The sequence below is a fragment of the Hydrogenophaga sp. genome (genome assembly GCF_051858985.1).
In the GTDB taxonomy this organism is placed as follows: Bacteria; Pseudomonadota; Gammaproteobacteria; order Burkholderiales; family Burkholderiaceae_C; genus Hydrogenophaga.
In genome coordinates this window covers 1-52,329 of record NZ_JBHYGM010000006.1, presented here as the reverse complement: position 1 = coordinate 52,329, position 52,329 = coordinate 1, and the positions used below count along the sequence as shown (strand labels likewise).

General features: G+C 66.6%; 43 protein-coding genes and 2 tRNA genes. 26 read left to right on the top strand and 19 right to left on the bottom strand.

Annotated elements, in window-relative coordinates:
• The first annotated feature begins 88 nt into the window (after nucleotides 1-88).
• The 17 genes from ACTIEY_RS20695 to ACTIEY_RS20615 all read left to right on the top strand — a co-directional run bounded on the left by ACTIEY_RS20695 (nucleotide 89) and on the right by ACTIEY_RS20615 (nucleotide 19,867).
• Nucleotides 89-164: transfer RNA gene (locus tag ACTIEY_RS20695), tRNA-Trp, on the top strand.
• A 141-nt stretch (nucleotides 165-305) separates the two neighbouring features.
• Nucleotides 306-689 (top strand): preprotein translocase subunit SecE, encoded by a 384-nt coding sequence (gene secE, locus ACTIEY_RS20690; protein WP_439521042.1) that lies wholly within the window; start codon nucleotides 306-308, stop codon nucleotides 687-689.
• On the top strand, nucleotides 689-1,255 hold the full coding sequence (gene nusG, locus ACTIEY_RS20685) for a transcription termination/antitermination protein NusG (RefSeq protein ID WP_439521041.1): 567 nt from the start codon (nucleotides 689-691) through the stop codon (nucleotides 1,253-1,255). Before secE ends, nusG begins: the two co-directional genes overlap by 1 nt.
• 119 nt (nucleotides 1,256-1,374) lie before the next feature.
• On the top strand, nucleotides 1,375-1,806 hold the full coding sequence (gene rplK, locus ACTIEY_RS20680) for a 50S ribosomal protein L11 (RefSeq protein ID WP_137922451.1): 432 nt from the start codon (nucleotides 1,375-1,377) through the stop codon (nucleotides 1,804-1,806).
• A complete protein-coding gene (gene rplA / locus ACTIEY_RS20675) occupies nucleotides 1,807-2,502 on the top strand; it encodes a 50S ribosomal protein L1 (RefSeq protein ID WP_439521040.1) in 696 nt (231 codons plus the stop codon). It abuts the gene before it with no gap.
• A 232-nt stretch (nucleotides 2,503-2,734) separates the two neighbouring features.
• The gene (gene rplJ, locus ACTIEY_RS20670; RefSeq protein ID WP_439521039.1) at nucleotides 2,735-3,262 is read left to right on the top strand and encodes a 50S ribosomal protein L10; all 528 of its coding nucleotides are present in this window, start codon (nucleotides 2,735-2,737) and stop codon (nucleotides 3,260-3,262) included.
• Nucleotides 3,263-3,305: 43 nt separating this feature from the next.
• Nucleotides 3,306-3,683, top strand: a complete 378-nt coding sequence (gene rplL, locus ACTIEY_RS20665) for a 50S ribosomal protein L7/L12 (RefSeq protein WP_439521038.1) — start codon at nucleotides 3,306-3,308, stop codon at nucleotides 3,681-3,683.
• A gap of 260 nt (nucleotides 3,684-3,943) precedes the next feature.
• A complete protein-coding gene (gene rpoB / locus ACTIEY_RS20660; protein ID WP_439521037.1) occupies nucleotides 3,944-8,068 on the top strand; it encodes a DNA-directed RNA polymerase subunit beta in 4,125 nt (1,374 codons plus the stop codon).
• A gap of 23 nt (nucleotides 8,069-8,091) precedes the next feature.
• A complete protein-coding gene (gene rpoC, locus ACTIEY_RS20655) occupies nucleotides 8,092-12,312 on the top strand; it encodes a DNA-directed RNA polymerase subunit beta' (RefSeq protein ID WP_439521036.1) in 4,221 nt (1,406 codons plus the stop codon).
• 206 nt (nucleotides 12,313-12,518) lie between these two features.
• On the top strand, nucleotides 12,519-13,112 hold the full coding sequence (locus tag ACTIEY_RS20650) for a LemA family protein (RefSeq protein WP_439521035.1): 594 nt from the start codon (nucleotides 12,519-12,521) through the stop codon (nucleotides 13,110-13,112).
• 16 nt (nucleotides 13,113-13,128) lie between these two features.
• Nucleotides 13,129-14,145 carry a M48 family metalloprotease gene (locus ACTIEY_RS20645; protein WP_439521034.1) on the top strand — a complete coding sequence of 339 codons (1,017 nt, stop codon included), beginning with the start codon at nucleotides 13,129-13,131 and terminating at the stop codon, nucleotides 14,143-14,145.
• Between the two features lie 40 nt (nucleotides 14,146-14,185).
• On the top strand, nucleotides 14,186-15,526 hold the full coding sequence (rsmB, locus tag ACTIEY_RS20640) for a 16S rRNA (cytosine(967)-C(5))-methyltransferase RsmB (protein ID WP_439521044.1): 1,341 nt from the start codon (nucleotides 14,186-14,188) through the stop codon (nucleotides 15,524-15,526).
• 37 nt (nucleotides 15,527-15,563) lie between these two features.
• Nucleotides 15,564-16,250, top strand: coding sequence for a DUF4390 domain-containing protein (locus ACTIEY_RS20635; RefSeq protein WP_439521033.1), 687 nt, complete (start codon nucleotides 15,564-15,566; stop codon nucleotides 16,248-16,250).
• Nucleotides 16,251-16,310: 60 nt separating this feature from the next.
• Entirely contained in the window at nucleotides 16,311-18,539 is a 2,229-nt protein-coding gene (locus tag ACTIEY_RS20630) for an ATP-binding protein (protein WP_439521043.1), read from the top strand.
• Between the two features lie 30 nt (nucleotides 18,540-18,569).
• Nucleotides 18,570-19,274, top strand: coding sequence for a response regulator (locus tag ACTIEY_RS20625; RefSeq protein WP_439521032.1), 705 nt, complete (start codon nucleotides 18,570-18,572; stop codon nucleotides 19,272-19,274).
• A gap of 59 nt (nucleotides 19,275-19,333) precedes the next feature.
• A tRNA-Phe gene (locus tag ACTIEY_RS20620) sits at nucleotides 19,334-19,409 on the top strand.
• A 56-nt stretch (nucleotides 19,410-19,465) separates the two neighbouring features.
• A complete protein-coding gene (locus ACTIEY_RS20615) occupies nucleotides 19,466-19,867 on the top strand; it encodes a hypothetical protein (protein ID WP_439521031.1) in 402 nt (133 codons plus the stop codon).
• A gap of 11 nt (nucleotides 19,868-19,878) precedes the next feature.
• Here ACTIEY_RS20615 and ACTIEY_RS20610 read toward each other — a convergent pair whose 3' ends face one another.
• Genes ACTIEY_RS20610 through ACTIEY_RS20600 form a run of 3 tightly spaced genes read right to left on the bottom strand, consistent with a single transcriptional unit; the run spans nucleotide 19,879 to nucleotide 23,361 of the window.
• Nucleotides 19,879-20,772 (bottom strand): delta(1)-pyrroline-2-carboxylate reductase family protein, encoded by an 894-nt coding sequence (locus ACTIEY_RS20610; RefSeq protein ID WP_439521030.1) that lies wholly within the window; start codon nucleotides 20,770-20,772, stop codon nucleotides 19,879-19,881.
• 43 nt (nucleotides 20,773-20,815) lie between these two features.
• On the bottom strand, nucleotides 20,816-21,286 hold the full coding sequence (locus ACTIEY_RS20605) for a hypothetical protein (RefSeq protein WP_439521029.1): 471 nt from the start codon (nucleotides 21,284-21,286) through the stop codon (nucleotides 20,816-20,818).
• On the bottom strand, nucleotides 21,283-23,361 hold the full coding sequence (locus ACTIEY_RS20600) for an ATP-dependent helicase (RefSeq protein WP_439521028.1): 2,079 nt from the start codon (nucleotides 23,359-23,361) through the stop codon (nucleotides 21,283-21,285). Before ACTIEY_RS20600 ends, ACTIEY_RS20605 begins: the two co-directional genes overlap by 4 nt.
• Nucleotides 23,362-23,460: 99 nt before the next feature.
• On the opposite strand from ACTIEY_RS20600, the gene ACTIEY_RS20595 reads away from it, so the two are divergent.
• Nucleotides 23,461-24,423, top strand: coding sequence for an AEC family transporter (locus ACTIEY_RS20595; protein ID WP_439521027.1), 963 nt, complete (start codon nucleotides 23,461-23,463; stop codon nucleotides 24,421-24,423).
• Between the two features lie 10 nt (nucleotides 24,424-24,433).
• Here the strand turns inward: ACTIEY_RS20595 and ACTIEY_RS20590 are convergent, their stop codons facing one another.
• Nucleotides 24,434-25,399: an MBL fold metallo-hydrolase gene (locus ACTIEY_RS20590; RefSeq protein ID WP_439521026.1), complete on the bottom strand. Its 966-nt coding sequence runs from the start codon at nucleotides 25,397-25,399 to the stop codon at nucleotides 24,434-24,436.
• Nucleotides 25,400-25,557: 158 nt separating this feature from the next.
• Between ACTIEY_RS20590 and ACTIEY_RS20585 the strand changes: the two genes are divergently transcribed.
• The 4 genes from ACTIEY_RS20585 (at nucleotide 25,558) to ACTIEY_RS20570 (ending at nucleotide 27,487) form a co-directional block, all read left to right on the top strand.
• A complete protein-coding gene (locus ACTIEY_RS20585) occupies nucleotides 25,558-26,058 on the top strand; it encodes a GAF domain-containing protein (RefSeq protein WP_439521025.1) in 501 nt (166 codons plus the stop codon).
• The gene (locus tag ACTIEY_RS20580; protein WP_439521024.1) at nucleotides 26,055-26,471 is read left to right on the top strand and encodes a hypothetical protein; all 417 of its coding nucleotides are present in this window, start codon (nucleotides 26,055-26,057) and stop codon (nucleotides 26,469-26,471) included. The genes ACTIEY_RS20585 and ACTIEY_RS20580 overlap by 4 nt, the downstream gene beginning before the upstream one ends.
• A 105-nt stretch (nucleotides 26,472-26,576) precedes the next feature.
• Nucleotides 26,577-27,077 carry a GAF domain-containing protein gene (locus ACTIEY_RS20575; RefSeq protein WP_439521023.1) on the top strand — a complete coding sequence of 167 codons (501 nt, stop codon included), beginning with the start codon at nucleotides 26,577-26,579 and terminating at the stop codon, nucleotides 27,075-27,077.
• Nucleotides 27,074-27,487, top strand: a complete 414-nt coding sequence (locus ACTIEY_RS20570) for a hypothetical protein (RefSeq protein ID WP_439521022.1) — start codon at nucleotides 27,074-27,076, stop codon at nucleotides 27,485-27,487. Before ACTIEY_RS20575 ends, ACTIEY_RS20570 begins: the two co-directional genes overlap by 4 nt.
• A 7-nt stretch (nucleotides 27,488-27,494) precedes the next feature.
• Here the strand turns inward: ACTIEY_RS20570 and priA are convergent, their stop codons facing one another.
• The 4 genes from priA to ACTIEY_RS20550 all read right to left on the bottom strand — a co-directional run bounded on the left by priA (nucleotide 27,495) and on the right by ACTIEY_RS20550 (nucleotide 34,100).
• Nucleotides 27,495-29,609, bottom strand: coding sequence for a replication restart helicase PriA (priA, locus tag ACTIEY_RS20565; RefSeq protein WP_439521021.1), 2,115 nt, complete (start codon nucleotides 29,607-29,609; stop codon nucleotides 27,495-27,497).
• A 436-nt stretch (nucleotides 29,610-30,045) separates the two neighbouring features.
• Nucleotides 30,046-31,149, bottom strand: coding sequence for a uroporphyrinogen decarboxylase (gene hemE, locus ACTIEY_RS20560; RefSeq protein ID WP_439521020.1), 1,104 nt, complete (start codon nucleotides 31,147-31,149; stop codon nucleotides 30,046-30,048).
• Between the two features lie 80 nt (nucleotides 31,150-31,229).
• Nucleotides 31,230-31,856, bottom strand: a complete 627-nt coding sequence (locus ACTIEY_RS20555) for a redoxin domain-containing protein (RefSeq protein ID WP_439521019.1) — start codon at nucleotides 31,854-31,856, stop codon at nucleotides 31,230-31,232.
• A gap of 39 nt (nucleotides 31,857-31,895) precedes the next feature.
• On the bottom strand, nucleotides 31,896-34,100 hold the full coding sequence (locus ACTIEY_RS20550; protein ID WP_439521018.1) for a protein-disulfide reductase DsbD family protein: 2,205 nt from the start codon (nucleotides 34,098-34,100) through the stop codon (nucleotides 31,896-31,898).
• Nucleotides 34,101-34,323: 223 nt separating this feature from the next.
• Here ACTIEY_RS20550 and ACTIEY_RS20545 point away from each other — a divergent pair, with 223 nt between their 5' ends.
• Nucleotides 34,324-35,544, top strand: coding sequence for a class I SAM-dependent methyltransferase (locus ACTIEY_RS20545; RefSeq protein ID WP_439521017.1), 1,221 nt, complete (start codon nucleotides 34,324-34,326; stop codon nucleotides 35,542-35,544).
• Nucleotides 35,545-35,582: 38 nt separating this feature from the next.
• On the opposite strand, the gene ACTIEY_RS20540 is transcribed toward ACTIEY_RS20545, so the two are convergent.
• Nucleotides 35,583-36,329: an alanyl-tRNA editing protein gene (locus ACTIEY_RS20540; protein ID WP_439521016.1), complete on the bottom strand. Its 747-nt coding sequence runs from the start codon at nucleotides 36,327-36,329 to the stop codon at nucleotides 35,583-35,585.
• Nucleotides 36,330-36,376: 47 nt separating this feature from the next.
• On the opposite strand from ACTIEY_RS20540, the gene ACTIEY_RS20535 reads away from it, so the two are divergent.
• Entirely contained in the window at nucleotides 36,377-37,219 is an 843-nt protein-coding gene (locus ACTIEY_RS20535) for a creatininase family protein (protein ID WP_439521015.1), read from the top strand.
• A gap of 92 nt (nucleotides 37,220-37,311) precedes the next feature.
• On the opposite strand, the gene ACTIEY_RS20530 is transcribed toward ACTIEY_RS20535, so the two are convergent.
• Complete coding sequence (locus tag ACTIEY_RS20530) at nucleotides 37,312-37,995, bottom strand: histidine phosphatase family protein (protein ID WP_439521014.1); 684 nt, start codon at nucleotides 37,993-37,995, stop codon at nucleotides 37,312-37,314.
• Nucleotides 37,996-38,186: 191 nt separating this feature from the next.
• Between ACTIEY_RS20530 and ACTIEY_RS20525 the strand changes: the two genes are divergently transcribed.
• Nucleotides 38,187-40,508 (top strand): hybrid sensor histidine kinase/response regulator, encoded by a 2,322-nt coding sequence (locus ACTIEY_RS20525; RefSeq protein WP_439521013.1) that lies wholly within the window; start codon nucleotides 38,187-38,189, stop codon nucleotides 40,506-40,508.
• 63 nt (nucleotides 40,509-40,571) lie between these two features.
• Here the strand turns inward: ACTIEY_RS20525 and ACTIEY_RS20520 are convergent, their stop codons facing one another.
• Genes ACTIEY_RS20520 through ACTIEY_RS20490 form a run of 7 tightly spaced genes read right to left on the bottom strand, consistent with a single transcriptional unit; the run spans nucleotide 40,572 to nucleotide 46,244 of the window.
• Nucleotides 40,572-41,543 carry a threonine dehydratase gene (locus ACTIEY_RS20520; protein ID WP_439521012.1) on the bottom strand — a complete coding sequence of 324 codons (972 nt, stop codon included), beginning with the start codon at nucleotides 41,541-41,543 and terminating at the stop codon, nucleotides 40,572-40,574.
• A complete protein-coding gene (locus tag ACTIEY_RS20515) occupies nucleotides 41,536-41,997 on the bottom strand; it encodes a cupin domain-containing protein (RefSeq protein ID WP_439521011.1) in 462 nt (153 codons plus the stop codon). The genes ACTIEY_RS20520 and ACTIEY_RS20515 overlap by 8 nt, the downstream gene beginning before the upstream one ends.
• 5 nt (nucleotides 41,998-42,002) lie before the next feature.
• Nucleotides 42,003-42,854, bottom strand: coding sequence for a PhzF family phenazine biosynthesis protein (locus ACTIEY_RS20510; protein ID WP_439521010.1), 852 nt, complete (start codon nucleotides 42,852-42,854; stop codon nucleotides 42,003-42,005).
• 15 nt (nucleotides 42,855-42,869) lie between these two features.
• On the bottom strand, nucleotides 42,870-43,484 hold the full coding sequence (locus ACTIEY_RS20505; protein WP_439521009.1) for a glutathione S-transferase family protein: 615 nt from the start codon (nucleotides 43,482-43,484) through the stop codon (nucleotides 42,870-42,872).
• A 2-nt stretch (nucleotides 43,485-43,486) separates the two neighbouring features.
• Nucleotides 43,487-44,698, bottom strand: a complete 1,212-nt coding sequence (locus tag ACTIEY_RS20500; RefSeq protein ID WP_439521008.1) for a PLP-dependent aminotransferase family protein — start codon at nucleotides 44,696-44,698, stop codon at nucleotides 43,487-43,489.
• A 32-nt stretch (nucleotides 44,699-44,730) separates the two neighbouring features.
• Nucleotides 44,731-45,633, bottom strand: coding sequence for a DMT family transporter (locus tag ACTIEY_RS20495; RefSeq protein ID WP_439521007.1), 903 nt, complete (start codon nucleotides 45,631-45,633; stop codon nucleotides 44,731-44,733).
• Nucleotides 45,630-46,244 (bottom strand): LysE family translocator, encoded by a 615-nt coding sequence (locus ACTIEY_RS20490; protein WP_439521006.1) that lies wholly within the window; start codon nucleotides 46,242-46,244, stop codon nucleotides 45,630-45,632. The genes ACTIEY_RS20495 and ACTIEY_RS20490 overlap by 4 nt, the downstream gene beginning before the upstream one ends.
• Nucleotides 46,245-46,392: 148 nt before the next feature.
• Between ACTIEY_RS20490 and ACTIEY_RS20485 the strand changes: the two genes are divergently transcribed.
• Nucleotides 46,393-47,841 (top strand): PLP-dependent aminotransferase family protein, encoded by a 1,449-nt coding sequence (locus ACTIEY_RS20485; protein ID WP_439521005.1) that lies wholly within the window; start codon nucleotides 46,393-46,395, stop codon nucleotides 47,839-47,841.
• A 9-nt stretch (nucleotides 47,842-47,850) separates the two neighbouring features.
• On the opposite strand, the gene ACTIEY_RS20480 is transcribed toward ACTIEY_RS20485, so the two are convergent.
• Together ACTIEY_RS20480 and ACTIEY_RS20475 are read right to left on the bottom strand one after the other, a co-directional pair.
• A complete protein-coding gene (locus ACTIEY_RS20480; protein WP_439521004.1) occupies nucleotides 47,851-50,058 on the bottom strand; it encodes an ATP-binding protein in 2,208 nt (735 codons plus the stop codon).
• Between the two features lie 47 nt (nucleotides 50,059-50,105).
• Nucleotides 50,106-52,016, bottom strand: coding sequence for an ATP-binding cassette domain-containing protein (locus ACTIEY_RS20475; RefSeq protein ID WP_439521003.1), 1,911 nt, complete (start codon nucleotides 52,014-52,016; stop codon nucleotides 50,106-50,108).
• Between the last annotated feature and the right edge of the window lie 313 nt (nucleotides 52,017-52,329).

The following is a 52,329-nucleotide window of genomic DNA, read 5'->3' as shown; positions in this document are numbered from 1 at the left end:
CCGCGAAGGCGGCCGCACCGTCGGCGCCGGCGTGGTTGCCAAGATCATTGCGTAACTGTTTAACCGCCCGCAGTGGGGCATCGCCAGTAGGGGTATAGCTCAATTGGCAGAGCGTCGGTCTCCAAAACCGAAGGTTGTAGGTTCGATTCCTACTGCCCCTGCCACCAACAGGAACAGCCGGATCTGAATCCACCCTGTTTCGTGGTGTCACAAGCCCACCGAAGTCGCGAAGACCTCTGGTGGGCTTGCGTGTCTCAAGCTTTTGGCTTTTTTCACGCGTTTTGAAAAGTATTTTCTGGATCGTCATGGCCACTTCCGAAGTTCAAACCGTCCACTCCGGCGCCGACAAGGCCAAGCTGGGGGTCGCCATTGCGCTCGTGTTAGGTTCGTTCGTGGCGTTCTATCTGCTGTCATCCCAGGGTTCGCTGGCGCAGTGGGGTGCTCTGATCGTGCTGATGGTCGCCGCGGTGGTGGTGTTTGCCATTTCCGAATCTGGCAAGCAGTTGCTGGCCTTTGGCCGCGACTCGTGGCGCGAAGTCAAGAAGGTGGTGTGGCCGGCTCGCAAGGAGGCCATCCAGATGACCTTGTACGTTTTCGCGTTCGTGTTCGTGATGTCCCTGTTCCTGTGGCTCACCGACAAGACCCTCGAATGGGTGTTTTACGACTTGATCCTGGGCTGGAGAAAATGATGACCGAACAGAACAGTCCCGTGACCGCCGCCGAAGGCATGCGCTGGTATGTGGTGCATGCCTATTCCGGCATGGAGAAGGCCGCCGAGCGCAACATCATCGAGCGCATCACGCGCGCCGGCATGCAGGACAAGTTCGGCCGCATCCTCGTTCCCACCGAAGAAGTGGTGGAGATGAAGAACGGCCAGAAGCGCACCACCGAGCGCAAATTCTTCCCCGGTTATGTGCTGGTGGAGATGGTGATGGACGACGACACCTGGCACCTGGTCAAGCACACCAACAAGGTCACCGGCTTTGTGGGTGGTGCCAAGAACCGCCCGGCTCCTATCTCCGAGGAAGACGTTCAGAAGATCGTCAACCAGATGCAGGAAGGCACGGAAAAGCCGCGCCACAAGGTCGAGTTCGTCGTGGGCGAATACGTCCGCGTGAAGGAAGGCCCGTTCACCGACTTCAACGGCACCGTCGAAGAGGTGAACTACGAGAAGAACAAGATGCGCGTGTCGGTGACCATCTTTGGTCGCGCCACGCCCGTGGAACTGGAATTCAGCCAGGTCGAAAAGACCTGATCGTTTTTTCGTGGCTCAGGCGGGTCGGCCCGACGCCTGTGCCATCTGATCTTTTCCGGGTCCCCCACCGCGAGGAGGTTGTCTTGATGGCAACCGTCTGCACTCGCAGGAGCTAAAAAATGGCGAAAAAAATCGTCGGCTTCATCAAGCTGCAAGTGCCAGCTGGTAAGGCCAACCCCTCTCCCCCGATCGGTCCGGCGCTGGGTCAGCGCGGCCTGAACATCATGGAGTTCTGCAAGGCGTTCAACGCCCAGACCCAGGGCGTCGAGCCCGGTCTGCCGCTGCCCGTGGTGATCACGGCCTTCGCGGACAAGAGCTTCACCTTCATCATCAAGACGCCGCCCGCGACGACCCTGATCAAGAAGGCCATCAAGCTGGACAAGGGCTCTTCGGTGCCCAACAAGAACAAGGTCGGCAAGATCACCCGGGCCCAGCTCGAAGAGATCGCCAAGACCAAGATGAAAGACATGACCGCCGCCGATGTGGACGCTGCTGTGCGCACCATCGCCGGCTCGGCCCGCTCGATGGGCGTGATAGTGGAGGGCGTGTAAATGGCCAAGCTGACCAAAAAGCAGAAAGCCTTCGAAGGCAAGGTCGACAGCAACAAGCTGTACCCCCTGACCGACGCGCTGGCGATCATCAAGGAATGCGCGAACGCCAAGTTCGATGAGTCCATCGATGTGGCGATCCAGCTCGGCGTGGACGCCAAGAAGTCGGACCAGGTGGTGCGTGGCGCCGTCGTGATGCCCAACGGCACCGGCAAGACCAAGCGCGTGGCGGTGTTCGCCCAGGGCGCCAAGGCTGAAGAAGCCAAGGCCGCTGGCGCCGACATTGTCGGCATGGACGACCTCGCTGCAGAGATCAAGGGCGGCAACATGAACTTCGACGTGGTGATCGCCTCGCCGGACGCCATGCGCATCGTGGGTACCCTGGGTCAGATCCTGGGTCCGCGAGGCCTGATGCCCAACCCCAAGGTGGGCACCGTGACGCCGGACGTGGCGCAAGCCGTGCGCAATGCCAAGGCAGGTCAGGTGCAGTTCCGTGTCGACAAGGCGGGCATCGTGCACGGCACGATCGGCCGTCGTTCTTTCGACACCGACAAGCTCCAGGGCAACCTGGTGGCGCTGCTGGACGCCTTGACCAAGGCCAAGCCGGCCACGAGCAAGGGTGTCTACCTGCGCAAGGTGGCTGTGTCGTCGACGATGGGTGTGGGCGTCCGCGTGGACACCCAGTCCATCTCGGCGTAATCGCAAGAAATTCGGGCCCCTCGGGGCCTGGGTGTGGTGGGCCCGGGGCTGGCGCAAGCCGGTCCGGGGGCCATCCAAGACCGTTGGTGCTGGTGATGAACCGGCTTAATTGTGACAAGCCAACGCAGATGGCGATCCCGCTGCAGATGGAACAAGTTCCGAAACAGTTGGTCGCTGCAATGAGGCGTGCCGGAGGTCCCAAGGGACCCAAGGCACATTTAAGGAGTAGACCTTGAGTCTGAATCGCAGTGAGAAAGAAGCGGTCATTTCCGAAGTGACCAGCCTCGCCGCTAAAGCTCAAACGCTCGTGATGGCGGAATACCGTGGCATCACGGTCGCGAACATGGACAAACTGCGCGTGACAGCCCGCAGCAATGGTGTGAGCCTGAGTGTGTTGAAAAACACCCTGGCCCGCCGTGCGGTGGCTGGCAGCTCGTTTGAAGTGGCCGCTGACCAGATGACCGGCCCGCTGATCTATGGCTTCTCTGAAGACGCCGTGGCCGCCGCGAAAGTGGTGGCCGATTTCGCGAAGACCAACGACAAGCTGGTGATTCGCGGCGGTGTGTACGGAGGCAAAGTCCTGGACGTCAACGGCGTGAAGACGCTTGCCAACATCCCTTCCAAGGAAGTGTTGCTGGCTCAGCTGTGTGGCTTGCTGATGTCCCCCATGTCGCGCACGGCCGTGGTGCTGGGCGCGCTGGCGGCCAAAAAAGGCGAAGGCGCTGCCGCACCGGCAGCAGAAGAAGCGGCTGCTGCCTGAGTGGCGCGGCACGTTCGTTCAAACCAATTGTTAGGAAATCAAAATGGCATTCGATAAAGACGCATTTCTGACCTCGCTGGACAGCATGACGGTCATGGAACTCAACGAACTGGTGAAAGCCATCGAAGAGAAGTTTGGCGTGAGCGCAGCGGCCATGGCCGCTCCCGCAGCCGCTGGTGGTGGTGGCGCCGCTGCCGCTGCTGAAGAGAAGACCGAGTTCAACGTCGTGCTGCTCGAAGCCGGCGCGAACAAGGTGTCGGTCATCAAGGCCGTGCGCGAAATCACTGGCCTGGGCCTCAAGGAAGCCAAAGACCTGGTCGATGGCGCACCGAAGAACGTCAAGGAAGCGATCGCCAAGGCCGACGCTGAAGCTGCCGTGAAGAAGCTGGTGGAAGCCGGCGCCAAGGCCGAGCTGAAGTAATTCGCCTGGCCATCCGAGGCTGGAGTGCCCGAAAGGGCCTCCAGCCTTCTGTGCTTTCAGAGCACACCCACAAGCCCGGTCTTCGACCCTGCTTGTGAGTGTCTTCTGACCCCGACTGCAGAAGACGACTTGGTTCGGGCCTGTGTGCAATGCACAGGCCGTCCGCCAATGGTTGGTAGAGGCCAGCCACCAAGAAAGCCACCAGGAGTCCAGCCCTGGTAGGCAAGACAGTCGCCGCAGACCTCAAGCCCGGAGATCTCATGGCCTCAGCATCGAAATATTCCTACACCGAACGCAAGCGCATCCGCAAGAGCTTTGGTACCCGCGAAAACGTTCTCGCGATTCCCTACCTGCTCCAGATGCAGAAGGACGCCTACACCGCGTTCCTGCAGGCCGACAACGCGCCAAAGAAACGCACCAACGAAGGTTTGCAAGCCGCTTTTGAAGCCGCTTTCCCCATCGTCTCCCACAACGGTTTCGTGGAGATGAAGTTCGTCGAATACAACCTGGCCAAGCCAGCCTTCGACGTGCGCGAGTGCCAGACCCGTGGCCTGACGTTTGCTTCGGCGGTGCGCGCACGCGTGCAGCTCATCATCTACGACCGCGAGTCCTCGACCGCGCAGTCCAAGGTGATCAAGGAGGTAAAGGAACAAGAGGTCTACATGGGCGAAGTGCCCCTGATGACCGAGAAGGGCTCCTTCATCATCAACGGTACCGAGCGCGTGATCGTCTCGCAGCTCCACCGTTCGCCTGGCGTGTTCTTCGAGCACGACAAGGGCAAGACACACAGCTCGGGCAAGCTGTTGTTCTCCGCTCGCATCATTCCCTACCGCGGCTCCTGGCTTGACTTCGAGTTCGACCCCAAGGACGTTTTGTTCTTCCGGGTTGACCGCCGCCGCAAGATGCCGGTCACCATCCTGCTCAAGGCCATCGGCCTGACGCCTGAAACCATCCTGGCGAACTTCTTCGTCAACGACCATTTCCGCGTGATGGACAGCGGTGCGCAGATGGCCTTCGTGCCCGAGCGCCTGCGTGGTGAGGTGGCCCGTTTCGACATCACCGACAAGGCTGGCAAGGTGGTGGTGGCCAAGGACAAGCGCATCACCGTGCGCCACACCCGCGAGCTCGAGCAGTCGGGCACCACGCACATCAGCGTGCCGGAAGACTTCATGATCGGCCGCGTCGTGGCCCGCAACATCGTGGACGCCGACACCGGTGAAATCATTGCCAAGGCCAACGAAGAGCTGACCGAAGCCCTGCTGAAGAAATTGCGCACCGCCGGTGTGCAGGACCTGCAGTGCCTCTACACCAACGAACTCGACCAGGGCGCGTACATCTCGCAGACCCTGCGCATCGACGAAACCGCCGACGAGTTCGCCGCGCGGGTGGCCATCTACCGCATGATGCGCCCCGGCGAGCCGCCGACCGAAGACGCTGTGCAGGCCCTGTTTCACCGCCTGTTCTACAACCCGGACACCTACGACCTCTCGCGCGTGGGCCGCATGAAGTTCAACGCCCGCGTGGGGCGCGACGAATCCACCGGCGCCATGGTGCTGTCCAACGAGGACATCCTGGCCGTGGTCAAGATCCTGGTGGACCTGCGCAATGGCCGCGGCGAAGTCGACGACATCGACCACCTGGGCAACCGCCGCGTGCGTTGCGTGGGCGAACTGGCCGAGAACCAGTACCGCACCGGTCTCGCCCGTATCGAGAAGGCCGTGAAGGAGCGCCTGGGTCAGGCCGAACAAGAGCCGCTGATGCCGCACGACCTGATCAACTCCAAGCCGATATCCGCGGCCTTGAAGGAGTTCTTCGGTGCCTCGCAACTCTCGCAGTTCATGGACCAGACCAACCCGCTGGCCGAGATCACACACAAGCGCCGCGTCTCTGCCCTGGGCCCGGGCGGCCTGACCCGCGAGCGCGCCGGCTTCGAGGTGCGCGACGTGCACGTGACCCACTATGGTCGCGTCTGCCCGATCGAAACACCGGAAGGCCCGAACATCGGCCTGATCAACTCGCTCGCTCTCTACGCGCGCCTGAACGAATACGGCTTCATCGAAACGCCGTACCGCCGGGTGATCGATGGCAAGGTGACGAACCAGATCGACTACCTCTCGGCCATCGAGGAAGGCAAGTACGTCATCGCCCAGGCCAATGCCGTGCTGGACGGCGAAGGCCGCCTGACCGGTGACTTGATCTCCGCTCGCGAGAAGGGCGAGTCGATCCTGACGCCGGCCGACACCATCCAGTACATGGATGTGTCGCCTGCGCAGATCGTCTCGGTGGCGGCTTCGCTCGTGCCCTTCCTGGAGCACGACGATGCCAACCGCGCGCTGATGGGCGCCAACATGTCGCGCCAGGCCGTGCCTGTGCTGCGTCCTGAAAAGCCGCTGGTGGGCACCGGGATCGAACGCGTGGCCGCGATCGACTCCGGCACTGTGGTCACCGCCAAGCGTGGCGGTGTGGTCGACTACGTGGACGCGACCCGCATCGTGATCCGCGTGAACGACGCCGAAGCCGTGGCCGGTGAAGTGGGTGTGGACATCTACAACCTCATCAAGTACCAGCGTTCCAACCAGAACACCAACATCCACCAGCGTCCCATCGTCAAAAAGGGCGACAAGCTGGCCTCGGGTGATGTGATTGCCGACGGCGCTTCCACCGATCTGGGCGAGATCTCGATCGGCCAGAACATGCTGATCGCATTCATGCCCTGGAACGGCTACAACTTCGAGGACTCGATCCTGATCTCCGAACGCGTGGTGGCCGACGACCGCTACACCTCGATCCACATCGAGGAACTGGTGGTGATGGCACGCGACACCAAGCTGGGCGCGGAAGAAATCACACGCGACATCCCCAACCTGGCTGAGCAGCAGCTCAACCGCCTGGACGACTCCGGCATCATCTACGTGGGCGCTGAGGTGCTGCCCGGCGATGTGCTGGTGGGCAAGGTCACGCCCAAGGGCGAGACCACGCTGACGCCTGAAGAAAAGCTGCTGCGTGCCATCTTCGGCGAGAAGGCTTCCGACGTGAAGGACACCTCGCTGCGCGTGGACCAGGGTTCGCAAGGCACCGTGATCGATGTGCAGGTGTTCACCCGCGAAGGCATTACCCGCGACAAGCGCGCCCAGCAGATCATCGACGACGAGCTCAAGCGTTTCCGCCTGGACCTGAATGACCAGCTTCGCATCGTGGAAGCGGACGCCTTCGACCGCATCGAGAAACTGCTGACCGGCAAGGCCGCCAACGGTGGCCCGAAGAAGCTGGCCAAGGGCACCACCATCGACAAGGCCTACCTGGACGAAGTGGAGAAGTACCACTGGTTCGACATCCGCCCGGCCGACGACAACGTGGCTGCGCAGCTCGAGTCCATCAAGAACTCGATGGAGCAGACGCGCCACAGCTTCGACCTCGCGTTTGAAGAAAAGCGCAAGAAGCTCACGCAGGGCGACGAGCTGCCCGCAGGCGTGCTCAAGATGGTCAAGGTGTACCTGGCCGTCAAGCGCCGCCTGCAACCTGGCGACAAGATGGCCGGCCGCCATGGCAACAAGGGCGTGGTCTCCAAGATCGTGCCCGTGGAAGACATGCCTTACATGGCCGACGGCACCCCTGCAGACATCGTGCTCAACCCGCTCGGCGTGCCTTCGCGCATGAACGTGGGTCAGGTGCTCGAGGTGCACCTGGGCTGGGCCGCCAAGGGCCTGGGCCAGCGCATCGGCGACATGCTGCAGGCCGAAGCCAAGGCAACGGAGCTGCGCGCGTTCCTCGAGCAGATCTACAACCAGGCCGGCAAGAAGGAAACGCTGGGCGCGCTCAGCGACGCCGACGTGTTCGAGATGGCCGACAACCTGCAGCACGGCGTGCCGTTCGCGACGCCGGTGTTCGACGGTGCCTCTGAAGACGAGATCCGCGCCATGCTCAAGCTGGCCTACCCGGACGAGATTGCCCAGGTCAAGGGCCTGACCGAGACCCGCACCCAGGCGCAGCTGTACGACGGCCGCACCGGCGACGCTTTCGAGCGCAAGACCACCGTGGGCTACATGCACTTCCTGAAGCTGCACCACCTGGTCGACGACAAGATGCACGCCCGCTCCACCGGTCCGTACTCGCTCGTGACGCAGCAGCCGCTGGGCGGCAAGGCGCAGTTCGGCGGTCAGCGTTTCGGCGAGATGGAAGTGTGGGCGCTCGAGGCCTACGGCGCTTCCTACATCCTGCAGGAAATGCTCACCGTCAAGTCGGACGACGTGCAGGGCCGCACCAAGGTGTACGAATCCATCGTCAAGGGCGAGCACACGATCGACGCCGGCATGCCCGAGTCGTTCAACGTGCTGGTCAAGGAAATCCGTTCGCTCGGTATCGACATCGAACTCGAACGTTCCTAATTCACCGATAAGGAAAGCAACCCATGAAATCTTTGCTCGACCTGTTCAAGCAGTTCACGCCCGACGAGCACTTCGATGCGATCCGCATCGGCCTGGCTTCGCCGGAAAAAATCCGCTCGTGGTCCTTCGGTGAAGTCAAGAAGCCCGAGACCATCAACTACCGCACGTTCAAGCCCGAACGCGACGGCCTGTTCTGCGCCAAGATCTTCGGCCCCATCAAGGACTACGAATGCCTGTGCGGCAAGTACAAGCGCTTGAAGCACCGTGGTGTCATCTGCGAGAAGTGCGGCGTTGAAGTCACGCAGACCAAGGTGCGCCGCGAGCGCATGGGTCACATCGACCTGGCCGCGCCCTGCGCACACATCTGGTTCCTGAAGTCGCTGCCCTCGCGCCTGGGTCTGATCCTGGACATGACGCTGCGCGACATCGAACGCGTGCTGTATTTCGAAGCGTATGTGATCGTCGACCCCGGCATGACCCCGCTGAAGAAGTTCGCGATCATGAGCGAGGACGACTTTGACGCCAAGCGCAAGGAATTCGGCGACGAGTTCATTGCCAAGATGGGCGCCGAAGGCATCAAGGAACTGCTGCAGGCCATCGACCTCGACATCGAGATCGAGAAGCTGCGCAACGACCTGACCGGCTCCGAGCTCAAGATCAAGAAGAACGCCAAGCGCCTCAAGGTGCTGGAAGCCTTCAAGAAGTCCGGGATCAAGCCCGAGTGGATGGTGCTCGACGTGCTGCCCGTGCTGCCGCCGGACCTGCGTCCACTCGTTCCCCTGGACGGCGGCCGCTTCGCGACCTCCGACCTGAACGACCTGTACCGCCGCGTCATCAACCGCAACAGCCGCCTGCGCCGCCTGCTCGAACTCAAGGCGCCGGAAATCATTGCGCGCAACGAGAAGCGCATGCTCCAGGAAGCCGTGGATTCGTTGCTGGACAACGGCCGTCGTGGCAAGGCCATGACGGGTGCGAACAAGCGCGCGCTCAAGTCGCTGGCCGACATGATCAAGGGCAAGAGCGGCCGTTTCCGCCAGAACCTGCTGGGCAAGCGCGTTGACTACTCGGGCCGTTCGGTCATCGTGGTCGGCCCCACGCTCAAGCTGCACCAGTGCGGCCTGCCCAAGCTGATGGCGCTCGAGCTGTTCAAGCCGTTCATCTTCTCGCGCCTCGAAGCCATGGGCATCGCGACCACCATCAAGGCCGCGAAGAAGGAAGTCGAAGCCGGCACGCCGGTGGTGTGGGACATCCTGGAAGAGGTGATCAAGGAACACCCGGTGATGCTCAACCGCGCACCGACGCTGCACCGCCTGGGCATCCAGGCGTTTGAGCCGATCCTGATCGAAGGCAAGGCGATCCAGCTGCATCCGCTGGTCTGCGCGGCGTTCAACGCCGACTTCGACGGCGACCAGATGGCCGTTCACGTGCCGCTGTCCGTGGAAGCGCAGCTCGAAGCCCGCACCCTGATGCTGGCCTCGAACAACATCCTGTTCCCCGCCAACGGCGAGCCCTCCATCGTGCCGTCGCAGGACGTGGTGCTGGGCCTGTACTACGCCACCCGCGAGCGCATCAACGCCAAGGGCGAGGGCATGATCTTCTCGGACCTGTCCGAGCTGCAGCGTGCACTGGACAACGCGGTGGTGGAAATCACCGCCAAGATCAGCGTGCGCCTGACCCAGCAGACGCTGGACAAGGCCACGGGTGAATGGGTGTCGTCGACCTCGCTGGTGGACACCACCGTGGGCCGCGCACTGCTCTCCGAGATCCTGCCCAAGGGGCTGCCTTTCGACGTGCTGAACAAGGCGCTGAAGAAGAAGGAGATCTCGCGCCTGATCAACACCTCGTTCCGCAAGTGCGGTCTGAAGGAAACCGTGGTGTTCGCCGACAAGCTGCTCCAGAACGGTTTCCGTCTGGCCACGCGCGCCGGCATCTCCATCGCGGTGGACGACATGCTGGTGCCCAAGGAAAAGCCGGCCATCATCGACCGTGCCGAGAACGAGGTGAAGGAAATCGCCCAGCAGTACGCCTCCGGTCTGGTGACCGCAGGTGAGCGCTACAACAAGGTGGTGGACATCTGGGGCAAGGCCGGTGACGAGATCTCCAAGGTCATGATGGCGCAGCTCGCCAAGCAGAAGACCACCGACCGCCACGGCAAGGAAGTGGACCAGGAGTCTTTCAACTCCATCTACATGATGGCGGATTCGGGTGCGCGTGGCTCCGCTGCGCAGATCCGCCAGCTCGCCGGCATGCGCGGCCTGATGGCCAAGCCCGATGGCTCCATCATCGAGACGCCCATCACGGCGAACTTCCGTGAAGGCCTCAACGTGTTGCAGTACTTCATTTCCACGCACGGCGCCCGCAAGGGTCTGGCCGACACGGCGCTGAAGACCGCAAACTCCGGCTACCTCACGCGCCGCCTGGTGGACGTGACGCAGGATCTGGTGGTCAACAGCCAGGACTGCGGCACCACCAACGGCACGCTGATGCGCGCCATCGTCGAAGGCGGTGAGGTCATCGAATCGCTGCGCGACCGCATCCTGGGTCGCACCACGGCCGAGGAAGTGATCCACCCCGAGACGCGTTCGGTGCTGGTGCCCGCGGGCGAGATGCTCGACGAGGACATGCTCGACGAGCTCGAGGTGGCGGGCGTGGACGAGGTCAAGGTGCGCACGGCGCTGACCTGCGAGACCCGCTTCGGCATCTGCGCCAAGTGCTACGGCCGCGACCTCGGCCGTGGTGGCCTGGTGAACATCGGCGAAGCGGTGGGTGTGATTGCAGCCCAGTCGATCGGCGAACCCGGCACGCAGCTGACCATGCGCACCTTCCACATCGGTGGTGCGGCGTCGCGCGCGGCGGTGGCCTCCAGCGTGGAAGCCAAGTCCAGCGGTTCGATCGGCTTCAACGCCACGATGCGCTACGTGACCAACACCAAGGGCGAACTGGTGGTGATTGCCCGCTCGGGCGAAGTGATCATCCACGACGAGCACGGTCGCGAGCGTGAACGCCACAAGGTGCCTTACGGTGCCACGCTGTCGGTCAAGGCCGACCAGCAGATCAAGGCCGGCGCGATCCTCGCCAACTGGGATCCGCTGACGCGCCCGATCATCACGGAATTCGCCGGCCAGGTGAAGTTCGAGAACGTCGAGGAAGGCCTCACCGTGGCCAAGCAGGTCAACGACGTGACCGGCCTGTCCTCGCTGGTGGTGATCGATCCCAAGCACCGTGGCTCGGCCAAGGTGGTGCGTCCGCTGGTCAAGCTGCTCGACGCCGCCGGCAACGAGGTGAAGATCCCTGGCACCGACCACTCGGTGACGGTGGGCTTCCAGATCGGCGCGCTGCTTGAAGTGCGCGACGGCCAGGACGTCGGCCCGGGCCACGTGCTCGCCCGCATCCCGGTCGAAGGCCAGAAGACGCGCGACATCACCGGCGGTCTGCCGCGGGTGGCCGAGCTGTTCGAAGCCCGCAGCCCCAAGGACAAGGGCATGCTGGCCGAGATGACCGGCACGGTGTCGTTTGGCAAGGAAACCAAAGGCAAGGTCCGCCTGCAGATCACCGACCCCGAAGGCAAGGTGTGGGACGAGCTCATTCCCAAGGAAAAGAACATCCTGGTGCACGAAGGCCAGGTGGTCAACAAGGGCGAGAGCATCGTGGACGGCCCGGCCGACCCGCAGGACATCCTGCGCCTGCTGGGCATCGAGGAACTCTCGCGCTACATCGTCGATGAAGTGCAGGATGTCTATCGCCTGCAAGGTGTGAAGATCAACGACAAGCACATCGAGGTGATCGTGCGCCAGATGCTGCGCCGCGTGATCGTCGACAGCGTGGGCGATTCGAGCTACATCGCCGGCGAGCAGGTCGAGCGCTCGGAGATCCTCAACACCAACGACGCGCTGCGGGCCGAAGGCAAGCTGCCGGCGGTGTACAGCAACATCCTGCTGGGCATCACCAAGGCTTCGCTGTCCACCGACTCGTTCATCTCGGCGGCTTCCTTCCAGGAAACCACCCGCGTGCTCACCGAAGCGGCCATCATGGGCAAGCGCGACGAGCTGCGTGGTCTGAAGGAAAACGTGATCGTGGGTCGCCTGATCCCGGCCGGCACCGGCATGGCCTACCACGAGGCGCGCAAGGTCAAGGAGAAGATGGACGACGAGGAACGCCGCGCCATCGCCGAGGCCGACGCGATCTCGCTGGCCGCCGACCAGGCCGATCAGGCCGACGCAGCGAGCAGCGAATCCGCAGAGTAAGTCGGCTCGCCCCTGCGGCGCTTGCGCGCCACCCCCACCAGGGGCCTCCTGCTCCCGCTGACTCATCAAACGCCCCCGGTCATCCGACCGGGGGCGTTTTTCGTTGCGTCGCGGTCAAACCGCACACGGACCCGTGAAAACACCGGGGTATATTGGCCGCGCCTGCCGGGGGGCGGGCTCTGCAAGACCAACAAGGAGTTCCGAACATGTCCGTCTCGCTGTGGGTGGTGCTGGCCGTGGGCCTGGTGGTTTTTTTCTGGGCCGTGGGCGCCTACAACCGGCTGGTGCGCTTGAAGAACGCCATCGCCAATGCCTTTGGCCAGATCGACGTGCAACTCAAGCGTCGCTACGACCTGATCCCCAACCTCGTGGAAGTGGCGCGCCGATACCTTGCGCACGAAGCCCAGACGCTGGAGGCCGTGATCGCCGCCCGCAACCAGGCGCGCACCGCCGAACAGACCGCGGCCGGCAACCCGCTCAATGCCGGCGCGCTGGGTGCGCTGGCAGGCGCGGAGCAGATGCTGGGGGGAGCGCTGGGCAAGCTGTTTGCAGTGGTCGAGGATTACCCGGACCTGAAGGCCGACCAGAACATGCGCGAGCTCAGCGAGGAACTGGCGAGCACCGAGAACCGCGTGGGCTTTGCGCGCCAGGCCTACAACGACCAGGTGCTGGAATTCAACGACGCCGCCGCGCAGTTCCCCACGCTGATCATTGCGCGGCTCTTCGGCTTCCTGCCGCAGAGCATGCTGGAGTCCACCACTTCCGAGGCCGAGCGGCAGACCCTGCGCATCCAGATGTGAGCCGGTCAGCAGCCTGATGCGCTTCTTCGAGTTCCAGCGCGATGCCCGGGGCGAGACCCGGCGCCTGTTGTTCGCGTTCGGGCTGACCGTGGTGCTGCTGCTGGTGGCCGTGAACGCCGCACTGGCGCTGGCCTGGGCACTCACCTGGGGCTTCTGGATGCCCGGCGAGCTGACTTACCCGCGCCACTACTTCGCCGTCAATACCGCCGTCACGCTGCTCTTCGTGCTGGGCGGCTGGTGGGTGGAGACCTCGCGCCTGGCCGATGGCGGTGGCCAGCGGCTGGCCGAACAGATGGGCGCACGGCCGGCGCAACCTTCGGGCGATTTCGACGAGCAACGCTTCTGCAACATCGTCGATGAAATGGCGATCTCCTCCAACCTGAAGCGTCCCCAGCCCATGGTGCTGGCGCGCGACCAGGGCATCAACGCCTTCGCCGCCGGCTGGGACGAAGACGACGCCGTGGTGGCGGTGACGCGCGGCGCGCTCGACCACCTCACGCGCGAGGAACTCCAGGGACTCGTGGCGCACGAACTCAGCCACATCGGCGAGGGCGACACCCGGCTCAACATGCGGCTGGTGGGCATGGTGTTTGGCCTGGAGATGCTGTTTCGCATGGGCCAGCACCTGTTCGAGCCGGACACCCGCGACCGCCGCATGGCTGCCGCCCTGATCGGACTGGCCATCATGGCGGCGGGCTGGCTGGGCTGGCTCGCCGGCCATGCCCTGCAGGCGGCGGTGTCGCGCCAGCGCGAGTACCTGGCCGATGCCCGCGCCGTGCAATGGACGCGCAGCCGCGACGGCCTGGGTGGCGTGCTGCGCAAGGTGATGACCCAACGGCGCGAGGGCGTCGAGGCGCGATCCACCGGCTCGCTCGTGCAGCACATGCTGCTGGTGGCCGACGAAGGCGGCCAGGCCGCCCGCTGGTTCGACTCGCACCCGCCGATTTCGCAGCGCATCCGCCGCATCTATGGCCGCGACATGGGGCCGCTGCCGCTCACGCGCGGCGAGGCAGGCGCTACCGCCGCTGTGTGACACTTGGCGGTCCCGCCGCCAGGCCTGCTTCCGGAACCCGCTGTTGACCGCTCCCGCTTCGCCTTCGCTCGCCCCCAGCCTGTCCACCCAGTTGCGCGCTACGGCGCGTTGCGTGCGCGCGGTGGGTGAGGGCCGATCACTCAGCGATGTGTTGCCCGAAGTGGCGCCCGCGCTGCGCCCGGGTGTCCAGGCGCTCACCTTCCATGTGTTGCGCCACCTCGGCATGGCGCGCGCGCTGGTCGCACTGCTGGCCGAACGCAAGCCGCAGGCGGCGGTGCTGGGCCTTTTGCACAGTGCCGTGGCCTTGTTGCTCGAACCCACCGACGGCGTGCGGTACGCACCCCACACCGTGGTGAACCAGGCGGTGGGGGCGGCCCGCAACGACCGCTCCACCGAGCGCCAGGCCTCCTTCGTCAACGCCTGTCTGCGCCGCTTCCTGCGCGAGCAGGTGGACCTGCTGGCCGAAGTCGAGCGCGATCCGGTGGCGCGCTGGAACCACCCGCTGTGGTGGATCGAGCGCCTGCGGCGCGACCATCCCCAGGACTGGCAGGCCATCCTGACGGCCAGCAACCAGCCCGGCCCGATGACGCTGCGGGTGAACCGCCGCCGCACCGACCGAGCCAGCTACCAGCAAGCCCTTCAGGACCAGGGCCTCGCGTCGACTCCGGTGGGCAGCGACGGGCTGGAACTTGCCACGCCGCTGCCGGTGGAGCGCCTGCCCGGCTTTGCACAAGGCCACTGCTCGGTGCAGGACGCGGCGGCCCAGCGCGCGGCCGACCTGCTGCTCGAAGGCCGCGAGTGGAGCCGTGCAGACCGCGTGCTCGATGCCTGTGCCGCGCCCGGCGGCAAGACCGCACACCTGCTGGAGCGCGCCGAGGTGGACTTGCTGGCGCTCGACGTGGATCCCGGGCGCTGCGAGCGGATCCAGGACACCCTGGGCCGGCTGGGTCTCGCTGCCGAAGTGCGCTGCGCCGATGCCGCACGGCCTGGCGCCTGGTGGGACGGGCGGGCCTTCGACGCCATCCTGCTCGATGCCCCCTGCACCGCCTCGGGCATCGTGCGGCGCCACCCGGACGTGCGCTGGCTGCGCCGTGAGGCCGATGTGGCGGCGCTGGTGGCTGTCCAGCGCGCGTTGCTGGAGGCGCTCTGGCCGCTGCTCAAGCCAGGAGGCCGTTTGTTGTACGCCACGTGCTCCGTCTTCCGCGCCGAAGGCGAGGGACAGGTCCGGGCGTTCCTTGAGCACCACACTGATGCCGTCCTTCGCCCCTCCTTGGGGCATTTGCTGCCCGGTTTGGCGGCCGGTTCCGGGGAGTTCAACGACAATCGTCCGGGTGGACAAGACGGCTTTTTTTACAACCGCATCGACAAGGCCCCGCTTTGATGGGACCCCCCGCGTCGCCGTCGGGAGCCCCTGGCTGATGCGCGCGGTCGGCCCGTTGCGCAGCCTCTTGCTGGCCTTGGTCTGCCTGCTGCTCTGGCCCGCGCAGGCGCAGTCGCAGTCGCCGCTGCTCGACCAGCTCACCCTGCAGCGCACCACGGAAGCGCTCTACCTCTCGGCGCGCATGGAGATCAATCCCTCGTCGGTCGTGGAGGACGCGCTCCTCAAGGCCGTGCCGCTCTACTTCGTCTGGCGCGCCGACGTCTACCGCTACCGCTGGTACTGGACCGACCGCCGCGTCACCAGCGCCTTTCGCACCCTGCGCCTGGCCTACCAGCCCCTGACGAGGCGCTGGCGGGTGAGCCTGTCCAACGAAACCGGCAGTTCCAACGGCGGCGCAGGCCTGCAGTACGCCTTGCACCAGAACTTCGACACCCTCTCCGAAGCCCTGGCCGGGGTGGCTCGCGTGTCGCGCTGGCGCATCGCGGGCGCCGATCGCCTGGAACCCGGTGCCTCGCACCGGGTCGAATTCTCGTTCCGCCTCGATCTTTCCCTGCTGCCCCGCCCCTTCCAGATCGGCATGGCCAACCAGCCCGAGTGGGCGATTGACCTGCAGCGCTCGCTGGCCGTGCCCGAAGGCGCCGAACCCGACAAGGCACCGCTGGCCGACGGCGTGCAGGCCGTGGAAGTCACCGGCGAACCGCCCAAGGTCGAGCCTGCCCGCTGATACGCTGGCGGTCCAACCGTCCCGCCGCCCACCACCGTGACTCCCTCCAGCGAAACCCAGATGCCCCGTCGCAAGACCGCAGCCGTGCGCTGGGCGGTGGGCGCTGGCCTGGTCTTCATGGCCGGTGTCGGCATGGTGCTGCTGTTCCTGCTCACGCTGGCCACCAACAACCGCGCGCTCTACGAACAGAATTTCACCTGGCTGGTGGGCATCAACGTGGCGGTGGCCGCCTTCCTGCTGCTGGTCATCCTGTGGCTCGCGCTCCGGTTGGCGCTGCGCCTCAAGCGCGGCAAGTTCGGCAGCCGGCTGCTGATCAAACTGGCGGCCATCATCGGCCTGGTCGGCATCCTGCCGGGCGTGCTCATCTACACCGTGTCCTACCAGTTCGTCTCGCGCTCGATCGAGAGCTGGTTCGACGTGCGTGTGGAGTCGGCACTCACCGCCGGCCTGAACCTGGGTCGCACCACGCTGGAGACGCTGACCGCCGACCTGAGCAGCAAGACCCGCGTGGCCGCCGACAGCCTGTCGCGCGTGCCCAACTCGTCTGCGGTGTTCGCGCTGGAACGGCTGCGTGAACAGCTGGGTGTCACCGACCTCGTGCTCTGGAGCGCCAGCGGGCAGGCCCTGGGCAGTTCAGGCTTGTCCCGCTTCGACATCAATCCCGAGCGGCCCACGCCGGCCCAGTTGCGCAGCGCGCGCAACTCGCGGGTGGTGGCGCAGATCGAGGGGCTGGAAGAGGGCGCCGAGAACGACATCGAGGCCCTCATCGCCGTCAGCCAGGCGCGCATCAAGGTGCTGGCGCTGGTGAGCCCGCCCAGCTTCGGGCTGAACGCCGAGCCGCGCTACCTGCAGGTGGTGGTGCCGCTGCCCAGCGCGCTGGTGACCGACGCGCTGGCCGTGCAGGTGGCCAACCGCGAATACCAGGAACGCGCGCTCACCCGCGAAGGGCTGCGCCGCATGTACATCGGCACGCTCACGCTGGCCCTGTTCCTCGCCGTGTTCGGCGCGGTGCTGCTGGCCGTGCTGCTGGGCAACCAGCTGGTGCGTCCGCTGCTCGTGCTGGCCGAGGGCATGCGCGAGGTGGCGGCCGGCAACCTGGCGCCCAAGACCGCGCTGACGTCTCGCGACGAGCTCGCCAGCCTCACGCGCACCTTTGCCCACATGACGCAGGACCTGGCCGATGCGCGCGGGGCCGTGCAGAGAAGCATGGAACAGGTGGACGCCGCGCGGGACAACCTGCAGACCATTCTCGACAACCTCACCGCGGGCGTGGTGGTACTCGACGAGCAGGGCCGCCTGCAGAGCGTCAACCCCGGTGCGGCCCGCATCCTGCGCACGCCGCTCTCGCTGCACATGGGCCAGCCGCTGGCCGCCGTGCCCGGGCTGGAAGCCTTCGCCACGGGTGTGCTGCAGCAGTTCGAGCGTTTCCTCTCCGAGCAGACCCTGCACGAGGGAGGCCACTGGCAACAATCGTTCGAGCTCAGCGCCGATGGCAGCACGCCGTTCGACGAAGGCATCACGCTGATTGCGCGCGGTGCCCTGCTGCCACACAACCAGCGCCTGCTGGTGTTCGACGACGTGTCGGAAATGGTGTCGGCCCAGCGCGCCAAGGCCTGGGGTGAAGTGGCGCGCCGGCTGGCGCACGAGATCAAGAACCCGCTCACGCCCATCCAGTTGTCGGCCGAGCGCCTGGCCATGAAGCTCGACGGCAAGGTGCAGCCGACCGAGCAGGCGATCCTCAACAAATCGGTGCGCACCATCGTCGACCAGGTCGATGCCATGAAGCGGCTGGTCAATGAGTTCCGCGACTACGCGCGCCTGCCCGCCGCACGCCTGGCGCCCACCGACCTCAATGCGCTGGTCAAGGACATCCTGGTGCTGTACGACCACGCCGCCGTGCCGGTGCGCCTGGAACTCGCCGACGACCTGCCCCTGGCGCTGGCCGATGGACAGCAGGTGCGCCAGACGCTGCACAACCTGGTGCAGAACGCGCAGGATGCCATGTCGGGCCTGCCGGGAGCGGAGGTCGTGCTGCGCACCCGCCGCTCCGACACCGGCCAGTGGGTGCGCCTGTCCGTGCTCGACCAGGGCCCCGGTTTTGCCGAGCACATCCTCAAGCGCGCCTTCGAGCCCTACGTCACCACCAAGACCAAAGGCACCGGCCTGGGCCTGGCGGTGGTCAAGAAAATCATGGACGAACACGGTGGCCGGGTCGACCTGGCCAATCGCATGACCGAAGGCAAGGTGAGCGGCGCCCAAGTGTCGTTATCATTCGCAGTTGCGAATTGACAACATGCTCCAAGGGAAGCACACCGAGCCATGGCAACTATTCTGGTCGTAGACGACGAATTGGGCATCCGGGATCTGCTCTCCGAGATCCTCAACGACGAAGGCCACACGGTCGAGCTGGCGGAGAACGCCGCGCAGGCGCGCGCCGTGCGATCGCAGTTGCGCCCTGACCTGGTGCTGCTCGACATCTGGATGCCCGACACCGACGGTGTGACGCTGCTCAAGGAGTGGGCCAGCACCGGCATGTTGTCCATGCCCGTGATCATGATGAGCGGCCACGCCACCATCGACACCGCGGTGGAAGCCACCCGCATCGGCGCCACCGCCTTCCTTGAAAAGCCCATCACCCTGCAGAAGCTGCTCAAGGCCGTGGACCAGGGCTTGAACAAGGCGCCCCCCAAGCCGGGCAACAACGCCGCCGCGATGCCACCCGTGCGCATCGGCGGCTTCGTCGGCAATGCCGAGCTCACCGTCGAGTCGGTCATGACCGGCGGCGTGCTGCACGAGCCCATGCTCGACCTGGGTCCGCAGTCTTCGCAATCGTTCAACCTCGAAGGTCCGCTGCGCGAAGCGCGCGACGAATTCGAGAAGGCGTACTTCGAGTACCACCTGTCCAAGGAATCCGGTTCGATGACCCGCGTGGCCGAGAAAACCGGCCTCGAACGCACCCACCTCTACCGCAAGCTCAAGCAGCTCGGCGTGGACCTGGCGCGCAACAAGCGCAATGCACTCTGAGCCCTGGGCCACGGCCTGGAGAGGGGTAGCGAAGCTGCTACAATCTCGCTTCTTCCAAAGGCCCGGTAGCTCAGTTGGTAGAGCAGCGGATTGAAAATCCGCGTGTCGGTGGTTCGATTCCGCCCCAGGCCACCAAACATCTCGCAAAAGCCCATCCGTCGCGATGGGCTTTTTGCTTTCAGGATCGTGCCATGACCCACCCCACCCCATCGAATGTCCGCGCCGATCTGGTGCCGCAAGTGGCCAGGCTGCTGTCCACCCGCACGATCCAGCAGGTGGCCGAAGAAGCGCGCGCGGATGGCGAAAGCCTGCGCGATCTGGTGGACCGGTACGACATCGACTATGCGTGGCATGTGCTGGGTTCGCAACGCCTGCTGGATGAGACCCTGGCCGCATGGGGCAGCCTGCTGAAGAGCGCACCGACCGAGCAGCAACGGGCCGAGGTGGCGGCCTTGCTGGGTGCGGTGGCGGTCGGCCAGGCATCCGATCAATTGATGAGCTTTGACAACGAGCTCGCCCCGCAACTGGCCGAAATGATGGCCGATGCCGCGGGCGCGGCACAGCCGGAACACGCGCCCTCCGAAGCCGCCTGAAGCAACCAGGTTCAGGGCGATTCGCTGATGAGCCGCGCGGCCGCCAGGTCCCAGCCGGCCCAGCCGCAGCTCTTGAAGAACACCGGACCGCGCACGGCGCGTGGTGAAGCGATGACATCGCCGAGCGTGGGCAGCTTGCTCACGTCGATGCCGGCCTGAAGCAGGTCGCCGGCTTCGTGGTCGGCATCGCGCGTGTCCACCACCACGGTGCCACGCGCCAGCAGGTCGCGGCACACCTGCGGCGCCCACTCCACCATGCGGGGCGTGAATGCACCCACCGCGGCAATGAAGGCGTCGTCCCGTGGCGTGCCACGCAACGCCACTTGCTGGGCCGACGTGGTGCTCAAGACGAGGGGGCAATGCGCCAGGGCGGCATCGGCGTCTTCCACCCGGCGGGCCCGCAGGCCCAGATGCTGCGCATGCGCGACCAGCGCATCGGCGCTCGCTGCGCTGCGCGAATGCACCCACACCTCGCGCACGCCCAGGCCGGCGGCAAAGGCTTCCAGGTGCGAGCGTCCTTGAACGCCGGCGCCCACGATGAGCAGTGGCCCGTCCGTGCGCGGCGCCAGCTTCTGTGCGGTGAGCAGCGAGACGGCCGCCGTGCGGCGCGCGGTCACGGTGGGGCCGTCGAGCAGGGCGCGGCGTTGACCTGTGACGGCGTCGAACACCACGATGTCACCCTGGATGGTGGGCAGACGGCGAGAAGGGTTGTCGGCCACGAAGCTGATGAGCTTGGTGATGGCCACGCGCGCGTCGGTAGCGGGCATCACGAACAGGTTGCCACCACCGGGCATGGGCATCACGGTGCGCGGCGGCACGCTCACGCTCGGGTCGCTCAGCAAGGCTTCGACGGCCTTGGCGAGCGCAGGGTACGGCAGGGCGGCGGCGGTCTGTTCGGGTGTCATGCGCCGATCATCCTCGAGCGCGCCGGATTCGGCCAGGCTTGCCTCAGCGCCAGCCTGGCGCCTTCTTCAACACGAAGTTCATCACAGGATCATTCGACGGGCTGCCCTGGGCCGGCCGGCGGATGCCGCGCAGTTCCTGGCCGCAGCCACTGGGCGTCACGTCGCCTTCCCACACCGCGTCCATGGCGATGCCGTCGGCGGATTCGTCGAGGTTGAATTCGCCCTGGGTGACGTCGCCCGAGACCAGCGCAGTGCGGTCGTTGCCCGCGGTGCTGCGCTTGAGGTTGCCGCGCACGCTGCCGGGGTATTCCGGGTGGCGTTCGAAGAGCAGGGCGCCGGTGGACGTGGGCGCGGCCTCCTGACCGTTTTGGGGCCAGAGCTTGAGTTGCCACAGGCCATAGAGCTGCGCCGGGGCCACGTCTGCCGGCGCGGTGCAGGTGGGGCTGGCCTGTTGTGCATGCAGCGGCATGGCCAGCGCACAGGCCATCAACCAGGTGAATGGGTGGAGTTTCATGGGGCCATGTCGGCCGCTTTCTGGGCGGCCTGTTCGGTGGCGCGCTGCGCGAACTCGGCGCGCAGCGCGCGCAGTTTCTCGCGCGGATCTTCCTTCACGGTGTTCTGGTCCAGCGCCATTTCCTGGATGAAGCGGCTGGCCTGGCCGGGGATGCTTTCGCGGCCCTTCTTGCGGCGCTTGAGCCAGCTCACGGCCAGCGTGCGCTGGGCGCGCGTGATGCCCACGTACATGAGTCGACGCTCTTCCTGCAGGCGTTGCGCCATGTTCTCCACCGCCGCGTCGCTCTGGCCGGGCTCTTCGTCCATCTTGAACGGCAGCAGGCCTTCGTTCACACCCACCAGCATCACGTGCGGCCACTCCAGCCCTTTGGACGCGTGCAGCGTGGAGAGCGTCACCACGTTCTGGTCCTGTTCGCGTTCGCTCAGCGTGGAGAGCAGAGCGATGGTCTGCACCACTTCCAGCAGGCTCTTGCGTTCGCTCTCCACCTGCACGCCGGCATCGTCCTCGATCTTGCCGCCGCAGCGCGCGGCCATCCAGTCGCAGAAGTCCATGACGTTGGTCCAGCGCGCGGCCGCCACCTTCTCGTTGTCCTCGCTGTCGTGAAGGTGCTTCTCGTAGTCGATGTCCTTGAGCCAGTCGGTGAGAAAAGTTCGAGCGGCCTCATGACCGATGGTGTGGCGCGCGCGGTACTCCAGATCGTTGACCGCGCGGCCGAACTCGTGCAGCGTGGCCACGGCGCGCGCGGGCAGGGCGGTGCCCAGCGAGTTGGCGAACAGGGCCTCGAACAGGCTCAGCTTGTACTGCGTCGCGAAGTTGCCCAGCGCCTGCAGCGTGGTGTGGCCGATGCCGCGCTTGGGCGTGGTGGCCGAGCGCAGGAACGCCGGGTCGTCGTCGTTGTTGACGAGCAGGCGCAACCAGGCACAGAGGTCGCGGATCTCGGCGCGGTCGAAGAAGCTCTGGCCGCCGGACACCTTGTAGGGAATGTTGGCCTTGCGCAGCGATTGTTCGAACGACCGCGCCATGTGGTTGGCGCGGTACAGGATGGCGAAGTCGCGCCATTCCTTGTGCTGTGAGCTCGACCGCAGGCTCTGGATACGCGCGACCGCCCGCTCGGACTCGTGGTCCTCGTTGTCGGCGTCCACCACGCGCACCGGCTCGCCTTCGCCCAGGTCGCTCCACAGCGTCTTGGGAAACAGCTTGGGGTTGGGCCCGATGACGTTGTTGGCCGCGCGCAGGATGGCGCTGGTGGAGCGGTAGTTCTGCTCCAGCTTGATGACCTTGAGTTCGGGAAAGTCCTGCGGGAGGCGTTTCAGGTTGTCCAGCGTGGCGCCTCGCCAGCCGTAGATGGACTGGTCGTCGTCGCCCACGGCCGTGAAGCGCGCGCGTTCGCCCACCAGCAGTTTCAGCAGCTCGTATTGCGTGGCGTTGGTGTCCTGGTACTCGTCCACCAGCACATGGCCCATCTTCTTCTGCCAGCGCGCGCGCACGTCTTCGTGCTCGCTCAGCAGCTTGAGCGGCAGGCTGATGAGGTCGTCGAAGTCCACACTCTGGTAGGCAGTGAGGCGCTCTTCGTAGCGCGCCATGATGGTCGCGGCCACGCGCTCGTTTTCGTCCTTCGCTTGCGCCAGCGCCTGCGCCGCGTTCAGGCCAGCGCTCTTCCAGGCGCTGATGGTCCATTGCCAGCCGCGCGCGGTGGCCGCGTCGGTGGTGCCACCGCAGTCCTTCAACAGGCTGGTGATGTCGTCGGTGTCCAGAATGGAGAACTGCTTCTTCAGGCCCAGCACCGCGCCGTCTTCGCGCAACAGCCGCACCCCGAGCGCATGGAAGGTGCAGATCAGCACCCGCTTGGCCTCGCGCCCCACCAGCTGGCCTGCGCGCTCGCGCATTTCGGCAGCGGCCTTGTTGGTGAACGTGATGGCGGCGATGCGGTCGGCGGCGAGACCCGCCTGGATGAGCCGCCCGATCTTGTGCGTGATCACGCGCGTCTTGCCCGACCCTGCGCCCGCGAGCACCAGGCACGGCCCGCCCAGGTGGTTCACGGCTTCGAGCTGGGCGAGGTTGAGGCCGTTGGACATGGAAAAAGGAAACGGACGGGGAAGGCTTCTGGGGAAGCGGTGGATCATACCGGTCGGTCCTGGCAGTCCCGCTCGTCGGCGCCTGACACAATCGCACCCGTGCTGCAAATCCTGCTCGTCACCTTTCCCTTCTTTGCCCTTGTGCTGGCCGGCTATGTGGCCGCGCGCCGGCGCCTGCTGCCGCTGGAGGCGATCCCGGGCCTCAACGGCTTCGTGCTTTACTTTGCGCTGCCCTGCATGCTGTACCGCTTCGGGTCCACCACGCCCATTGCGCAGCTGCTCGATGTCAACGTGGCGGGTGTGTACGTGGTGTGCGGTCTGCTCATGGTGGGCGTGACGATCGCGTTCACGCTGAACGCGCGCATTCGCTGGAACGACGCCTCGCTGGGCGCGCTGGTGGCGGCGTTCCCCAATTCGGGCTTCATGGGTGTGCCGCTGATCGTGGCTTTGCTGGGCGCGTCGGCGGCGGGCACGGTGATCCTCACCATGGTGGTGGACATGCTGGTCACCAGCTCGCTGTGCATCGCGCTCTCGCGGCTGGACACCGCTGAAGGCAACGGTCGTTCGGCCGTGATCGATGCCGGGCGCAAGGCGCTCAAGGGTGTGCTGGCCAACCCCATGCCCTGGGCCATCATCCTGGGTGGCACGGCGTCGGCCTGGGCGTTCACCCTGCCCAGGCCGGTGGAACAGACGGTGTGGCTGCTTGCCGACTCGGCTTCCCCGGTGGCGCTGTTCACCATCGGCGCGGTGCTTGCGCGTGCGCAGATGACCGCCAACCACCCCATGCCGCTGGCCGATTACCTTCCGGTGGCGGTCATGAAGCTCTTCATTCACCCGATGCTGGTGCTGGCGGTGGGGCTGCTCGCCATCCAGGCGGGGCTGCCGCTGACGTCGTCGTCCCTCACGGTGATGGTGCTGGTGGCTGCGCTGCCCAGCGCCAGCAATGTCTCGCTGCTGGCCGAGCGCTTCGGCGCGGACAACGGGCGCATCGCGCGCATCATCCTGGTGACCACCGCCGTGTCCTTCCTCACCTTCTCGGGTGCGGTCGCGCTCATGACCTGAGCGTTCCGGCTCAGCGCTGGCCCTTGCCCAGCGTTTCTTCTTCGATCAGCAGATACGTGTTGTAGGCGTTCATGCGGTTGGCTGGGCCGAACATCGGCATGGCTTCGAACGCGCTCCAGTCGGTGCTGGCGTAGGCCTCGTCGAACGGCACGAAGTCTTCCACCGCCTTGCCCATGGTCTCGCGCAGGTGTTTCAGATAGTCGCGCGTGGTGCCGATGTCTTTCTTCGGGTCGATCGATGCCGGTCCGTGGCCCGGCACGACGCTGCGTGTGTCGTAGGCGAGCAGGCGGTCCAGCGACCGGATCCACTGGCTGCTGTTGGCGCGGCCCACGAACGGCAGGCGGCCATTGAAGAACAGGTCGCCGGCGAACAACAGCTTCTCGGAAGGCACGTACACCGTGATGTCTTCCGGCGTGTGGGAGGGACCGACGCGGTCGAGCTCGAACACCACGCCGCCCACACGCAACGTGGTGGTGCCTTCGATCCAGGTGTCGGCCGCCACCAGGCGGGTGTGGGCGTCGATCCACGGCGCGAGGTCGGCGCGCGAAGCCTCCAGGCGCAGTTGCGCGGTCTCTGACTGCATGTACTCCTTGGCCGCCACGTGCGCGATCACCTGGGCACCGTGCTGTTTGAAGTGCTGCAGGCCGTAAATGTGATCGGCGTGGTAGTGGGTCAGGATGACGTGCGTCACCGGCTTGTCGGTCAGCTGACGGATCGCCTGGGTCAGCCGCTCGGCCAGCCGGGGTGAACCCAGCGCGTCCACCACCACCACGCCGGCGGGCGTGATCACGAAGCCGGCGTTGCTGATGAAGTTCTGGTTCTTCGTGGACCCGAGCTGCGTGAGACCCTGAACGTAATAGCTGTGCGGGCCCACCTGCTCCACGCGCATCGCAGGCTCCGGGGCCACCTGCGCAGCAACTGCCAGCGGCACCACCAGGCCAAGGATCAGCAGGGCTCGACGAAGCGGGAAAAGCATGGTGTGTCTCCGGAAACCTGGGAATGCAATTCTGGGCTTATATCGCAGTTCACTTATGTTTATCCTTTTTCCTTCAGTTTTCCTGTCGTCCTGCCGACATTCTGGTACGCGAGACCCACAGGCGCCTGCCGCGCCTTTCGCCCAGTCAGGAGCTGTCCATGATGTCGCCCCCTCTGCCCCGCAACGAGTCCAACCGGCTGCAAGCCCTGCGCGAGCTGGTCATCCTCGACACACCGCCCGAAGAGCGGTTCGACCGCATCTCGGCCTTCGCCGCCAAGGAGTTCGAAGTTCCGATGGCGATGGTCTCCCTGGTGGACCGGGATCGGCTCTGGTCAAAGTCGCAGTTCGGCTTCGAGGACCGGGAAACCCCGCGCGAGGAATCGTTCTGCGGCCACGCCATCCACATGCCCGACGCGCTGGTGGTGCACGACGCGCTGAAGGACGCGCGCTTCTGCCAGAACCCCATGGTGATCGGCAAGCCTTATGTGCGCTTCTACGCCGGCTCGGTGCTTCGCCTGCCCTATGGCCAGGTGGTGGGCACGCTGTGCATCATGGACCGCCGTCCGCGTCCGTTCGACCGCCTGGATGTCGCCATTCTCGGCGGCTTGCGCGACATGGTGGTGGAAGAAATGTTCCGTCGCGAGGAGGCCACGACATGAGCACGGGCGACACGCGCCCGCCCTCGGGCACCCTGCTGCTCATCGAACCCGATGGACTGCTTCGCAGCACCGTTGCCTCGGTCTGCCGGGACCTGCAACTGGTGCACGTACAGCAGGCCACGAGCGTGGGCATGGCCGAGCCCATGTTGAAGTCGGGGATGGCCGACGGGCTGCTGATCTCGCTGGCCGAAGGCGAAACGTCGCTGGCCTGCCTGACCCGCTTGCGAGAAGGCGGATTTGGGTGCGAAGCCCACATGCCGGTCGCTGTGATGGCGCGCGAAGGTGATCCGGCCCTGATCAAGCAGTTGAAGGCCCTGGAGGTTCGGCGCCTGCTGCTGCAACCCTACCGTTTGCGCGACGTGATCCAGACCGTCGAGCAGCTGTGGGCCGCTCGCGCGGGCGCTTGTGCCTGAGAGCCGCTGAGCGGTCTCACCTTTTTGCTGCCCGTGCCGATGAAGAGGCACGTGTGTGAGCCCGACCGGCCATTCACGTGCCTCCCATCCCATCCGGAGCTCACCATGATCAAGGCGCCACTGCCCCACAACGAGGCCCAGCGGCTTCGCGCCCTGCGCGAGCTGTTGATCCTCGATACCCCACCCGAAGAGCGCTTCGACCGGGTCGCGGCTTTCGCGGCCAGGGAATTCGATGTGCCGATGGCCCTGGTCTCGCTGGTGGACCGCGACCGCCAGTGGTTCAAGTCCAACTTCGGCATGGACGTTTGTGAGACCGCGCGCGACATCTCTTTCTGCGGGCATGCAATCAGCGAGCGGGATGGCCTGGTGGTGCCGGACACTCTGAAAGACCTGCGATTTCGTGACAACCCCCTGGTGGTTGGTGAGCCTTTGATCCGCTTCTACGCTGGCTGCGTGCTGCGCCTGCCCTATGGCGAGGTGGTGGGCACGCTGTGCGTCATGGACCGTCGACCGCGCAAGTTCGATCGCCTGGACGTGGCGATTCTCGGCGGCCTGCGCGACGTGGTGGTGGAAGAACTGGTTCGCCGTGAAGAGGTCGTTTCGTGAGCGCGAATCCAGCTGCGCGACAGCGCATATTGCTGCTGATCGAACCCGATGGTCTCGTCCGAAGCACGGTCGCGTCGGTCTGTCGCGATCTGCAGCTCGCACGCGTGCGCCAGATCACCAGTGTGGCTATGGGCGAGGAGTGGCTGAAATCGGGCAGACCCGACGGGCTGCTGATTTCACTGAGCGAAGGCGACGCTTCGCTGGCATTTCTGACACGCCTGCGCGAAGGTGGCATGCGCTGCGACGCCGGGATTCCGGTGGCCGCCATGGCGCGTGACGCCGATGCGGCGTTGGTGGCGCGACTCAAGGAACTGAATGTGCGCCGGTTCCTGTTGCAACCCTTCAAGCTGCGCGACGTGATTCACACGGTCGAGCAGTTGTGGCCCGCGCAGGAACTGGTGGGCGCCTAGCAACGGCTCACACCGTCAGCGGATCCACATCCACCGCGAAGCGGATCAAACCCCTCGCCTCGGGCAGGCTGCGACACGCCAGCAGCGTGGGCTGCCAGGCCGCGAGGAACCGCTGCAGCGCGCCGCGCGAGGCGGATTCCACCAGCATCTGCGCGCGTTCCACATTGGCCACGCGCTGGATCGTGAGCGGCACCGCCGGATACAGAGTCACGTCTGAAAAATGCGGCAGGCCCGGGGCAGCCTGAGCCGCTGCGTTGAGCCAGGCTTGCGCGGCCTGCTGGGTGCGTGCGTCGGCGCGCAGCAAGGCCTGGTGGCCAAAGGGCGGCATGCCCGCGCTTTCGCGCTCGGCGAGCTGGGTGGCCGCAAAGGCGGGGTAGTCGTGCCGCCGCAAGGCGTCGAACAGCGGGTGCTGCGGGTACCAGGTCTGCACCCACAGCTCGCTGGCGGCACCCTGGTCGCTCATGAACGCGGCGTCGCGCCCGGCGCGCCCGCCGGCCTGCATGAGCAGGGCGAACAGCCGCTCGGGCGCGCGGTAGTCGCTGGCGAACAGGCCCGCGTCGGCGTGGATGCCGGCCACCAGCGTGATGCGGCGGAAGTCGTGGCCCTTGGCGATCATCTGCGTGCCCACCAGAACGTCCACCTCGCCGCTGTGCATGGTGGCCAGTTGCGCTTCCAGGCTGCCTTTGTGGCGGGTCGAATCGGCGTCCATGCGCGCCACACGTGCGGGTTCGCCGTCGGGGCGCTTCACGTCGGCCAGCAAGGCCGCCAGCTGTTCTTCGATCTGCTCGGTGCCCCGGCCCACCGGTGCGATGTCGAGGTTGCCGCAATCGGGGCAGGCGCGCGGCACCCGTTCGGTGAAGCCGCAGTGGTGGCAGCGCAGCGTGCGGTCGAGCTTGTGGAACACGCGGTAGGCGCTGCAATGCGGGCAGGCGCTCTTCCAGCCGCAATCGTGGCAGGCCAGCACGGGCGCGTAGCCTCGGCGGTTGAGCAGCACCAGGCACTGTTCGCCGCGCGCAACGCGCTCGCCCATGGCCGCCACCAGCGGGGGCGCCAGCACCGCGCCCTTGGGCTGGTGGTTCATGTCCACCAGGCGCAGCCGGGGCAGCGCGCCGCCACCGATGCGCGCGGGCATGGCCAGCCGCAGGTAGCGGCCCTGCTCGCTGGCGTGCCAGCTCTCCAGCGAAGGTGTGGCCGACCCCAGCACCACCTGGCAACGTGCCTCCTGCGTGGCCAGCGCCTCCGTCTCCAGCTTGGCCCGGTACACCGCCAGATCGCGTGCCGAATAGCGCGCGCCTTCCTGGCTCTTGTAGCTCGGGTCGTGTTCTTCATCCACCACGATCAGGCGCAATCCGGGCAGGCTGGCGAGCACCGCCATGCGCGTGCCCAGGACGATGCGCGCGCGGCCCGTGTGGGCCGCCAGCCAGCCCGCCAGGCGTTGCGCTGGCGTCATGCCGCTGTGCAGGCAGACCACGGCGCCGGCGCCGAACATCGGTTCGAAGCGTTCCCGAAAGCGCGCTTCCAGTTGGGGCGTGAGGTTGATCTCCGGCACCATCACCATGGCCTGGGCCTGCGCGTGTTCGGCCAGCGCGCGTTGCGTGGCCTGAAGGTAGACCTCGGTCTTCCCGCTGCCGGTGGCGCCGAACAACAGCACGGGAGCGCGCGCGGCCTCAAGGGCTGCCAGCGCTTCGCGCTGCTCCGCGCTGAGCTCGGGGCCGTCCGCGACGCCATCGGCCGGTGTCGCGGGTTCTCCCGCGCGGCGCTTGAGGCGTCGCGCGAGCTGCACGTTGCTGAGGTCGCGCAGTTGTGGAGGCAACGCGGCCAGCGCCACCTCGCCCAGACTTCGCTGGTAGTAGCGCGCCGCGAACTGCACCAGCTGGCGCCACCGCTCGTTCAGGGGCGGCAGGCCTTCGAGCACACCGGCCACCTCGCGCGTGCGCGCTTCGCTCAAGCCTTCGGGTGGAACATCCGGGCATTCCCACACCACGCCCAGCACCTCGCGCGCGCCCAGCGGCACACGAACCAGCGTGCCGGGCGCGAGCGACAACTCACTTCGGTAGCAGAGGCCTTCAGCCACCCCACTGTGCGCCGGTGTGGGCACGACCACGTTGGGCCAGAAAGCCATGGTTAGCGCGTGTTCCTCAGCTTATGTGTCGGAATGCACGCTAAGTGCTTGATTTGAAAGTGCATCGGAACATATCCAGACATTCTGTGGATAACTTTGTTGATAGTTTGCTCCGGCGACGCCGGAACCCTTGCAAATCAAGGGTTTGCTTAAATTGCCTGCAAAAAAAGCAGAAAACAAAACCGTTATGAATCAACGACTTGCTGACCAATCTGAGCGAGTGACAGAGCTTGGTACCGCTTTCCTGGCTATGGCGCACCGCAGCACAAGTTTTGTGCATAAGTGAGGCTTGTCAAGTGCCTTTTTCCCTGATTTTTGTGTTAAGCCTCATTTCAGAGGCGCCTGAAAGAGGCGGTGCGCGGGTTTGAAAACGCGCTTCAACGCCCGCCCGGGCCGCATGAAAACATGCCTTTGAAGCTCCCGAATTCGCAGCGCCTCAAACGGCAGCGCGGAGTCGGCGAGAGTGCTGGTGCACCGCATCCACCAGCACCGACACGTGTTCTGGCGGCGTGTACTGGCTGATGCCGTGGCCCAGATTGAAGATGTGCGTGGCGCCCTGGCCCGGCCCCTGGTGCGGCTTGCCGAAGCTCTCCAGCACCGCGGCCACCTCGGCGTCGATGCGCTCGGGCGGCGCGAACAGCACGTTGGGATCGATGTTGCCCTGCAGCGCCTTGCCTTGCGGACCTTCGCCCACCTGTGCGCGTGCCTGGCCGAGGTTCACTGTCCAGTCCAGGCCCAGCGCCTCGCAATCCAGCCCCTTCATGTCGTCGAGCCACAGGCCGCCGCCCTTGGTGAAGACGATGCGCGGGATGGTGACGCCCTCGTGCTCGCGGTGCAGCTGGGCCAGCACCCGGCGCGTGTACGCCAGGCTGAATTCCTGGAACTTGCCGTCGGCCAGCACACCGCCCCAGCTGTCGAACACCATCACCGCCTGCGCGCCGGCCTCGATCTGCGCATTCAGGTACGCCGCCACGGCATCGGCGTTGATGGCGAGGATGCGGTGCATGAGGTCAGGCCGGCTGTACATGAGCGACTTCACGGCACGGTAGTCGTCCGAGCCACCGCCTTCCACCATGTAGCACGCCAGCGTCCACGGGCTGCCCGAAAAGCCGATGAGCGGCACCCGACCATTCAGCGCCTTGCGGATGGAGGTGACCGCGTCGAACACGTAGCGCAGCTTTTCCATGTCGGGCACCGCCAGCGTGGCCACGTCGGCTTCCGTGCGCACCGTCCTGGCGAACTTCGGTCCTTCGCCCAGCGCGAACGACAGCCCCAGGCCCATCGCGTCGGGCACCGTCAGGATGTCGGAAAACAGAATGGCGGCGTCCAGCGCATAACGCTCCAGCGGCTGCAGCGTGACCTCGGTCGCGTAGTCGACGTTCGTTGCCAGCCCCATGAAGCTGCCGGCCCTGGCGCGCGTGGCGCAATACTCCGGCAGATACCGCCCGGCCTGGCGCATGAGCCACACCGGCGTGTGATCGGTGGCCTGGCGCAGGCAGGCGCGCAGGAAGGTGTCGTTCTGCAGTGGGGCGAAGGGCATGGGCGGAGTGGGAAGTGGCTGGGCTGGGGACAGAGATTAACCGAGCCACCGGTGCGCGTCCCGCACCAGGGCGTGCAGCTTCAGGCCGCGCCGCTCTTGTACTTGATGCTGCAGCCGTAGGCGCGACTGGTGGCCACGCTCACCGGCTTGCCCGCACGCATCTCGCCCAGCCCCTGGCGCACGTAGTTGGTGGCCTTCTGGATGTCCTCGACCCGTGCGGAGGGAATGCTGTCGATGCCGCCGGCATACACCAGCATGCCCTGCGGGTTGACGATGTACATGTGCGGCGTGACGCGCGCTGCGTACGCCTCGCCCACCTTGCCGTCCTCGTCCATCAGCGTGGCGGTGGGGCTGGCCTTCTGTTCGGCCATCCAGCGGCCGAGTTGCGGCGGGGTCTGGTAGTCGGCGCTGTCGTCGCGCGTGGAGTTGATGGTGAGCCACACCGCGCCCTGGCTGGTCGCTTCCTTCTGCAGCGACTGCATGTTGCCCTGGTAGTGCTTGCGCACGAAGGGGCAACCGGGGTTGTTCCACTCCAGCACCACGGTCTTGCCCTTGAAGTCCGAGAGCCTGACCGGTTTGCCGGCGGTGTCGCTCAAGGTGAAGTCGGGCGCGGCCTGGCCCACGCCGGCCGCCGCGAAAGCGGGCGTGACCAGCAGCGTGCCGAAAGGCGAGAAGGCAGCAAGAGCGAGCAGGGGACGGCGTTGCATGGTGGAACTCCTGAAACAGACGATGAAAAAGACACGGCGCTAGAGTTGGGCCAGCGCCGCACGGACCTCCTCGACGGTCAGCACTTCGGACAGCACCTGCGTGGCCTGCCCGTTCTTGTAGATCGCATACACCGGCACGCCGTTGCGGCCCAGACCGGCCAGCGCGGCCGTCACGGCGGGATCGCGGCGCGTCCAGTCGGCGCGCAGCAACGCCACATTCTTGCCCGCCATGTCGCCGAGCACGGTGGCGTCGGCCAGCGTGGTGCGCTTGTTGTACTGGCAGGTCACGCACCAGGCGGCGGTGAAGTCGACAAACACCGGGCGTCCCTCGGCGACCAGGGCGGCCTGCGCCTGCGGGCTCCAGGGCTGCCAGCTGACGCCATCGACGGCAGTGGCCACCGCCTGGCCAGGGGCGGCGTCCTGCAGGCGCGTGATGTTCGGCCCGATGGCCCAGGACAGCCAGGCCAGACCCACCAGCGACAGGCCGGCAATGACGGTGCGGCCCTTGCCGCGAAGGCCCAGTGCCCACACCAGCAACGCCAGCACCACCAGCAGCATGAGCAGGGCGGCAGCGCCATCGATGCCGCTCTGTTGACCCAGCACCCACAGCAGCCAGACCACCGTGGCGAACATCGGGAAGGCCATGAGGTGGCGGAAGGTGTTCATCCACGCGCCCGGACGCGGCAGCGCGCGCGCCACCGCCGGCACCCAGCTGGCCGCGAGATAGGGCAGCGCCATGCCCAGGCCCAGCACCGCGAACACGGCGAGCGCCTGCGCCGCCGGCAACGCCACGGCCAGGCCCAGCGAGGCGCCCATGAAGGGTGCCGTGCAGGGCGACGCGATGGCGGTGGCCAGCACGCCGGTGAGGAAGGCATCTACGGTGGGGTTCCTGGCCTGCAGGCTGGCCACACGGCTGGGCAGCACGTGGCCGAACTCGAACAGGCCGGCCAGGTTCAGGCCGATGAGCGTGAACAGCGCGGCCAGCGCCGCCACCACGGCCGGGCTCTGCAACTGGAAGCCCCATCCCAGTTGTTCCCCCGCGGCGCGCAACGCCAGCAACAAGGCACCCAGCGCAGTGAAGGACAGCACCACGCCGGCGGTGTAGGCCAGGCCGTTGGCGCGGTGCGCGGGTCGGTCGTTGGCGTGCTTCGCAAACGCCATCACCTTGATGGCGAGCACCGGGAACACGCAGGGCATGAGGTTGAGGATGAGCCCGCCGAGCAGCGCGCCCAGCAAGGCCGCACCCAGCGTGAGCGGGGTTGCGCTTTGGGCTGGTGCGCTGGCGCGGGCCGCGTTGGCGTCGAGCGCGGCCTGCAGCGCTTCCGGTACGGCCACGACCTGAGGGGTGGCCGAGGGCCACGCGCCCTGCACCGGCACGTCCAGCCGGGCACCGGGCGCGCCGGGTCCCTGGCCCGGCGGATCGGCCTGGGCCACCACCAGCGCCAGCCGGGCGGGGCTTTCGCTGCGGTGGGGCGACAAGGGCACCTCGGCCGTCCAGCGCTCGCCGTCCCAGGTCTGCTTCCAGGCGGCGCCAGGTTCGATCAGTCCCGTGGTTTCGGGGAAGAACTCCAGTTTCTGGCCGCGCCAGGCGGTGGGCAGCCCGGTGAGCGAAACCTTCAGCGCCGTCGGTGAAGGCTCTGCCGTGCTGTCACCTGCGGGCACATCCCGGGGCGCGGCCTTGAAGCTGGCGTCAAAGGCCCCGCCGTGGCTGGCCAGGGAGCCCTGCACGGGAATGCGCAGCGAGAAGTTGCCCTCTTCGGGAATGCATTCCTTGCGGCAGACGAGCCACGCGGCGTAGAGCTTCACGTCGATGTGCTCGCCCTTGAAATCGGGCGACACCGTCAGCGGCACCGGCAGCACCACGGTGCCGTCGTAGCCGTAGTTGGCCAGGTTGCCGATGGGGAACTTGCGCGGTGTGGGCCAGGCGATCTCACCGGCGCTCACGCCCTCAGGCAGCGTCCACTGCAGCTCGGTGGGAAGGCCGGAGTCGCCCGAGTTCTTCCAGTAGGTGTGCCATTCGGGCGCGTGGGTGAGCTGCAGACCGATCCAGACCGGCTTGCCCGCGGAGGCGCCGTCGGGCGCGTGCGCCATCAACTCGGCGCGTGCCTGGTCGCTCTGCACCACGGTCGTGGCGGGCTTGTCGCCCAGCACTCCCTGCGCCATCACCGCCACGGGCAGCAGTGCGGTCAGCAGGGCAGCGCGCAGGCGCGCACGGGTGGCAGAAAAAGGCAGGAGCGCGAACATGGGTGAGCGGATCGGGATGGAAGGAAGCGGGCCTGGCGGGGCCGATGTGCAGCGGTAGGACGGTCCGCGCGCGCCCAAGTTCCTGCCGGGAGGGCTGGGAGCGCGGCCACCAGGGGAATATAAGTCAGCGCTGTTGTTTTGTCAGAGCGTGCCGACTTCACAAGTTTTGAAGGTTTCGGTACAAAGCACCTGAGGGACGGACGACTGGCTTGGAGGTTGATGCATGGGATCGATCGTTGAGCGCGCCCTGCTGCCGTGGGCGCAAAGAATGAAGTCGCGGGTGAACCTGCCGGTTCGCCTGAGTTGGGGCGAGCGCGGCACCTCGTCCATTGAACTCGGGGAGTTCGAGCAACCGAGCGTGGAGATTCGCGTGCGCGATGCTTCGGCGCTGCCGCTGCTGATCGACCCCGGACTCGATACGCTGGGGCAGGCCTATGTGGAGGGCCTGGTGGATGTGGACGGCGCCCTGCCCGACATCCTGGCCGTGGCGCACCGGCTGGCGGAGAACGCGCAACCCGAAGGTGGCCTGCTGGGCCGCTTGCGCCGTCGCTTCAGCCACACGCGCGAAAGCGACAGCGAAGCCATCCAGTACCACTACGACGTGTCCAACGAGTTCTACGCGCAGTGGCTGGACGAGCGCATGGTGTATTCGTGTGGCTATTTCGAGACCGGCGAGGAGTCCCTGGCCGACGCGCAGGTGAAGAAGATCGACCACATCCTCACCAAGATCCGGCTGCAGCCCGGCCAGCGGCTGCTGGACATCGGCTGTGGCTGGGGTGCGCTGGCCATCCGGGCGGCGGAGAAGTTCGGCGCGCATTGCGTGGGCGTGACGCTGTCGAAGAACCAGTACGTACTGGCGCGCGAGCGCGTGCGCGCGGCCGGGCTGGAAGACCGCATCGACATCCGTCTGCAGGACTTCCGCGACGTGAAGGACGGCCCCTTCGACCGCATCACCAGCGTGGGCATGTTCGAGCACGTGGGCCTGAACCACCTGGTGGGCTATTTCGGCCACATCCGCAAGCTGCTCAAGCCCGACGGCTGGGCCATGAACCACGGCATCACGAGCACCGACGCCTACGACGGCGAAACCCGGCATGGCGGCGGCAGGTTCATCGACCGCTACGTATTTCCGCAGGGCGAACTGCCGCACATCAGCACCGTGTTGCGCACGCTGCAGGAGGGTGGCCTGGAGGCTTTCGACATCGAGAACCTGCGCCGCCACTACATGCGCACCACCCAGCTCTGGAGCGACGCGTTCGAGGCGCGCACCGCACAGATCAAACCGCTGGTGGACGAGAAGCGCTGGCGCATCTGGCGCGTGTACCTCGCCGGCTGCGCCTGGGCGTTCCAGCACGACGAGGTGTCGATCTACCAGGTGTTGTGCCGGCCTGCCGGCGAGGACGCGGCGGGAATGCCCTGGTCGCGCCAGTGGATGTATCGGTAGCCTCCACGCTCCGCCGCTGCGCGGGTCGCTGCGTCGCCCTAATCCTGGAACCCTAGGACCACGCGGCGGGTGGTCGCGGATTTCTTCTCGATCTTCGTGACCACGACCCGGCCGATCTCTGCGGTGTTCGCCACGTGCGTGCCGCCGCAGGGCTGCAGGTCGATCATGAGCGCATCGCTGCCGATCCGGATGGTGCGCACCGTGCCGCTGCCGCGCGGCGGCGCCACGCTCATGCTTTTCACCAGCGACGGGTTGGCGTCGAGTTCGGCATCGCTGATCGCACCCACCACCAGCGCATGCCCTTCCGTCACCAGCCGTTCCAGCCCCTGGGTCAGCGCATCCTTGTCCAGCGGGTCGGTCATGTGCAGGTCCATGCGCGCGTAGTCCGGGGTGATCGAGCAGCCGTTCACGGGCACCGGAATCAGGTGGCACAGCAGGTGTGTGGCGGAGTGAAAGCGCATGAGGCGGTGGCGGCGAGCCCAGTCGATGCGCGCGGTGACCGCGGCGCCCACGCGCACCTGCGCCAGCAGCGCATCCTGGCCCGGTGCCGGAACGTGCACGATGTCCGCGGTCGGTCGGCCCTCCGCATCCTTGTCCTTGCGCGTGTCCGCGATCGCGATCACCGCGCCATCGGCCAGCGTGAACGTGCCGGCATCGCCCGCCTGGCCACCGCCCAGCGGGTAGAACACGGTGCGATCCAGCACCACACCGCGCTCGTCGATGCGCGTCACGAGCGCGTCGCAATGGGTCAGGTAGGCGTCCTGGCGGAAGAGGTCCTGTGTCATGGCGGCATCTTACGGGCGGGATCCGGAACTGGCTCTAAGATGCGCACATGCCCACCGTCTCCCGCTTCTGGTCCGATCTCACCACCGCCGATTTCGCCTCGCTGGACACGGCGCGGGCCATCGCCGTGCTGCCGGTGGCGGCCACCGAACAGCACGGGCCTCACCTGCCGCTTTCGGTGGACACCGACATCGTCAACGGCGTCGTGCAGGCGTCGCTGCCGCACATTCCCGCACCCTTGCCCGTGCTGTTCCTGCCCACGCAGGGCGTGGGTTTCAGCCCAGAACACACGCGTTTTCCCGGCACGCTCACACTCAAGGCCGACACGCTCATGCGCATCTGGACCGAGCTCGGCGAGTGCGTGGCCGCCAGCGGCGTGAAGAAGCTGGTGCTGTTCAACGCGCACGGTGGCCAGGTGGGTGCGCTCGATCTGGTGGCGCGCGACCTGCGCGCGCGCATGGGGCTGCTGGTCTACAGCCTGAGCTGGTTCAACCTGCCCCTGATCGATGCCCAGGGCCAGGACCTGAGCAACCTGTTCAGCAGCGAGGAACACCGCTTCGGCATCCACGCAGGTGAAATCGAGACCTCGCTCATGCTGGCCTTGCGTCCCGAGCAGGTGCGCATGGCGCAGGCGGAGTATTTCCGCTCCAGTTCGCAGGAGCGCGCGCCGAACTTCCCCATCCTGGGCAACGGCAAGACCGCCAAGCTTGGTTGGCAGATGCAGGACTACAACGCCAACGGCGCCGTGGGCAATGCGCGCGCCGCATCGGCCGACAAGGGCCGCGCCGTGGTGGAAGCCGCGGGCCGCTCACTGGCGCGCATGCTGTCCGAGATCGACCAGTTGCCTGCAGACATCCTCAGCGACCGCACCGCCTACAAAGCCGCGGGCTGACGCAAACGAGCCGGCGCCGGGCCGCCCCAAGCCGGATCAGCCCCGTTGGGGGGCAGCGACCCGCGAAGCGGTGGAGCGTGGGGGCGCTTTTTTCAAGCGTAGGTAATCCAGCCGTCGAATTCCTTGCTGTTGAGGTGGGGCAGCGTGTTGTAACTCAGCAGCGTGTGCCGCTTGGGGTTGAACTGGAACTCCGTCACCGCGCTGTTGCGGATGCGCAGGTTCAGCTCGATCGTGGCTTCCGGGCTCAACCCCAGCACGCGTCCCACGGCGGTGGAGATCGGCCCGCCGCTGGATACCAGCAGCACGTTCTGGCCATGGTGGTTCGCGCGCACATGATCCAGCGCACCGGTGATGCCGCTCACGAACTCGGTGTAGCTCGGCATGCCGCGTGGGCTCACCGTGCCGGCCATCCATTGCGCAAGGCCATCGCGAAGCAGCCTGAAATGGTGCCGGTAGAGCTCCGGCGCCTCTTCGGCCGAACGTGCCCGCTCCAGCGGATGCGGATGGATGGCACGGATCACCGCCTCGCTGTCGTATTCGTTGAGGCCCGGCCAGGCGAGCGGCTGCAGTGGCTGGCCTGAACCTTCTGCGATGCCCGCCCATGTCTGCGTGTGGCGACGCAGCGTGCCGGTGATGACGGCGTCGAACTTGAGCCCGCGCTCGGCCCAGTGCCGGCCGAGCTGCACGCTCTGCCGGTGACCCAGCTCGCTGAGCTGGTCGTAGTCGTCGGCGCCAAACGAAGCCTGGCCGTGGCGCACAAGGTAGAGCGTTCCCATGGCGGGGATTCTGTGGCAGCGCGATGGGTGCAATTTGTCCCCGCAGCGACTGTGGGGCGCGCGCGAGTCACAGAGGTGTCTGCCCCAGCGGCGCCGGGTGCGCGGACTTGCGGTCGATTTTGGGGCTTATTCGGGGCTTCCCGCTCGAACTCGCGTGCTCCAATGACCCCAGATGTCTGATCCTGTTTCCCATGTTGTTTGACATGCCGACCCTGCTGGCCCTTCGGGTCGGCATCGACGTGCTCATTGCGCTGGCCTTCTGGGGCCAGATGCTGCGCTACCCCACCATCGGCGGTCCGGGATGGTGGTCGGTGTCGGCGCTCGTGGCCATCGTGGGGTCGATCGGCATGTCGCTGCGCGGCTTCGCGCCCGAGCTGTTCACGGTGAGCGTCGCCAACGCCGCGCTGTCCATCGGCCCGCTGTTCGCCTGGATGGGCTTGCGCAGCTACCTGGGCCTGTCCCACCCCCGTCTGCGCGTCGCCGTGGCCGCGCTGGGCCTGCTGGCCGCCCAGATGGCGTTCCTCGTGCTGTGGGACCTGCCCGCCGTGCGCCAGCTGATCTTCGTCACCAGCGCGGTGTCGGTCATCCTGCTCGCGCTGCGCGACATGAACCGGGCCGATCCGGAGCGTCGCGTGCCGGAGCTGCAGGCGCTCAAGCTGCTCAGCGTCGCCGAGGTGGCGGTGTTGCTGACATTCGCGGTGGCGGTGCCGCTGGGTGGCATCTCGCTGGAGACCGCTGCACCGATCACGCTGTTCTTCTTCATCCTCGCGCGCCTGCTGCGCGTGGTGCTGTACGGAGCGCTGCTCTCTCACCGTCTGCGGCAGGATGGCGACCGCGCACGTCAGGGGCTGCAGGCCCGCGAAGCCGAATCGCGGGCCCTGATCGACAACCTCAGCGCCGGCGTGATGGTGTTCCGGCCCGACCACACGCTGGTCACCATCAACAGCGCGGCTCGTTGCTTCCTGGGCTGGAGCGAGGGCGGTGCCAACGCCGCATTGCCCGAACCCACGGTGGCCAACTGGAACATGCTGCGTGAAGACGGGCAGGCCATGCGCCGACACGAAATGCCCTTCGAACGCGTGCTGGCCACCGGCCAGCCGGTGCGCAGCGTGATCATCGGTGTGCCGGTGGCCTCGGCCGAGGAAGTGCGCTGGGCCCTTTGCAACGCCTATCCGGAGACCACATCGCAGGGCGCCCTGCGTCACGTGGTGCTGACCTTCATCGACATCACCTCGCTGCGTGAAGTGCAGTCGCAGCAGAAGCGCCTGCAGAACCAGCTTGCCCAATCGCAGAAGATGGAAGCGCTGGGCACCCTGGCCGGTGGCGTGGCGCACGATTTCAACAACATCCTGGCCGCCATCCTGGGCAACGCCGACCTGGCGCGGCAGGACCTCACACCCGAAGCCCCGGCCCGCGAGAGCCTGCACGAGATCAGCACGGCGGCGCGCCGCGGGCGCGAGCTGGTGCGGCAGATCCTGGCCTTCAGCCGACAGCAGCCGGCCGAGCGCACCCGGATCCAGATGGGCGACATCGTCGACGAATCCTGCGCGCTGCTGCGGGCAGCCATGCCCTCGCAGGTGCAACTGCTGCACGAGTGCCACCGCGACACACCGCTGCTTCTGGGTGATTCCACGCAGCTGGGTCAGGTGCTGATCAACCTCGGCACCAACGCCGTGCACGCGTTGCAAGGCCAGCCGGGTCGAGTGGAGTTCCAGGTCGATCGCCTTGCGCGCGGAGATGCCCGGCTGCCAGCCGACGTGGCGAGGACTTGCGAGGAAAGCGGTGTGGACGCGGTGCGAGTGCGCGTGAGCGACACGGGCTGCGGCATGAGCGAGACGGTCACGGCGCGCATCTTCGAGCCCTTCTTCACCACCAAGGCGGTGGGCAAGGGCACGGGCCTGGGCCTGCCGGTGGTGCTGGGCATCGTTCAGATGCACGGCGGCGCGATCGAGGTGCAGAGCCAGTCGGGGCGCGGCACATCGTTCACCCTGTACTTTCCGGGCGCCACCGAAGACAGCCTGCACAAGTGTGCAGTGGCCGAAGCCACAAAGGCGGCCGATGCCGTCACAATGGCTGGAAACCCGCCCGAGCGGGGCGACCCCGCTGCAACGGAGAACCCTTCCATGGCCGACGCATCGCCGGACCCGGCACCGCACATTTTGTACCTGGACGACGACGACACCCTGGTGTTCCTCGTGCGTCGCCTGCTGGAGCGCCGCGGCTACCGCGTGACCGCGTTCACCGAACAGCGCCTGGCCATCGAGGCGGTCCGGGCCGATCCGCAAGGCTTCCAACTGCTGCTCACCGACTTCAACATGCCCGGCATGTCCGGCCTGGACGTGGCCCGCGCGGTGCTCGCCCTCAACCCTTCTCTGCCGGTGGCCGTGGCTTCGGGCTACATCACCGACGAACTGCAGGCTGAAGCGCGGGCGGCCGGTGTGCGCGAGGTGGTGTTCAAGACGGATGCGGTCGAGGCTTTCTGCGAGATCGTCGCAAGACTGGTGCAGCGCTGACGGCGATGTTCCCCCACGCTCCGCCGCTGCGCGGGTCGCTGCCCCCCAGGGGTTGGCCCGACGTTACGCGGACGGACTGAGCACCGCAGCCAGCACGTCACTGTCTACATTGCCGCCACACAGCGTGGTGCCCACCACCTGACCCCGGAGCGAGGCGCGTTCACGCCAGGCGGCCGCAAAACTGGCGGCACCCGCGCCTTCGGCCACGTTGTGCGTGTCGGCGAACAGCATGCGCATGGCCTGGGCCACCTCGTAGTCGCTCACCTGCACGATGCGGTCCAGATGCGGTGCGAGCACCTGCAGCGCGGACTCGTCGGCGATTCGGCAGGCCATGCCGTCGGCCAGCACGGTGCTCACCGCTGACGCCACCACACGGCCCGCGGCCAGCGAATCGGCGTAGGTGGTGGCGTGGGCACTCACCACACCCACCACGCGCACGGGGTGGCCCAGCGCCAGCTTGGCCGCAATGGCAGAACACGCACCCGAGCCCTGCCCGATGGGGACGTAGACCACGTCCAGCGCGGGCACCGCGCGCAGGAATTCCCACCAGTACGTGCTCACGCCGCGCAGCAGGTCGGCGTGGAAACTGGGCACCATGTGCGCGCCGCGCTCGGCGGCCAGCCCGATGGCGTGTTCGCGGCTGGCCTGGAAGTCGTCACCGTGTTCGATCAGCGTGGCGCCGAGTGCGCGCATGGCCGCGTTCTTCTCGACCGAGTTGCCGCGCGGTACGACGATGGTGCAGCCCACGCCGTGCGCGCGGGCCGCCCAGGCGATGCTCTGGCCGTGGTTGCCGCGCGTGGCGCTCATGACCTCCTTCGGCATGGTGCCCCGCCGGCGCATCTGGTCGAAATAGGTGAGCCCTCCGCGGATCTTGAACGCGCCCACCGGCGTGTGGTTCTCGTGCTTGACCCAGCAGTCGGTGCCCAGGCGTTGGCTCAGCGTGGCCCATCGGTATTGCGGGGTCGGCGCAAACTCGCGGTAGACCACCTGGGCAGCCGCCTCGATGTCGGCCAGCGTGGGCAGGTGCTCATTCATAGGGCCGTCCGTCCTTGTGGCGGAAACGCCAGCGGTGGCCGTCGCGCTCGGCCTCGATGTCGTCGTCCGGGTAGAGCACGGTGTCGTCCCGCGTGCGGTCGCCCACCTCCAGGTACACAACCGACTCGGTGCCCTCGTTCACCAGGCGGTGACCATTGCCGCTGCCGGCCTTGAAGCCCGCACAGTCGCCGGGCGCGAGGGCGCGCCGGCCCTCGTCCGTGTGCAGGGTGGGGTGGCCTTGCAGTATGTAGATGAACTCGTCCTGCAGCGAATGCGAGTGCCGCAGCGAGGACACGGCACCCGGTTCCAGCGTGGTGAGGTTGACGCCGAAATTCGTGAGGCCGAACAGGTCACCCAGTGGCCGCTTCTCCCGCCCCGCCATGCGCGAGGCGAAGGGTTCGGGGTAGTTGGAAGGCCGGGTGCGTGGGGGCGCGTCGTTCGCCCGGAGCGACACCGGCTTCACAGCGCCACCCGCCCGTCGATGCAGGTGACCGAGCCGCCGCCGACCCAGATGGTCTCGCTGCCTTCGCGTTCGATATGCACCCGCCCGGCGCGCCCCATGGCCGTGCCCTGCGCCGCCACATAGCGGTCCGGTGCCAGGCCGGTGCCGATCAGCCACTGCGCCAGTGCGGCGTTGAGGCTGCCCGTGACGGGGTCTTCCGCCAGCCCCTGGTGGCTGCGAAAAAAGGCGCGCACCTCGAACGCGGTGTCCGCGCCCGACGCCTGCGGCGCCACCAGGCCGATTTCCATGTGGCCCAGCACGGCGGCATCGGCCCGCGCCGCCAGCACCTGTTCGGCCGATCGCAGCATCACCGCGCGCCAGGGAGGGCCGTTCTCGCACCACGCGTGGGCCAGCACGTCGCCGCGCGCGAGGCCCAGCCCATGCGCGATCAGCACCACGTCGGCCTCGTCGAGCGGCCCGCTGCGGCGCAAGGGCGGCGCCGCAAAGGCCAGCCGGGTGCCGTCGCGCCGGATGCGAACCAGACCCACGCCGCATTCCTGCACCACGTGGTCGGCGCGTGGCTGGCCGCCGGCCTCCAGCCAGGCGTGGCAGCTGCCCAGCGTGGGATGCCCGGCGAAGGGCAGTTCGCGGCCCGGGCAGAAGATGCGCACCCGGTAGTCGGCGCCGCCGGCGCGTCCTTCATCGGTGGGCGGGAGCAGGAAGGTGCACTCAGACAGGTTGGTCCAGTCCGTGAAACGCTGCATGGCTTCGGTGCTCAGGTCATCACCATCGAGCACCACGCCGAGCGGGTTGCCGAAGTAGGGGGTGTCGGTGAACACGTCGACTTGCTTGAAGGGGCGTTGGCGCATGGGGAGGGTCTCCGCTCAGGACAGGGGAAGGTCGAGCACACCGCGACTGGCAGGCAGTGCGAGCCAGTGCGCGTACCAGCGTTCGAGGTGCGGCCAGGCCGGGCGCGGTTGCGGCAGGCCCCACCAGCGGTGCACCTCGCAGGCGATCGGGATGTCGGCCATGCTGAGCGCTTCGCCCGCCATGAAAGGCTGGTGCGCGAGGTGCGCGTCGAGCCGCGAGAAGAGCGGCTCCGTGGCGGCGACCGATTGCGCAATGGCCTGGGCATCGCGCCGCTCGACAGGGGTGCGGATCCACTGGACGAAGGCGGGCCCGCTCGCGCGGTTCAACGTGGTCTGTTGCCAGTCCATCCAGCGCTCGGCGTTGAAGCGCGCCTTCAGGTCCGAGGGGTACAGCCGGTCCTCCCTTGCACAAAGGTAGCGCACGATGGCGTTGGACTCCCAGAGTGTGAAATCGCCGTCCTGCAGCAGCGGCACCAGGCCATTGGGGTTGCGTGCGAGGTAGTCGGGCGTGTTGACCACGCCGAACGCCATGCCGGCGTCGCTGCGCGGCAGGTCAAGGCCGAGCACCTGGGCGCAGAGCACGACCTTGCGCACATTGATCGAGCTCAGTCGTCCCCACAGGTGCAGCATGTTCAGCCCGGCTGTTGTTCGCGGATGGTGCGGGCCAGCGCTGCGATGCCGGTGCGGATCTGCTCGGCCGTGGCGGTGACGAAGCTCAGGCGCAAGGTGCGCGCATCGGCATGGTCGGCGTAGAACGCCGCACCGGGAACGAAGGCCACGCCCTGGTCCACCGCCTTGGGCAGCAGCTCGACAGCGTTCATGCCCTGTGGCAGGCGCACCCAGAGGAACATGCCGCCATCGGGCTTGTTCCAGCGCACGTCCAGACCGGCCATGTCGCGCTCCAGGCATTCAAGCATCACCTCGCACTGGCTCTTGTAGAGCGCGCGGATGGTGGGCACGTGGCGCTCCAGGAAACCGTCCTTGAGAACCTCCGCCACCATGCGCTGGTTGAAGCTGGGGCTGTGCAGGTCGGCCGCCTGCTTGGCCTGCAGGAGCTTGGGGTAGACGGCGGTGGGTGCCACCATGAAGCCCAGGCGCAAGCCCGGCGCCAGGATCTTGGAGAACGAGCCCAGGTAGATGCTGCCTTCGGGGTTGAGCGCGGTCAGTGGCGTGGGGGGCGGGTTGTCGAACCAGAGATCGCCATACGGGTTGTCTTCCAGCAGCGGCAGGCCGGCGCGCGCCGCCGCGCTCACCAGCGCCTGGCGCCGTTGCAGGCCCATGCTGCGGCCGGTGGGGTTCTGGAAGTTGGGCAGCACATACAGAAAGCGCGGCGCGCGGGCCGGATCGGTGCCGATCTGGCTTTCCAGCGACGCCACGTCGACCCCTTCGGCGTCGCTGGCCACGCCTTCGATCACCGGTTCCATGGGGGTGAAAGCCTGCAGCGCGCCCAGGTAGGTGGGCGTCTCCACCAGCACCCGGCTGCCTTCGTCGATCAGCACCTTGGCGATCAGGTCCAGGCCCTGCTGCGAGCCGGTGGTGATGAGCACTTGCGCAGGGTCCACAGCCCAAGGCAGGCTGGCCGCCACCCACTCGCGCAGCGGGCCATAGCCTTCGCTGGCTGCGTACTGCAGGGCGGCGCGCCCATCGTCGCGCAGCACGCGTTCGCAGGCCTCGCGCATGGCGTCCACCGGGAAGGTAGCGGGCGAGGGCAGGCCCCCGGCGAAGCTGATGATGCCGGGCCGTTCCGTCACTTTCAGGATCTCGCGGATCACCGAGGGATTCATGCGCTCGGCACGCCGTGCGAGCGTCCAGCCCGTCGGGTTCTTGAGGTCGTTGGGTTTCATGGTCTTCTCCGTTCTTCGAGTCAGAAAAATCGTCAGTCTGGCACGCTGGCCCGCACCGGCATGCGCTTGCCCACGAACACGGTGGCAATCACCGCCAACGCAAATCCAAGCGTCACGAGATCCAGTCGCTCGCCCAGCAGCAGCACCGCGAACAACATGCCCAGAAAGGGCTGCACCAGTTGCACCTGGCTCACCCGCACCGTGCCGCCCAGCGCCAGGCCGCGGTACCACGCAAAGAACCCCAGCCACATGGAGAACACGGCGGTGTAGGCAAACCCCCACCACGCGGAGGCCTGCAGTTCGTGCGTGGGCCAGGTGAAAAGGGTCACAGGCAGCGTGAGCGGCAAGGAGATGACCAGCGCCCAGCAGATCACGTGTTCGGCGCGCATGCCTTGCGACAGGCGCGCGCCGTAGCCGTAGCCCACCGCAGCGCAGGCCATGGCCGCCAGCAGCAGGGCGTCGGCCGGGTGAAGCGAGAGGCCGCTCTGACCCGATCGCAGCACCGCAAAACCCACCACCAGCGCACTGCCGATTGCGGCACACCCCCAGAAACCCAGGGAAGGGCGCTGCCGGTGCAGCAGCGCGCCCACGGCGGCAGTGGCCAGGGGCAGCACGCCCACGATGACCGCGGCATGCACCGCTTCCACGTAGCGCATGGCCACCGAAGTGAACAAGGGGAAGCCGAACACCACGCCGGCCGCAGTGAACAGCAACGGTGCCAACTGCTCGCGCGCCGGCCAGGGCGCTCGCGTGGCCAGGAGGAAAAAGATCGACAGCACGGCGGCCACCACGGCGCGGCCGAGCGCGATGAACACGCCGGACATCTGCGGCGCATCCACCGTGCCCACGGCCAGCCGGGTCATGGGCAGCGTGAGGGCGAAGATGGTCACGCCCACCAGCCCGAGCATCAGGCCTTTGTTGGTCTCAGGGCTCATACCGTGAGCATCCACAACGCAGTGACCACCAGAACGACGGCCAGGATGCGGTTGAACCACAGCAGGCGCCGACCCTGGGCCAGCCACCGGCGCAGCATCGAGCCCATCACCGCGTAGGCAAAGTTGCTGGTGAAAGCGAAGAACACCATCACCACGCAGATGAGTGCCAGGCGTTCGCCCGGGTTGGGCGCGGGCTGGCCCGCCGCGTTGACCACCCAGCCGGCGGTGAGCGCGAGTCCCAGCATCCAGGCCTTGATGTTGAGGAACTGCAGGCCGACGCCCTGCAGGAACGTGACGTCGAGGCGCGAGGCGTCCACCTCCGTCATGCGCGCGGCACCGGCGAGCTTCCAGGCCAGCCACAGCATGTAGGCCACGCCGAGCAGCTTCACGCCCCAGCGCAACGCTGGAATGCCCTGCACGAGCGCGCCCACGCCCAGCCCGCAGGCGAGCATGAGCAGCGTCCAGCCGGTGGGCACGGCCAGGCAGAACTTCAGCGCGCCGCGCAGACCCAGGTTGGCCGCCAGCGCGGTCGACAGCGTGGTGTTCGGCCCCGGCGAGAAGCTCATGGCGGTGCAGAACAGCAGCAGGGCGGTGAGCTCGGTCGCGCTCATGGGCATCGTGGATGGCGGGTGGTTGTGGGCAGGCGGAATTCAATGTAATCTTTGGAGCCAGTACACGACCAATACAGTTCAGCAACGCAGTTGAGGTGCTGTATTGGTCGACGTGTCAGTACAGGACCAGCCCCAAGGGTGCCTCAGCATGTTGATGAAGACCTCCGCACAATCCCTGACCGACCAGTTGGCAGCGCGTTTTGCCGAGCGCGTGCGCAACCGCCTGCTGGCACCGGGCGCGCGGTTGCCCTCGGTGCGCCAGTGCGCGCAGCAGCACGGTGTGAGCCCATCCACCGTGGTGGCGGCCTACGACCAGTTGCTGGCCCAAGGGCTGGTGGAGGCGCGCAAGAACCGGGGTTTCTTCGTGCGGGACACGCCGCCGGCACGTGCCCATGGCTTGCCGGCCGAAGGATCGCGCCCGCCCACTGCGCTGAGCGCGGGCGCTGCGCAAAGCGTGGCGGCGCGCAGCAGTTCCCTCCCGGTGAACGCCACGGCGCTGATCCGCGGCATGTTTCACAAGGTCAGCCACAAACCGCAGCCGGGCATGGGTGTGTTTCCTCCCGAATGGCTGGAATCCACCTTCATGCCGGCGGCGGTGCGTAAGGTCACCGGCACGCGCGCGCTGCAGGAGTTTTCCCTTCAGTACGGAGAACCGCTGGGCGACGCCGGCCTGCGCCGCCTGCTGGCGCAAAAGCTGTCCACGCTCAACATCCAGACCAGCGCCGATCACATCATCACCACCGTCGGCGCCACCCATGCGCTGGACATCGTCAGCCGCACGCTGCTGCGGGCCGGCGATCCGGTGATGGTGGAAGAACCGGGCTGGGCGGTGGAGTTCGCCCGGCTGGCCGCGCTGGGCATGCGAATCCTCCCGGTGCCGCGAGGTCCGGACGGTCCGGACCTGGAGGTGATGGCGCGCTACTGCGAAGTGCACCAGCCCAAGCTGTACGTGAGCGTGAGCGTGTTCCACAACCCCACGGGCCATTGCCTGTCGCCCGGCAGTGCCCATCGCCTCCTGCAGCTGGCCAACCAGCACAACTTCCACATCGTCGAGGACGACACCTACAGCCACATCGCGCCCGAACACGCCACGCGCCTGACCGCACTCGATGGCCTGCAGCGCACCATCTACGTGAGCGGCTTCGCCAAGATCCTGGCGCCGAACTGGCGCATCGGCTACCTGGCCGCACCGCCCCATCTGCTGGAGCCCCTGCTCGATACCAAGCTGCTCACCACGCTGACCACGCCGGCGCTGCTGGAAAAAGCGCTGGCCCTGTGCATCGAGCAGGGGCAGTTGCGACGGCACGCCGAGCGCATCCGGACCCGGCTTGACGCCGCCCGGGCGCGCAGCGTCAAGCTGGCGCTGGCCGCGGGCTGCCGGTTCGCGGCCGAGCCGGTGGGCCTGTTTGGTTGGGTCGACACCGGGGTGGACACCGACGCGCTGGCGCAGCGCATGCTGGACGAGGGTTACCTGATCGCGCCGGGGGCCTTGTTCCACGCGGCGCGCGCGCCCAGCACCCTGATGCGCATCAATTTCGCCACCACGCAGGACGCGGCGTTCTGGCGCGTGTTCACGCGGCTGAAGGCGAGCGCCTGAGCGCAGGTCTCAGAGCCGTGTGTCGAACAGGTCGCGGTTCTCGGGGCGCAGGAGCTCGGCCAGCGCCAGATCGATCTGGCGCGCCTCGATCTGCAGCAGTGGCAAGGCGCGGGCAAACAGGTGCCAGTCGCCCGAACGTGCCGCCAGTTCCAGGCCCTTGGCCAGCCGCGCACCGCGCTCAGCCGTCATGCTGCCCAGCGATCCCTTGAGTCCGTGCGCGTGTGCCACGGCCGCGTTGGTGTCGCGCGCTTCCAGCGCTCTTTGCAGCTCGATCTGTCGGGAGGCCAGATCCGAGCGCATGACCTGCGCCAGCTGCCGCAGTGTGTCTTCATCACCGTCCAGGCGACGAAGCAGCTTCTCCACATCCAGCGCTTCCAGGTGGCTCGCGCCTCGCGCCGCCGGCTCCACCGGCTCGGGCACTGCCGCAGGCGTTGGCTCCAGCGGCACCGGAGTGGTCTCGGGTGCGTCTTCCTCCATCTGAAGCACGCGGTCCATTTCCTGGATCAGGGCCTGCGGGCTCACCGGCTTGGCGGTGTATCCGTCCATGCCGCAAGCCAGGCAGGCGTCGCGGTCGCCCGCCATGGCATTGGCGGTCACGGCGACGATGGGCGTGCGCGGCAGCCTCCGACGGGCCTCGATCTCGCGAATCTCCTGGGTGGCCTGCATGCCGCTCATGCCCGGCATCTGCACGTCCATGAGGATCAGGTCGATGCCGCCCTGTTCCCACTGCGCCACGGCCTGCACGCCACCCCGGGCCACGCGCACGGTGCAGCCCATGCGCAACAGCAGCTGCCGCATCATCAGCTCGTTGACGGGGTGGTCTTCAGCGAGCAACACGACCAAGCCGACATAGCGCGGACCCGCCTGCGCCATGCCCAACAGTTCGGCCGAGGCGCTCAGGGGGCTGCGTTCCAGTGCGGGCGCCTCCTGCAGGGGCAGGGTGAGCGTGAAGGTGCTCCCCTGGCCCAGTTCGCTCTTGAGCACGATGTCGCCGCCCATGAGGCCTGCAAGCCTGGAGCAGATGGCCAGGCCCAGGCCGCTGCCGCCGTACCGGCGCGCGGTGGACGCATCTGCCTGGGTGAAGGCGTTGAAGATGTTGTCCTGGTGTTTTCTTGCGATGCCAACGCCGGTGTCGCGAACCATCAGTTCCCAACGCGGTGCATCGTCGCCGGTGGCTTCCAGTACCCGGGCATGAACTTCGATGAGGCCACCCTTGGGCGTGAACTTGATGGCGTTGGAGAGCAGGTTGCCCAGCACCTGGCGCAGGCGGCCGGTGTCGCCCAGCACCCATTGCGGCAGCGCCGAGGACAGCTCCATGCGAAAGTCCATCGGCTTGGCGCGAGCCTGTTCCGCGTAGGGCGCACAGCCCTGTTCGAGGGTCTGGTGAAGGTCAAAACGGGCGTGCTCGATTTCCAGCTTGCCAGCCTCGATGCGTGAGAGGTCGAGGATGTCGTTGAGAAGCTGGAGCAACGAATGCGCCGAACTGTCCATCAGCGTGAGCCAGCCGGCCTGTTCGGCATTCAGCGGCGAGTCCATCAGCATGCGCGTCAGGCCCATGAGGGCATTCAGCGGTGTGCGGACTTCGTGGCTGATGTTGGCAAGGAACTCACTCTTGGCCCGGCTGGCCTGCTCGGCCAGTTCGCGCGCGCGTTCACTGTCCTGCTCGATGCGTTTGCGCTCACCAATGTCCGACAGCGTGCCCATCAACCGCAAGGGCTTGCCCTTGTTGTCGTGTTCGGCCACCATGCCGTGGGTTTCCACCCAGAGCCAGCCACTGGCGGTGCGCACCCGGTGCTGGACCGACGCACGCTGTGCGCGCCCTTCGAGCAAGGCCATCCACTGCGCGCGCAAGGCTTCCAGATCTTCCGGGTGCAGGCGCGAGCGGAGGTCGGCCACTTCCCAATACCCATCGGCGGCAATGTCGCCCAGCAACTCGCCCCAGCGGGCCGTCAGGAACACCTGGGTGGCGGGCAGCTGCCAGTCCCACAGGGCCAGGCCGGCGGCGTCCACCGCCAGCTGCAGGCGATCACGGGTTTCGTCCAGTGCTTCCTCGGCCAGCAGTCGGCTGTTGGCTTCGCGGTGCACCGAATTGCGCAGGTGATCGAGCTCGCGGGTCTGGAACTCCAGCTCGCCCAGCAGCTTCTGCGTGCGCTCGCGCTCCTGCTGAAGCTCGTTCAGCGTGCGTTGCAGGTCGAAGGCGAGACGATCGGGCGTCATGGGCAGTATTGTGGGGTGTAGCAAGGGCGTTGTGCCCATGCCGGGCCTCAGACGCCGCCAAGAGCCTCCAGTCGCTCCAGGGCCTGAAGCCACTCTTCTTCGATTTCGGCATGGCGCTGGCCAAGTTGAGCCGCCCGGGCGGGGTCCTTGTGAAAAAGTTGATCGCCATCCAGGTCTTTGTCAATCACTGCCTGCTCGGCTTCCAAAGCGGCAATTCGCCCGGGAAGCGCGTCGAACTCCCGCTGCTCCTTGTAACTGAGTTTCTTCCTGGGTGCGGTGGGCGCGGCGGGTTGCCGGACCGGCTCAGGCGCCGCCCCAGGGGTCTTCGGGACAGCAGCGGTGGCCGCCGCATCGCGATCGGCCTGCAGCTGGGCGGCACGCGCCGACTGCGTCAGCCAGTCCTGGACGTCGCCCACGTACTCGCGCCAGCGGCCGTCGCCTTCGAAAACCAGGGTGCTGGTCACCACGTTGTCCAGGAAACGGCGGTCGTGGCTGACCAGAAACACCGTGCCCTCGTATTGCTGCAGCAGGTCTTCCAGCAGCTCCAGCGTGTCGATGTCCAGATCGTTGGTCGGCTCGTCGAGCACCAGCACGTTGGCCGGCCGTGCGAACAACCTTGCCAGCAGCAGCCGGTTGCGCTCGCCCCCCGAGAGCGTGCGCACCGGGGCGTTGGCGCGGGCCGGGGAAAACAGGAAATCGGCCAGGTAACTTTTCACGTGGGTGCGCTTGGCGCCGATCTCGATCCACTCGCTGCCCGGGCTGATGAAATCTTCCAGCGTGGCGTCCAGGTCCAGCTGTTCGCGCATCTGGTCGAAATACGCCACGCTGAGCTTGCTGCCCTGCTTCACCGTGCCACTCTCGGGCACCAGTTCGCCCAGGATGATCTTCAGCAGCGTGGTCTTGCCCGCGCCATTGGGGCCGATCAGGCCGATCTTGTCGCCACGCAGGATGGTGGCTGAGAAATCCCGCACCACGGTACGCCGGGCGCCGCCTGTGGTGGGAAACGACTGGTTCACGCGCTCCAGCTCTGCCACGATCTTGCCGCTGGCGTTGCCGCTGGCCACTTCCAGCTTCACACTGCCCAGCGCATCCCGCCGCTGCGCACGTTGTTCCCGCAGGCGCTCCAGGCGTGTGATGCGACCCTGTGCGCGCGTGCGGCGCGCCTCCACGCCCTTGCGAATCCAGACCTCTTCCTGCGCCAGCAACTTGTCGGCGCGTGCGCTGATCACCGCTTCCTGGGCCGCCTGCTCTTCCTTGAGCACCTGGTAGCGCGCAAAGTTGCCCGGGTAGCTCAGCAGCCGGCCTCGATCAAGCTCGACCATGCGCGTGGCAACCCGATCCAGGAAGGCGCGGTCGTGGCTGATGGTGACCACACTGCCCTTGTATTCCAGCAGCAGGTCCTCCAGCCACGTGATGCTGTCCAGGTCCAGGTGGTTGGTGGGCTCGTCCAGCAGAAGAACATCCGGCCGACTCACCAGTGCCTGAGCAAGCGCCACCCGCTTCCTGTTCCCGCCTGACAGGTCGCCGACCCGCACGTCGCCCTCCAGGTGCAGACGGTGCAACGTCTCTTCGACGCGCTGCTCCCAGTTCCAAGCGTCCAGCGCTTCGATGCGGTTCTGCAGAGCGTCCAGATCCAGGCCATCGGCACCGCTCAGGTACAGGTCTCGAGCCGCCCGCGCATCGGCCAGACCCACGCTCGCGGCCTCGAACACCGTGGAATCGATGTCCAGCAAGGGCTCCTGGGCCACATAGGCGACCCGCAGTCCCGTCTGTATCTGCAAGGAGCCATCGTCGGGCTTCTCCAGTGAGGCCAGAATGCGAAGCAGCGACGATTTACCCGTGCCATTGCGCCCGATGAGGCCGACGCGCTCCTGCTGCTCCAGCGCGAAATCTGTGTGGTCGAGCAGGGCCACGTGGCCATAAGCCAGCTGAGCGTCCTGGAGAGTGATGAGTGCCATGCTGTGCCTGAGACCAAAGAGGCGCGATTATCCCCGCCCCAGTGCTCTGCCATGGGCAGCAAAGAGGCGGCACGCACCGCTCGCTAGGCGACCGTCAGATTTTTCAGCAAGCTTTGACCAGGCAGCAAAAACTGTCGTATACTGCAAGGCTTCGCTGCTCGCGGTGCTGTCCATCAGGAGAGCAGCTTCAAGTGGCGAAGGTGGCCGGCAAGGCGGTTAAAAAAGATGAGTGAAAACCCTGATCTTTTTGACAACAAGCCAAAACCTGTGTCATAATCTAAGGCTTCGCTGATCGCAGCGGGGTGAGCGTGGT

What these genes read in the sequence shown, in the direction of transcription:
- ACTIEY_RS20650 (WP_439521035.1), top strand. Translation starts at nt 12,519, where the DNA reads ATGTCCGTCTCGCTGTGGGTGGTGCTGGCCGTGGGCCTGGTGGTTTTT.
- ACTIEY_RS20485 (WP_439521005.1), top strand. Translation starts at nt 46,393, where the DNA reads ATGTTGATGAAGACCTCCGCACAATCCCTGACCGACCAGTTGGCAGCG.
- nusG (WP_439521041.1), top strand. Translation starts at nt 689, where the DNA reads ATGACCGAACAGAACAGTCCCGTGACCGCCGCCGAAGGCATGCGCTGG.
- rplK (WP_137922451.1), top strand. Translation starts at nt 1,375, where the DNA reads ATGGCGAAAAAAATCGTCGGCTTCATCAAGCTGCAAGTGCCAGCTGGT.
- ACTIEY_RS20635 (WP_439521033.1), top strand. Translation starts at nt 15,564, where the DNA reads ATGCGCGCGGTCGGCCCGTTGCGCAGCCTCTTGCTGGCCTTGGTCTGC.
- ACTIEY_RS20555 (WP_439521019.1), bottom strand. Translation starts at nt 31,856, where the DNA reads ATGCAACGCCGTCCCCTGCTCGCTCTTGCTGCCTTCTCGCCTTTCGGC.
- ACTIEY_RS20600 (WP_439521028.1), bottom strand. Translation starts at nt 23,361, where the DNA reads ATGTCCAACGGCCTCAACCTCGCCCAGCTCGAAGCCGTGAACCACCTG.
- ACTIEY_RS20490 (WP_439521006.1), bottom strand. Translation starts at nt 46,244, where the DNA reads ATGAGCGCGACCGAGCTCACCGCCCTGCTGCTGTTCTGCACCGCCATG.
- ACTIEY_RS20610 (WP_439521030.1), bottom strand. Translation starts at nt 20,772, where the DNA reads ATGACACCCGAACAGACCGCCGCCGCCCTGCCGTACCCTGCGCTCGCC.
- rpoB (WP_439521037.1), top strand. Translation starts at nt 3,944, where the DNA reads ATGGCCTCAGCATCGAAATATTCCTACACCGAACGCAAGCGCATCCGC.
- ACTIEY_RS20590 (WP_439521026.1), bottom strand. Translation starts at nt 25,399, where the DNA reads ATGCTTTTCCCGCTTCGTCGAGCCCTGCTGATCCTTGGCCTGGTGGTG.
- ACTIEY_RS20475 (WP_439521003.1), bottom strand. Translation starts at nt 52,016, where the DNA reads ATGGCACTCATCACTCTCCAGGACGCTCAGCTGGCTTATGGCCACGTG.
- ACTIEY_RS20525 (WP_439521013.1), top strand. Translation starts at nt 38,187, where the DNA reads ATGTTGTTTGACATGCCGACCCTGCTGGCCCTTCGGGTCGGCATCGAC.
- rplL (WP_439521038.1), top strand. Translation starts at nt 3,306, where the DNA reads ATGGCATTCGATAAAGACGCATTTCTGACCTCGCTGGACAGCATGACG.
- ACTIEY_RS20500 (WP_439521008.1), bottom strand. Translation starts at nt 44,698, where the DNA reads ATGAAACCCAACGACCTCAAGAACCCGACGGGCTGGACGCTCGCACGG.
- ACTIEY_RS20495 (WP_439521007.1), bottom strand. Translation starts at nt 45,633, where the DNA reads ATGAGCCCTGAGACCAACAAAGGCCTGATGCTCGGGCTGGTGGGCGTG.
- ACTIEY_RS20530 (WP_439521014.1), bottom strand. Translation starts at nt 37,995, where the DNA reads ATGGGAACGCTCTACCTTGTGCGCCACGGCCAGGCTTCGTTTGGCGCC.
- ACTIEY_RS20545 (WP_439521017.1), top strand. Translation starts at nt 34,324, where the DNA reads ATGGGATCGATCGTTGAGCGCGCCCTGCTGCCGTGGGCGCAAAGAATG.
- rpoC (WP_439521036.1), top strand. Translation starts at nt 8,092, where the DNA reads ATGAAATCTTTGCTCGACCTGTTCAAGCAGTTCACGCCCGACGAGCAC.
- rplA (WP_439521040.1), top strand. Translation starts at nt 1,807, where the DNA reads ATGGCCAAGCTGACCAAAAAGCAGAAAGCCTTCGAAGGCAAGGTCGAC.
- hemE (WP_439521020.1), bottom strand. Translation starts at nt 31,149, where the DNA reads ATGCCCTTCGCCCCACTGCAGAACGACACCTTCCTGCGCGCCTGCCTG.
- ACTIEY_RS20615 (WP_439521031.1), top strand. Translation starts at nt 19,466, where the DNA reads ATGACCCACCCCACCCCATCGAATGTCCGCGCCGATCTGGTGCCGCAA.
- ACTIEY_RS20520 (WP_439521012.1), bottom strand. Translation starts at nt 41,543, where the DNA reads ATGAATGAGCACCTGCCCACGCTGGCCGACATCGAGGCGGCTGCCCAG.
- ACTIEY_RS20505 (WP_439521009.1), bottom strand. Translation starts at nt 43,484, where the DNA reads ATGCTGCACCTGTGGGGACGACTGAGCTCGATCAATGTGCGCAAGGTC.
- ACTIEY_RS20630 (WP_439521043.1), top strand. Translation starts at nt 16,311, where the DNA reads ATGCCCCGTCGCAAGACCGCAGCCGTGCGCTGGGCGGTGGGCGCTGGC.
- ACTIEY_RS20540 (WP_439521016.1), bottom strand. Translation starts at nt 36,329, where the DNA reads ATGACACAGGACCTCTTCCGCCAGGACGCCTACCTGACCCATTGCGAC.
- ACTIEY_RS20605 (WP_439521029.1), bottom strand. Translation starts at nt 21,286, where the DNA reads ATGAAACTCCACCCATTCACCTGGTTGATGGCCTGTGCGCTGGCCATG.
- secE (WP_439521042.1), top strand. Translation starts at nt 306, where the DNA reads ATGGCCACTTCCGAAGTTCAAACCGTCCACTCCGGCGCCGACAAGGCC.
- ACTIEY_RS20550 (WP_439521018.1), bottom strand. Translation starts at nt 34,100, where the DNA reads ATGTTCGCGCTCCTGCCTTTTTCTGCCACCCGTGCGCGCCTGCGCGCT.
- ACTIEY_RS20580 (WP_439521024.1), top strand. Translation starts at nt 26,055, where the DNA reads ATGAGCACGGGCGACACGCGCCCGCCCTCGGGCACCCTGCTGCTCATC.
- ACTIEY_RS20585 (WP_439521025.1), top strand. Translation starts at nt 25,558, where the DNA reads ATGATGTCGCCCCCTCTGCCCCGCAACGAGTCCAACCGGCTGCAAGCC.
- ACTIEY_RS20625 (WP_439521032.1), top strand. Translation starts at nt 18,570, where the DNA reads ATGGCAACTATTCTGGTCGTAGACGACGAATTGGGCATCCGGGATCTG.
- ACTIEY_RS20480 (WP_439521004.1), bottom strand. Translation starts at nt 50,058, where the DNA reads ATGACGCCCGATCGTCTCGCCTTCGACCTGCAACGCACGCTGAACGAG.
- ACTIEY_RS20535 (WP_439521015.1), top strand. Translation starts at nt 36,377, where the DNA reads ATGCCCACCGTCTCCCGCTTCTGGTCCGATCTCACCACCGCCGATTTC.
- ACTIEY_RS20510 (WP_439521010.1), bottom strand. Translation starts at nt 42,854, where the DNA reads ATGCGCCAACGCCCCTTCAAGCAAGTCGACGTGTTCACCGACACCCCC.
- priA (WP_439521021.1), bottom strand. Translation starts at nt 29,609, where the DNA reads ATGGCTTTCTGGCCCAACGTGGTCGTGCCCACACCGGCGCACAGTGGG.
- ACTIEY_RS20645 (WP_439521034.1), top strand. Translation starts at nt 13,129, where the DNA reads ATGCGCTTCTTCGAGTTCCAGCGCGATGCCCGGGGCGAGACCCGGCGC.
- ACTIEY_RS20575 (WP_439521023.1), top strand. Translation starts at nt 26,577, where the DNA reads ATGATCAAGGCGCCACTGCCCCACAACGAGGCCCAGCGGCTTCGCGCC.